Raw genomic sequence first — 53,597 nt, 5'->3', positions numbered from 1 at the left:
TCGTTCGGATCGAGGCACCACAAGCCCTGCATCAGGCCCTGCCGTCGCAGCACCTCATGGCAGCCGGCGATGCAACCGTGAAAATCGTTGGCGACGTCGAAGAACGCGCTGTTGCAATCGGTGACGCGGGCATCGAGCGCGAGCAAATCGGCCGGGACGCTGTCCTTGTGCCGTGCCGCCTTGCAGCGCTCGAATTGCTTGATCGCGCTCGCCGTCCAGACCGACCAATGGCCGAGCAGACCCCCCTTGAAGTAGGTCCGCGTGGTGATGCCGTTGTCGCGGAGGTCGAACGGCAGCATCAAATCGAGCAGGATGTGGTCGTCATTGCCGGTATAGAGCGCAACGCGGTCGAGCGCGCCAGCCGCCGCGACGCCGCGCAGAACATCAAGGGTCCTGTAGCGGTTGAACGGCGCGATCTTGATCGCGATGACATTGTCGATCGCGGCAAAGCGCTGCCAGAACCGGCTCGACAGGACCACGCCGCCGACTGCCGGCTGAAGATAGAAGCCGACCAGCGGAATCTCGGCCGCGACCGCTGTGCAATGCGCGATGATTTCGTCTTCGGACGCGCTCTTCATCGCAGCGAGACTGAGGAGCCCTGCGTGGTAGCCGATGTCGCGCGCGGTGAGGGCTTCAGCGGTGGCCTGCTGGGTCGGGCCGGCAAGGCCCGCGACCAGCGCCAGCGGACGCTTGGTCCAGTCCGCCGCCGTCTCGGCAGCGAGCTCCAGCACGGGACGATAGAGGCCGACATCGCGGATCGCAAACTGCGTGGTGTGCACGCCGACCGCAACGCCGCCGGAGCCGGCGTCGACGTAATAGCGCGTCAGCGCCCGCTGATGCTGTTTGTCGAGCTGGCGTTCGGCGGTGAGCGCGAGGGGATGCGCCGGCAGCACGGTGCCGTCGGCGATCAGCTTGCGGATCTCGCTGTTGATCTGGCTGTGGTGCATGATGTCCTATCCGAATTCAGGGCCGGCGACGGCGAATGGCATGTCCTCACCCGTGGCTATGGCGGGTCCGAACCGCATGCGCTGGAACGGCCGTTCGATGCTCCAGCCCGACGCGGTCAATCCGTCAGGGAACGCGGCTTGCGACGCGACGGCGTCGAGCAGCAGCGGCCCGGTTTCCGATCGTGCGATGGCATCCACCAGGGTCAGCGCTGCTGCCGTGTTGTCGGCAAATAGCGGGCCGATATGGCGCGCGGTGCGTCCGTCGCGAACCAGCGCGATGGCTCCGTTCGCGGAGACGATGCGTGAGCCGGGACGCCGAGCGAAGTTGGAGAGCAGGGCGGTTCGACCGAAACCAGTGGCGCGCCGGTCACGCATGCGGAGCGCGTCGAGCGTCGCGGATGAAGGTGCCTGCCCGGACGTTGACGCGGGTTTCACCAGTTTGAGGCGGCGCAATTGCAGGGTCGGCGTGAACCCGAGCGGCCCATAGACGGCAGCACCATCCGGCGTTGCGTCGAGCCAGCTCGTCAGGCCGTTCCTGCGGGCGGTTTCCAGGCAGGCATCGACGAGGCGCGTTGCAAGGCCGCGGCGGCGATGGGTGCCTGATACCAGCACCATGCTGATCCAGGCATTTTTGCTGGAGTAGGGCAGCAGGGCCGCGGTTGCCACCAGCCGTCTGCCGTCACGGATGCCGAACACGATTCCATCGTGCAGGAAGATGCGCCAGTCCTCCTCGGTCTGGTTCCAGCGTGCTTCCGTCGACAGCACGAGCCCGGCGATCGCATCGTCGACGCCGAGCTTGATGATGGCCGGCTCGTCAGTAGCGTCCATCGCGCACCTCGTATTTGGTGGGCTTGCCGAGGCTCGGCATGGCGCGGGACACCCAATCCGCGGTCCAGGCGATCAGCTGCTCGGTGTCGACGACCGGCAGGCCGAACAGCTCGACGGCCTTGGACGTGTCCGTCAGCCACGCCGTCGGCTGTTCGTTTCCTGTCAGCACCGGCGCGCGGCCGAACCTGGCGCCGAATCGTGCTGCGAGGTCGCGTACCGCCAAGATCTCGTGGCCGCTGACATTGATCGGCGAGGTCGGCGTCGTGCAATGCGCGAGACAGCGCAGCGCCTGGGACGAGGCATCGCCCTGCCAGATGAAATTGACATGACCGATGCTGACGTCGATCGGCGTGCCCGTGAGCACCTTCGATGCGATGTCGTGGAGCACGCCATAGCGCATGTCGATCGCGTAATTGAGGCGGAACAGCCGCCCGGGCGTTCCGAATTTGCGCGAAAAAAACTCGAACATGCGCTCGCGGCCGACGCAGGATTGGGCGTATTCGCCGGGCGGGTTCGGCGCCATGTCCTCGCGCGAGCCTTTGCCGTCGACGGGGACGAAGGGATAGATGCAGCCGGTCGAGAACGCCACGATCCGCGACGAGGGGAAGGCCTGCGCGACCAGCGCCGGCACGTGCGCATTCATCGCCCAGGTCAGCGACAGATCGCCCTCCGCGCCGAATTTGCGGCCGGCCATGAAGACGATATTGGGCGCCTTCGGCAGCGTCTGAATCGCGGTCTCGTCCATCAGGTCGCAATTGATGGTCTCGACGCCACGCCCGTGCAGCCAGTCCTTGACGCCGGCGTCGCTGAAGCGGGCGACGCCAATGACGCGGCGATCGGGCGCTGCGGCTTTGGCAAGCCCCGCCAGCGTCGGCCCCATCTTGCCGGCGACGCCAAGGATCATGATGTCGCCCTCGACCCTGGCGAGGTCGTCGATCAATGCCTGGGTCGGCCGGCACAGGAGATCGTCGAGCGCAGCGATATCAGGGATGGTCTTCGGCAGTGTCTGGCGGGTCAGGAGCATGGTTGTGGTCCCTGGTCTTGGCTTTGACGTTTCAGGTCGGTGTTGCGTCACCGACCACGAATATGCGTTCGAGGGCGAGCACGAAGCCGTAAAGCGCGACGCCGAGCAGCGTCAGCAGCACGACGGCCATCACCATCGCGGGCGTGTCGAGCGATGACTGCACCTGGATCATGAGGTAGCCGAGCCCGCGCTCGGAGGCGATGAACTCGCCGACGATGGCGCCGGCGACCGCGAGGATGGCGCCGACTTTCATGCCGGAGAAGATGTAAGGCAGCGATCCCGGCAGCTGGATCTTGCGGAACAGCGTCCAGCGCGAGCCGCGCAGCGATTTGACCAGGTCGAGCAGATCCGGCTCGACCTCGCGCAAGCCCCGCGCGGTGGTGAGCAGGATCGGGAAGAAGCAGATGCTGAAGGCGATCAGGATGTTCGGCACGATGCCGTAGGAGAACCAGACGATGAGGAGCGGGCCGAGCGCGACCTTCGGGATCATGTTCAGCGTCACGAACAGCGGCAGCAGCACGAGGCTGATCAGCGGCGCCCAGCTGAAGATGACGGCCAGCGCCACGCCGACGAATGCGCCGAGCGCAAAGCCGCCGAGGATCTCGATCGCCGTCACCAGCGTATTGGCGCCCCAGGCGTAGCTCGCGGTTCCCAGCGTCTGGATTGTCGCGAGCGGCGAGGGCAGGATGAACTTCGGCACGTGGAAGGCATCGACCAGGACCTGCCAGAGCACGAGCACGGCGAGGTGCACGATCAGGACGATCGCAAAGCTGCGCGTATTGCGGGCGCCGTCTCCTGCCACCAGTTGCTCCCTGTTGCCAGCGGCCACCTTGCCGCTGGTCGCAAGCCTAACCGGCATCGAGGGAAGTTTCAACCAGTTGGTTGATTACGGCCGGAGCGAATGCAGCACGAGATCGGCGACGTGCCGACGGCGGGCGCGGCGCGCGGCCCGGCTCGACAGGTCCTTGCCGAAGATCGCCGAGAGCGTCGGTGTGTTGGAGAGATAAAAATAGCTGAGGCCCGCGATGGAGATATAGAGCTGGATCGGGTCGATTCCCTTGCGGAACATGCCGGCGCGGACGCCCTCGTGAAGGATGTGGGACACGCTCTTCACCAGCGGTGAATGCATCGCCTCCAGCCGCGTCGAGCCGCGGACGTGGCGGGCACCGCCGCGGTTCTCGTCGTTCAGAAGCACGATGAAATCGGGGTTCGTCGCCAGATAATCGAACGAGGCTTCGATCAGTTTCCGGATCGCCTTTTCCGGCGGCAGGCCTTCGAGATTGAGCTGGCGTTCCTGCTCGCGGATATCGGCGTAAACCCATTCGAGCACGGCGAGATAGAGCGCGTCCTTGTCGCCGAAATAATGGTAGACGAGCTGCTTGTTGACGCCGGCGCGCTCCGCGATCTCGTCGACGCGGGCGCCGGCAAAGCCGTGCCGGGCGAACTCCTCGCGCGCCGCGGTGAGCAGCTTCTTGCGTGTGGCGACCGGGTCGCGCCGCTGCGGCACGGTGTCGCCTGAACGTTTTGCGGGCATTTCCAACCAAACAGTTGACAAGTTGAGGGCGGCCTTGTTGCATTGGTATCCTCACAGGGGGAGAGCGACAAGCCGGGTCGCGGGCAACGAGGAGAGATGCGATGAAGCGTTTGCAGGCGGCGGGCTCGGCCCTGGCTGTGGCCCTGATGCTCGGATCACCAGTCGTGCCCGCGACCGCGGGCGAAGCGGTCAATCTGATCCTGAACTGGGCGCCGACGGCCGATCACTCGCCCTATTATTACGCCAAGGCGCAAGGCTGGTACGAGAAGGCGGGCATCGATCTGACCATCGAGGTCGGCAAGGGCTCCGGCGTCTCCGCCGCAAAGGTCGGCTCCGGTGGCTCGCCCTTCGGCGTCGCCGATCTCGCCACCATGCTGGTGGCGAAGAGCAAGGGCGCTGACGCTGTTGCCGTAATGAGCGTCTACGCCAACACCGGCCAGACCTTCTACTGGCTCAAGAGCTACGGCGTGAACGGGGTGAAGGATTTTGCCGGCCACAAGATCGGCAATCCGCCCGGGGACGCCTCGCGCGTGATGTGGCCGGCTTTCGCCAAGGCTGCAGGGCTTGCACCCGACTCCGTCGGCTTCGTCAATGTCGGGCCGACGGCGAAGATCGCCGCGCTCAAGAGCCATACCGTCGACATCATCAGCGACTTCTACAACGAGCACGATTTGAAGGTGATCGAATTCGGAAGCGATCTCGGCTACGTCAACTGGAAGGACATCGGGCTCAATCCTTACGGCAATTCGCTGATCGTCAACGGCGGCTATCTGCAGAAGAATCCCAAGCTGGTCGAGGAGTTCGTGCGCGTCACGCAAAAGGCGTTCGCGACTTGCGTCGCCGACGCCGCGCCCTGCCTGAAGGCGTTGCTCGATCAGGTCTCCGGTCTCGACAAGGAGAACCAGGAGCGCCAGTGGGAGCGCATCAAGTTCCTGATGACGGACGAATTCACGACGACGAAGGCGCTCGGCTGGATCGACGGCGAGCGCATGAAGAAGGACTACGAGCTGGTCCAGACCTATCTCGGCATGGAGAAGCCGTTCGACGTCACGACGGCGTTCACGACCAAGATGCTCGACCCCGCCATCAAGATGGACGCGAGCAAGGTGAAGAAGTAGGGGGCGAAGAGCCGTCGCGCCGCCCCACACACCGGTGTCGTGCCCCGCGAAAGCGGGGCATCCAGTACGCCGCGGCCTGTCGATTAACCCACAACCGTCTCGGAGTACTGGATCGCCCGCTTTCGCGGGCGATGACAGTTGGGACGGGCACGTAACCCCACGGAGAAATTAACCGGCCATTAACCATATCGGCGGCATCGTTAACCATTCAATAACAGGGAACGAGTCGGCCGCTATGGAGGCTGCAGTAAAACCTCAACGCCAAATGGTTCGCCTGCGCGGGCGCTCCTATGTGGCCTTCGTGTTCGTGCCGACGGTTCCCATCCAGGACTGGCTGCAGGAGATCGACACCACCATCGCGCGCTCGCCGGGCTTCTTTGCCGGCCGCCCCGTGGTGATCGACCTGTCCTCGGTCGATCTCAGCCAGTCCGGCATCGGCCATCTGCTCACCAGCCTTCAGGACCGCAACATCCGCGTGCTCGGGATCGAGGGCGTGGAGGAGGGCCGGCTGACCCCCATGATGCCGCCGCTGCTTTCGGGCGGGCGGAGCTGCGTCATCGAACCGAGCGCTCCCAAGAAGGTTGAGGCGAAGGTCGAGACCAAGCCGACCTCCTTGCTGCTCGAAAGCCCCGTTCGGTCGGGCCAGACTGTGATCTTCCCCGAAGGCGACGTCACCATTCTCGGCTCGGTCGGCTCCGGCGCCGAGGTCGTCGCCGGCGGCTCCATTCACATCTACGGCGCGCTGCGCGGCCGCGCCATGGCGGGCGTGAACGGTCACACGAGCGCACGCATCTATTGTCAGAAGATCGAAGCCGAACTGCTTGCAATCGATGGCTTTTACCAGACAGCCGACGATATCGACGCGGCCCTGCGCGGCAAGCCGGCTCAGGCCTGGCTCCAGGGCAACACCATGCGAATTACTGCGCTGAACTGACCAGAAGGAGATTTCAGAGATGGCCAAGGTACTGGTCGTGACGTCAGGCAAGGGGGGCGTTGGCAAGACCACGACGACCGCCGCACTGGGGGCTGCGCTCGCGCAACGCGGCGAAAAGGTCGTGGTCGTCGATTTCGACGTCGGCTTGCGCAACCTTGACCTCGTGATGGGAGCCGAACGCCGCGTCGTGTTCGATCTCATCAACGTGGTGCAGGGCGTCGCAAAGCTGCCGCAGGCCCTGATCAAGGACAAGCGGTTGGAGAACCTCTGGCTGCTGCCGGCCTCGCAAACCCGCGACAAGGACGCGCTGACCGAAGAGGGCGTGGGCAAGGTCATCGACGATCTGCGCAGCCGTTTCGACTGGGTGATCTGCGACAGCCCGGCCGGCATCGAACGCGGCGCCTCCATGGCGATGCGCTTTGCTGACGAAGCCGTGATCGTCACCAATCCCGAAGTCTCCTCGGTGCGCGATTCCGATCGCATCATCGGCATGCTCGATTCCAAGACGGTGCGGGCCGAGAAGGGCGAACGGGTCGAGAAGCACATCCTCATCACCCGCTATGATCCCTCGCGCGCCGCGCGCGGCGAGATGCTGACGATCGAGGACATCCTCGAAATCCTCGCGACGCCCTTGCTCGGCATCATCCCCGAGAGCCAGGACGTGCTGCGCGCCTCCAATGTCGGCACGCCCGTGACGCTGTCGAACGCGGAAGGCGCACCGGCGCGGGCCTATATCGACGCCGCCCGCCGGCTGTGCGGCGACACCGTGCCGATGCAGGTGCCGACCGAGCGCAAGGGCTTCATGGACCGCCTGCTGCGACGGAGGGCCGCATGAGCATGGGTCTGCTTCGGCTTCTCCGCGGCAACAAGGCCTCTGCACCCGTCGCACGCGAACGGTTGCAGATCCTGCTTGCCCATGAACGCGGACTGCGCGGCCAGCCCGACCTGCTCGGTGTGCTGCGTGAGGAAATCCTCGCGGTCGTTTCCAGGCACGTCACGCTGGACCCGACCAAGGTCATCGTCCGGCTCGATCGCGGCGACGAGGTCTCGACCCTCGAGGTCGATATCGAGGTGCCCAACGATTTCGAGCGCAAGCGCGCGGCGGCCGGCTAGGGACCTCGGCCGCGACGCTTCAAATTTGGGGTGGGTGAAAAGGCGGTCCGCTGGGCATAGCGGGCCGCCTTTTGCGCGCCGACGGGAACGCTGCGGAACGAGGTCAGGGGCTCAATCGTTGTGAAAACCCGCGGCGGCGCGATGCACCGCGGTTTCGTCAAACGGGAGAACGCCCATGATGACCGAGGTCCAGGTCCACACCGTCGCGCGCCAGATGCTGGAACAGCATGGTTTTGCTGCGATCGCGAAGGCCGCCGAACAGGCCAGGGCTTGTGACGGCCGCGGCGAGGGCGATGAGGCCAAAGAGTGGCGTCACATCGCCGACGCGATGAAGATCATCCGCGGTCCGCACCAGAGCTGACACCCTCGCGCGTTCAACGCTCCCCACGGTCGGCGCCCTGCGGCGACGTGCGATGCTGCGTCTGCGGCTGTGAGCGCTCGCCCGTCTCCTTGCAGGGGAGCGGCTCCCACGAGCCGTCCGGCGCCTGCTGATAGGCGCTACACGATGAGGACGAGGTCGATTTGTCCTCGCCCTTCTGGGCGTCGGAACTCTTCGCCAGCACGGGCGCGGTCGTCACCGTTGCGAGGGCAAACGCGACGGTAAGGAGGACATGGTTGATCCGCATGGGGCTCCCCTGTTCGAATTCGAAGAGAGCCGCATGCTGGCGAGGATTGTGACGATTATTGGCCGAAGCAAAAGTTCCGGCACAGCGTGCTTAACGCCGCGCGATGAGCGCTAACCGCCCTTGCTGCGGATCAGGCCGGCGAGGTTGGTCTTCTGGGCCTCGCACCAGCTGGGCATGCCGAGGCGGCGTTGGTTGAGGTCGGTCGCCTGGGTGGCCACCGCGACCTCGGCCATCAGATCGTCGTCCTGCTTCTCGCCCAACTTGCCGCCGGTGTGCATCCAGGCGATCGCCTTGCGGACCTTCTCGGTGGTGCCTTCGGGCAGCTGCATCTGCTCCGCCTTCTGCACCAGATCCTGGTAGACGATATCGGTGCCCGGACATTCGACCTTGGCGGCGAAGGCCTGCAAGACCAAGGTGACATAGGTCGAACGTGGATGGTCGGCCGCCTGGGCCGGCGCCGCCAGCAGCAATAGCGCCGTCATTAGAAAACCAGTCCGCATCCTTGGTACCTCCCCGAATTTTCGGGAAGGCTAGCGGCTGCCGCGCCGCTCCGCAATGGGGATAGCGTGCGGCCGCGAAGACGGCCGGCGAGCTAGCGCCGCCAGGCCGGCACCGGATCGAGCGGCGTGCGGTAGACCTCGTTGTGATCGCGGTCGGTGACGCGCACAGCGCAACCCTTGCTTTGCAACTCGGGCTTCACCTGCGACAGCTCGGTGGCCAGTTGGACGGCGCGATCGGAGGCGACCTCGATGTCTTCGAGGATGATACCGCCCTGGTTCTTGAACTCTTCACCAACCACGAGATCGAAGGAATAGTAAGGCATCCGAATTCCCCGGTGTGACGAATTGAGCTTCGGCTTTCAACACATGACTGATGGTACCACTGAGTCGATGTTTATCGAATGAAAGGCGCGCGCAATCTCTGTGCTTATGGCGCAGAAATGATGTGCAGCATTCAAGCGTGTTAAGATTTTATTAAATATGTCGGCGTGATCATCAGGCATGGAATTGCAGCAGAACCGGGCTCCGGGAACCGGCAGCTGCAAGAGAAGGCCGCCGGCATAGATCCCGACGGCCTTTTCTCTTGATGGAAAACGATGGAAGCATCGCTTCCCCGTAGTCACCCGGATTCAACACGCCACATCGACTCGGACACCATCGCTGGCGCGACGCGTCGTGTCCTCGCGTGACGATGGTTCAGCGCAGCGGCATTGGCGGGCGTACGACAGGTCCATCGTCGTCGGCAACGGCTTGCGTCGTTGTCACAGGTGCAGCTGGCGGTGGGACCGCGGCAGCCTGCGACGGCGGCGGCGGAGCGAGCGGCGCGGGCGAATAAGCCGGCATGTAGGTGTGCGACACGACCGGCTTCGGTTTGCGAACCGGCGCCGTCGCAGGCCGCGGCGGCAGCACGGACATTTGCGCGCGCGGATCGACGCGCGGCTTCGCATCGGCCACCGGCTTCGGCGCGGGCGGCTTCGTCATCTCGCGTGCCATCTGCTCCTGCCCGGCCTTCAACTCGGCGATGTTGGCCTTGAGCTGCTCGATCTGTTGCGCCATCGCGGCGAGATCGCGCGTCATCGACTGCACCGATTGTGCAGGATCGGATTGTGTTGCCGTGGGCACCGCTGCTGCAACCTGGGTTGCGGGCGGAGCCGCAGATTGATCTGTCGGTTGATCCGTTGCGGCCTGATCCGTTGCGGCCTGGTCCGCAGGTGGCGCGGCCTGCGCGGCGGCGACCGGTGCCGTCTGCGAGGTCGAAGGCAGCAGCGACGCCAATACCGGCGTCCATTCGGCGAGCATCTGTCTTGCGGTGTCGCCGTGTTTCTCCCAAGCGATAGTGGCGGCCGCACTTCCGCCCGCAAACAGCATCGTGACGAACGCGCCGCGCAGCCATTTGCCAGCCGAGGAGCGCTTCTGCCGGCTGAGACCATCACCGGCCGCGACGCGCACGGCAGTGTCGACCGAGGGCGCTGCCGCCTGCGGCTCCGCGACGGGACTGAACTTCGGCTCCGGATTCATTCTGGACTTCAGCGTGAACGCCGGATCTATTTTGGGTTCCGGGCGGGCCGTGATCTCAGGCGCGAGCGCGGGCGCGACGCTGAGAGGGCGCGAGGCCAGCACAATGTCAGGCGAAATCTGCACCGCGTCGTGCGGGTCGTTGTTCGTGACCGTGTCCTTCACGATCTCATCGACGATTTGCCGAGAGTTCAGCGTCGCGAGCATCGCAGCTCCTTTGAAGCCCGGGTGGTTTGAAGCCCGGGCGTTGAGTAGTTGAAGTGTTGGCCGTCCGCATTCGCGCGAGCAGATCCGTTGAGGTGAGCCCGTCCAATTCCCCGAGGCCCAAGCCATGACGCACGAGTCCAGCCGGGTTTGACCAAAGCAAGGCGAGGGGATGGAGACTGTGCGACGCTCTTGCGCCCTTTGTGGTGATGGAACCCGCCTCAGAAAACACGCGTACGTGTTCCATAATGCCTTGTTTTCAGCACGATTTTGGCAGCATCTGGTGTTGCTGGGGGTGCTGCTATCGCTATCGGGGCCGGCGGTGCCAAGATCCTTATTCGTTCTATTCGTTGTTGCCATGCTTCCATTGGGCGGCTGCATGCAGACAACGCTTTCGCCATCGACAGATGCGAGCATGACGCCGCGCGACCGGCAGTTGCTGGCGCATACGCCTTACGCGCAAGCGAACGTGCCCGAGCAATATCTTCGTCATATCGTCGATTATCCGCGCAAGGAGCAGCCGGGCACGATCCTGGTCGATACCGATGCGCGCTATCTCTATTTCGTGCTGCCCGACGGCAAGGCGATCCGCTACGGCGTCGCGGTCGGCGAGGAAGCCATGGCGTTCTCCGGTGTCGCGCGGGTCGGCCGTCTAGCGGAATGGCCGGACTGGGTTCCAACGGCGGATATTCAGGCGCGGCTCGGACCCTATCCGGCGCGCGTGCCCGGTGGTCCCGCCAATCCGCTGGGTGCGCGCGGCATCTATCTCTATGCTGGCAACAAGGACACGCTCTACCGCATCCACGGCACCAACCAGCCGGAATATATCGGGCAGGCGATCTCGTCCGGATGCATCCGGATGCGCAACGAGGACGTGATCGATCTCTATGACCGGGTGAAGCTCAATTCAACGGTCGTGGTGCTGCCGCCCGGACAGAACGCGCAAGTCGAAGCGCAGCCCAGCTGGCGCGGGTAGGTCGCCCTAATTCTCGGGACGGGCAATGCGCCATTGCAGCGTCGTGGCATTGCCATTGGCCTCGCCCGGCGCCTTGTCGGCCGGCGAGGTGTAGAGCGGGCGATAGCGATATGCCCACATCTTGCTGCCGTCGTTACGGTTGATCACGGTGAAATCGCCGATCGCCTTGGCATCGGCCGTTGCGGACAGCGGCACCCAGCTCTCGACGCATTTGCCGTTGCAGTTCGACGTCTTGCCGGTGGTATCGCGCTCGTAATAGTAGAGCGTCATGCCGTTGAGGTCGACGAGCGTGGGGCCCTGCTTGGTCAGGATGACTTTCGCCGGTGAGGTCGCGGGCTTCGGCGGAGGAGGGGCATCGCCGCCGCCATGGCCGTTCGCGAGCGCAGGAGCGGTCGAGAGCGCGATCGCCGCCGCCGCAATGAGGAACCTGAACATCCGAAACTCCAGACCGGCAAAGTTAATCGCGCGTTAAACGCCGAATGCGGCGGACCGTAACAGGGGAAGGTTAGTTCCTGGTTTCGCGACACTGCGACAACGACCGGTAGAATTACGGGGGGTTAGGCCTGCACTTCGCGCAGCGGGGCGCGGCTGAGCTCGTTGCCGGCGGCGATGGCCTTGTGCAACAGCCGCATCAGATCCACACTTTCTTTCGCGCTGAGGCCGCGCAGCATGATGCGTTGCGCGGATTCGACGGCCGGCGTGATCTTGCGCAGCGTGCGGCGGCCTTCGTCGGTGATCTCGAGCTCGCGGGCACGACGGTCGCGGGGCGAGGCGCGGCGCTCCGCGAGCCCCTTCTGCACGAGGCGGTCGATCACGCCGGTGATGGTGGTGCGGTCGTAGGCGATCAATCCTGCGAGCGTCACCTGGTCGAGCCCCGGATTGGCCTTGATGGTCGCGAGTGCGGCGTATTGCACCGGCGTGAGGTCGAAGCCGGCATCCCCGACCTCGGCCAGAAACACCGCGACCGCGATCTGCTGGAACCGGCGCGCCAGATGCCCGGGCATGTCGTTGTTGTCTTTCACCGAATTTCTCCGTTGGGGCAGGACGGCCGGGATCGTTGACAAGTATACTGATAGTCAGCATACTGAGCAATATCCAAACAGAACGTTTCCGGGAGAGGTGCTCATGCAATTCCATCTCAATGGATTTCAGCCGGGCGACCCTGAAATCGCCGATCCCGCCACGCGCATTCAGGCTTCGGGCACAACGGGGGGCGTTCCTGACGAGGTCGATGTCCTCATCGTCGGCTGTGGCCCTGCGGGCCTGACGCTCGCTGCCCAGCTTGCGCAGTTTGCTGACATCAAGACCTGCATCGTCGAGCAGAAGCCGGATCGCTTGCTGGTCGGGCAGGCCGATGGCATCGCATGCCGCACCATGGAGATGTTCCACGCCTTCGGATTCAGCGAGCGCGTCCTGAAGGAAGCTTGTTGGGTGAACGAGACCACGTTCTGGAAGCCGGACGAGCGGATGCCGGAAAACATCGTCCGCAGCGGCCGGGTGCAGGACGTCGAGGACGGTTTGTCGGAATTCCCGCACGTCATCCTCAACCAGGCGCGCATCCATGACGGCTTTCTCGACGTCATGCGCAAGGCGCCGGCCAGGCTCGAGCCCCATTACAGCCGGCGCCTGCTCGACCTTCAGGTCGACCCGGCCGCGGGGCCGGCTGACCATGCCGTGACGGCGCGGCTCGAACGGGTCGATGCCGAGAACGAGGGCAAGATCGAGACGATCAAGGCGCGCTACGTCGTCGGCTGCGACGGCGCCCGCAGCATGGTGCGCAAATCGATCGGCCGCGAGTTGCTCGGCGATTCCGCCAATCATGCCTGGGGCGTGATGGACGTGCTGGCGGTGACCGATTTTCCCGACATCCGCTTCAAGGCCCTGATCCAGTCGGCGAAGGACGGCAGCCTTCTGATCATTCCGCGCGAGGGCGGTTACATGGTCCGCCTCTATGTCGAGCTCGCCAAGCTCGACGTCGGCGAGCGCGTCGCCAATCGCAACATCACCGCCGATGACGTGATCGCGAAGGCGCAGCGGATCCTGAAGCCGCATATGCTCGATGTGAAGGAGATCGCGTGGTGGTCGGTCTACGAGATCGGCCAGCGCCTGACCGACAAGTTCGACGACGTGCCGGAGACCGAGATCGCAACGCGTCTGCCGCGGATCTTCATCGCCGGAGATGCCTGCCACACCCACAGCCCGAAGGCGGGGCAGGGCATGAACGTCTCGATGCAGGACGCCTTCAATCTCGGCTGGAAGCTCGCTGCCGTTTTGCGGAAGCAGTCTGCGCCGAGCCTGCTGCATTCCTATTCGGCCGAGCGCCAGGCGGTTGCGAAAGAGCTGATCGATTTCGACCGCGAATGGGCGGGAATTCTCGCGTCCGCCGCCAAGGCCGGCGGCGCCGATGCCGCCAGGACGCAGGACTATTTCGTGAGGCACGGTCGCTACACCGCGGGCACGGCGACGCATTACCGCCCGTCGGTTCTGACCGGAGCGACGTCCCACCAGCATCTTGCGCAAGGCTTCGTCATCGGCACGCGCTTTCATTCCGCACCGGTGATCCGGCTTGCGGATGCCAAGCCGGTGCATCTCGGTCACGCCGCGCCGGCGGATGGCCGCTTCCGCATCTACGCTTTCTCCGGCGCTGAGGATCCGGCAGCAGCCGGCTCGGCCATTCGCGCCTTGTGCAGTTTTCTCTCCGACGCCCGGGAGTCGCCGGTCCGGCGTTACACGCCAGCGGCCGCCGACATCGACAGCGTGATCGACCTGCGGGCGGTCTTCCAGCAGGATCATCGCGAACTCGCCATGGAGGCGATGCCGGCGCTGCTGCTTCCGCGCAAGGGCCGGTACGGCCTGATCGACTACGAGAAGATGTTCTGTCCGGACCTCAAGAATGGTCAAGACGTTTTCACCATGCGCGGTATCGATCGCAAGGCCGGCTGCATGGTCGTGGTGCGGCCGGATCAGTATGTCGCGACCGTGCTGCCGCTCGATGATTTTGCTGCGCTTGCTGCGTACTTCGACGGTTTTATGCAGCAAGTGAACTGACGGGACGGCGGCGCACACTCTCTCTGCGCGCGGTCTCGATGAACAGCGAATGAATATTGAACCGCGCGCGGCATCCGTCTCGATCTTTCGGCGAATGAGACCTTCGTACGCGGAACGCCCGTTCCGCTGGCGCGTTCCGACTCGAAAGAGGAGGATTACGCCATGAAATTCCGAAGCGTGTTGTTAGCCGCATTGCTGCTCGCCCCGACGGCCGCGCTGGCCGCACCGGGCATGGTCACCGTCTCGACCGGCCTGCGCGCCGGGCCGGGTCCGGGCTTTCCGCTGGTCGACCGCATCCCCGAGGGCGCCCGCGTCGACATCCATGGTTGCCTGCGCGGCAATGCCTGGTGCGACGTGAGCTTCTCGGATGACCGCGGCTGGGTGTCGTCGCAATATCTCGAATATCTCTACCGCAATCATTACGTCTATCTCCCCGACTATGTCGACGAGGTCGATGTGCCGATCGTTCCGTTCGTGCTGACCTCGTACTGGTCGAGCTACTATCAGGGGCGGCCCTGGTATCGGCGGCATGCCCACTGGAATAGCTACTGGACTTCGCATCAGCGCGACGCGATGCGGATGACGATCGATCCGCGCGCGGCTCGCATCGGCCGCGCGGCAACGCGCGATGCGGCAGTCGCACTGGGGCGCAACGGCGCGAATGCCAAGCAAAGTGCAAGGGAAAATGCGAAGGAAAGCCTTAGAGGCGCGGCCGCGGTCTCGGGCCGTGATGCCCCGGCTTCACGGCACGACGCCGCGATCGCCAGGCGCGAGACTGCGGTGACGACGGACCGGGCCCGCGCGGGACGAAGCGACCGCATCGCGCATGAGCGGACCAATCTGCAGAGCCGCAATCCGCGCGATGCACAGGCCCGCGTCATGCACGAGCGGGCCGCGGGCCGCGCAGCGGTGCGTGCGCAACCGATGGCACGCGCACACGCGGCGCCGCGTGTCTCAGCCGCTCCCGCAAGCCGGCCTGCGATGCCGCATGTGGCCCAGCCCAATGTGAGCCACGGCTCGCCGATGAATGCTCATGCCCAGATGCCGGCGCCGCGCGCGGCTGCGCCTGCGATGCCTCATGGCGGTGGCGGCGGCGCTCCTCACATCAACGCCGCGCCGCATGGCGGCGGTGCGCCGGCCGGCGGTCCCGGTGGCGGGCACCAAAAGCACTAGAGTTGCCAACGAAAGCCCGGCCCTCGCGCCGGGCTTTCTGCTCGGGGCGGACCGGGTTCCGTGCGCGTACAATTTAAGAAGCTTCTTCGCGGGCAGATTTCATCGATCGTAATATGTCTACTCAAAGCTGTAAGCATTCCACTCGGGGCAGCGGGGCACGGGAGGATGACGACGATGAGACAGAACCAGGCGGAGACGCGCCGCCATAATGTCGCGAAGCGGTCGATGACCAAGGAAGCCAAGCAGCTGTCCGGCCTGATTGCCGGATTGCGCCAATCTCTCGAGGTGATTCACAAGGAGCGATCGAGCACAAAACTTTCCGGCGCCGAGATGGGCCTTCTCGACGAACGCCGCAACAATTTGCTGCTCACCATCGCAGCCCTCGATGACCGCCTCTCGGCGGTGCAGGGGCTGATCGATCTCGGCCGTCCCCATATCATTCGCGTCCACTGATCGGAGCGCAGACCTGATGCTATCGGCTTCGTCGCGGCGGCGACGGAACCGGGCTCAGCTGCCGGCTCGGCGTGGCATAAGGATTGGCGTAGCACTGGGCGGACTGCCCGGAGGCGGTCGCGGCGCACTGCGCGATTGTCGCAAAACTGCAATCGATGCTGCGGCCGTCGATCGTGTAGATCTCGATGCAGACGGGATGGCGCGGATCATAGGTCTGCGCGGCTGTCGGCGTCACGCCGAGCAAGCCCGCACTAGGCCAGCCCGCTACAAGCAGAATCGCATTCATGATGCGGCGCACGATCCATCTCCATCGTTCGGCCGGAACCAGGCACAATGCTGCCTTGGATGGCATCAAATTGCCACGCTCCCGGCGAATTGCCGCCAAAGCCCGCTGCCACGACGAGAGCGGGTGCAGGGGCAACGCAAGGGGATGCGCATTGGCCTACAAGATGGTCGCAGAACGCGACAACGAGAAGTGCAGTTTTGCCCGCGAGAGCCGTTTGCTCATCGTGGCGAAGGCGAAGGTTTGGGCAAGCGAGGGGTGGAAGGTCGTCATCACCGACCAGGACGGCAAGGCCTACGCGCCGCCCGAATTCGATCAGCTATTGGCGGCCTGACCGCAAGACGGGGCAGGGGACGACATTGATTTCGCACTTTCGACCGGGGCGCGACCTGATCACGCCCCTAGTGACTCTTGCAGCCGCGGCCGTCCTGACGACGACATTTTCCGCCTCGCAAAATCTCGATGCCGGCAAGTCGCCGCAAAAGCTCTTCGCCGATGGTTGCACGACCTGCCATCGCAGCCCACGCGGCCTTGCCAAAGGGCGCTTCAACCTGACGCTGTCCTGGTTCCTGAAGGACCATTACGCAACCAGTTCGGACACAGCCAAGGCGCTTGCCGCCTATCTGGAATCGGTCGATACGGCGTCCCCGCGAGCTGCGGCCAAGCCTGGCACAAAGCGATCCGGGCCGCGTGCTCCCAAGCCGTCGCAAACCCAATAGGCGTGAGTCGGCCGCTGGCAGGGCGTCGCGAAGCAAGGCCTGCCGGTGAACACCGTGCTTGCCGGCATCAATGCACCGTGCTCGCCGAGAACAGGTTGATGACCACGACTCCGGACACGATCAGCGCGATGCCGACGAAGGCCGCAGCGTCGAGCATCTGGCGAAACAGCACGAAGGAGACCGTTGCAGTGAGGATGATGCCGACCCCGCCCCAAATCGCATAGGCGATGCTCAGGGGGATGACCCGGATCGCGACCGACAGCGCGTAGAACGACGCGACATAGAACAGCACCATCGCCAGTGTCGGCCACAGCCGCGTGAACTGCACGGATTGCTGGAGGAAGGCGGACGCCGTGACCTCGAGGACGATAGCGAGGGCAAGTGCTGCGTAGGCATTGAAGGCGGAAGTCATCACGGGCTCGGGCGTGTTGTGCAAAGAAAGATACCGCGCGGTACGGGGAATATGACGTTTGCCCGGGTCCAGCTATCACGTGTCAGTGACGAGCCTGCGACACGGCCGAGCGCGGCACGACACCGCCGCGCGATGGTTTGCGCCGCGGCTCATTGGGTCGCGCCGGCTCGATGTGGCGGGGCGTCAGTTGATCCGCACCGAGAGTTCGACGTCCTCGGCAAAGGGCGTGGACATGTAGCCGCTTCCGGGCCTGCGCATGCGCGCCAGATAGTCGGGGCTGTCGTCGGCATTGTCGGCGACGATGATCGCGCCCGGCCGGAGATGGCCTTCGACCAGATCCAGGATATCGGGGTAGAGCGCCTTGGCGCCGTCGAGCAGCACGAGATCGATCGTATCAGGCAGATCGACTCGAAGCATCTTCAGCGCGTCGCCTTCGCGGATTTCGACGAGGTCCAGCAGCCCGCCGGCCGCGAGGTTCTCGCGCGCCCGGGCCGCCTTGGACGGTTCGAATTCGGTGGTGATGAGGCGGCCGCCGCCATTGTCGCGCAAACCCGCGGCAAGGTGCAGGGTCGAGGTGCCGAACGAGGTGCCGAACTCGACGATCGCTTTGGCGCGGGAGCTGCGTGCGAGCATGTAAAGCAGGTGACCGGTCTCGCGGGAGACCGCGAGCGGTGCGTCCTTCAGCCGCCCGTAGAGGTCGCGGTAAGCGGTCTTGCTCCGCATCATCCGTGCGCGGTCGGCGTCGGTCACATCGGCGAAGGCGGCTCGCATCGCGCCGCGCGCCGCTTCGTCCTGGTCGAAAAGACGATCGAGCAGTGGCGCAAGTGATGTGATGGTCGGGATGCTCATGCGTCGTCTCCAGATGTCGCCGCGAGGCGAGTGCTTGCGTAAGAGTTGAAATACGACTAATTCGTCGCATTCGCTATTCGCATTGCCCGAGGGCGCTATGGCCGATCGCCGAAGCCGTTCAGTTTCCTCACGAAAACAGCCGCAGCAGGCCCGCTCGAACGAGCTGGTGTCGGACATTCTGGAGGCGGCTGTTCAGGTCCTGGCGAAGGAGGGGGCGCAGCGCTTCACGACGGCGCGGGTGGCCGAGCGGGCCGGGGTGAGCGTCGGGTCGCTCTATCAATATTTTCCGAACAAGGCGGCGATCCTGTTCCGCCTCCAGAGCGACGAGTGGCGGCGCACGAGCGAGCTCCTGCGCGGCATCCTGGCCGACCGAGCGAAACCGCCACTGGTGCGGCTGCGCGCGCTGGTCCACGCCTTCATTCGTTCCGAGTGCGAGGAGGCTGCGATCCGCACGGCGCTCAGTGACGCCGCGCCGCTTTATCGCGATGCGCCCGAAGCACACGACGCGCGGGCCGCCGGTAAGGGCATCGTCGCGGCCTTCATGCGGGAGGCCCTGCCCGAGGCGCCGGATGCGACGCGGGAGCTTGCCGGCGAGCTGATCAAGACGACGCTGAGCGAGGTTGGCAAGCAGTTCTCGGAGACACCGCGCAACGAGGCGGAGATCGCGCGTCATGCGAACGCAATGGCCGACATGTTTTGTGCCTATATCGATGAGCTTGCGCGGCGGCGAAGTCATTCCTGACATCCGCGTTTGCGGGCCAATATCGTTTCCGACTTGACTGGATCATGAGTTAGCCTCGGTTTGTCCTCCAGCCAGTCATCGAGCGCCCCGCCATGCATGTCCTCCGCCCCCAATTCCGCATCGAGGAGCAGCAAGCGCTGGAATTCGCAAGCCAGCGCGGCTTCGGCATGATCGTCGCGGCGGATGAGCGCGGCCCGCGCGCCTCGCATGTGCCGTTCGTGCTGGAGCAGCGCGACGGGCGTGCGATCGTCCAGATCCATCTCACCGCCAGGAATCCGCTCGTCCCGCTCGCCGATGGCGCGCGGCGCTTTCTGCTGATCATTGCCGGCGACGACGCCTACATCTCCAACGACTGGTATTCTTCGCGCGACAACGTCTCGACCTGGCTTTACGAGGCCGTGCATTTGTCGGGCGTGGCGCATCTGCGCGGGCTCGACGTGAACCGCAGGCACGGCGATGCACTACTCGCGGTCTCGGAAGCGCGCTTGCCAAAAGCACCTTGGGACCTCGCACAGATGGAGCCAGACAAGCGCGAAACCATGTTGGCCGCCATTCGCGTCATCGATCTCGTGGTGGATACCGTCGAGGGGCAGGCCAAGCTCAACCAGCACAAAAGTGATGTGGATCATGTCGCGGTCGTGGACCGGCTGGCGCGGTCGGAGGAGAACGGGCATCGGCGGCTGGCGCGGAAGATGCAGGCTTTGCGGCCCGGGCTTGGGTATCACGGTTCGTGATCCGGGCTACTCTTGCGCCCTTCGGCATTTGACCCTACGGACCTCTTTCATGCTCGTCATCTCCATTCAAAGCCAGGTGGTCCACGGCCATGTCGGCAACAGCGCCGCCGCCTATGCCATGCAGGCGGAGGGCGTGAATGTCGCGGCGGTGCCGACAACGCTGCTGTCGAACCATCCGCGCTATCCGACCCTGCGCGGGCGGGTGCTGGAGACCGAGCTCGTTGCAGATCTGCTGAGAGGCGTCGAGGAGCGCGATCTTGTCGACGAGGCCGCGGTCCTCGTCACCGGCTATCTCGGTTCGCCCGGCAATGCCGCTGTCATTGCCGATTTCGTCGAGCGGGCGCTGACCCGCAATTCGAAGCTGGTCTATATCTGCGATCCCGTGATCGGCGATGACGGCCGGGTCTATGTCGCCGACGGCATCCTGGATGTGGTCCGGCACCGGCTGCTGCCGGCCGCCAATCTGACCACGCCGAACCAGTTCGAGCTCGGGCTGCTCGCAGGCCTCGACATCTCGGATGCGCAGGGTCTGCGCGCGGCGTGCGCGATGCTGGCCGGGACCGGCCGCATCGACGTGGTCGCCACCGGTTGCACGCTCACTGACACGGCGGAAGGGCAGGTGGAAACGATTCTGTCCGCCGACGGTCAGTTGTCGCGCTTTGCGACGTCGCGCCTGCCGATCCGCCCCTCAGGCACCGGCGATCTTCTCACCGGACTGATCGCGGCACATCTGGCCAAGGGCACAGCGACCGAGACGGCGGTGCGGCTCGCAGTCGAAACCGTCTTTGCAGTGCTGGTGCGGACGCAGGAGGCCGGCACCGCCGAGATGCGGCTCGTACCGCTGCCGCCGCCGGGACGGTAGACCGTCATACTCAGGTCGCGCGCTTCGCGGCCGATTGCGCTGATTTCTGCGGCTTCGCGGGGACCTTCTGCTCGCGCGTCGCCTGTGCCTTCGCCTTTGGCAACTTCGCGCTTGCCACGGCCCGCGCCTTACTCGGCTTGACGTTGGCTTCCTTGCGGTCCGACGTGCCTCGGCGCGAGACGTATTCCGTACCGTCGACCGGGCCGACATGCGGGGGATCGCGGCCGAGATAGGGTCGGCCGATGCCGAGCGCCTTGCCATTGGCATCGACCCACTTCCACAGCACCTCGGTCGAGACCCAGCGCTGCGCGCGGTTGTCGCCCTTGGTGCTGACGATGTCGGCCGCCATGCCGTGCCCGTAGCCGCCGCGCGTGCTGCCGCCGTGATAGGAACGGTCGGAGGCAGCCTTCAAGCCGCTCGCGATCGACTGGCGATAGTCATCGCGGAACGCGCTGGTGATGCCCGGCGAAAGCCCGGCAGCCTCAGCCGCGAGCAACGTGCGAAACAGCTTTTTCTTGAAACTCTTGTCCATGCCGCCGATGACGTAGTCCATCATCGACATGCCGGCGCGGTCGGCCGCCTTCGGATCCTTCCAGCCAAAGTCCTCGTCGACCAGTTTCGTGAAGCTGCGCATCACGGTCACCATCTTGCCCTTGCGCTTGACGGTGACGGCGCGGCGATCCTCGACCTTGATCGAGTCTTCCTTGGGCGTGCGCTGGTAGAGCGCCCAGAGATAGCGGTCGATGCAGGCTTCCATGACGTAGCATTCGTCGAGGACCGCGGTCGTGTCCGCAGACGGCGAGGTCTTGCTCGCCGCGGGCGCGGGGCCGGTCGCGATCGTCGCGGGCGACAGCGCCTCGGTCGTCACGATCTCGGTGGGATCGGCGGATGCGAGCTTTACCACGGGCTCCGGCGCCGGAGCCGGAGCCGGCGCAACCTCGCTGGCGATTGGTGTCGGATCAGGCGAAATCTGCGGCGCGAGTGGCGCTTCGGTCGGCAAGATCAGCACTGGGTCGGCCGAGGCGAGCTTGATGGCCGGAACTGGCGCCTCGGGCGCTGCCGCTTCAGCGGTGACTGCGCTTGGTGTCGCAGCGACCGCGGCGGCGATATCCGCGGTCAGGGCGACGCCGTCCTCGATGGCCGCAGCGTGCGGGATGTCGGCGAGGTCGAGCCGACCAAGATCTTTTGCGCGCGAGACGGCAGAAGCATTGGCGCCGCTGTTTTCGATCAGGGCAGGGGCGTAGGCGGACAAAGAGAGCGCCAGCCAGCCGGCGAGAACCGCCGAGGGGCAGGAGACCGCCACCAGAAGAGACCGCCGATCATTCATGATCCCTGCCTCCAAACGGTTCTATTGAACCTCGTCTTCTCCGAACAGTCTGACCAGACAGTCTTGGCCAAACAGTCTTGGCCAAACAGTCTTGCACGAAAAGGCACGCCGCGCGCCGATTGTTCGGAGGACGGTGTGGCAGCGCAATGGCGCAATTCGGCGAAAGCGGGCTTTTCGACCAGGTGTTGCGCGGCGGCAACGCGGGTTCCCATCGCGGTTCCACCGGCGCTTGCGCGCGGGCGGTGTAGAAAATTCGATAAAGACGAATATTTTGGCGCCGGCCGGCGTAAGGGTGTTTCGCCCACACGTTGCGCAACCTTGTCACGGTCGGCGCGTTAGGCGCCCATGACGCACTCCTCGCTTCGTCCGATGGACGCCTTCGACCCCACCGAGCCCGCCATCCTGCACGACCAGCTCTCCGATACGATCATCACCTGGACCGCTGAGCTGGCCGATGATTTCAGGCGGGCCAGCCGGCCAGGCGGTGACGGAACCGTGATCTGGAAGGACTACGTTTTCGACGGCTGGGGCCATGTGCTCGGCGGCTGAGCCCCGCCCACGCGCATTAAACATATTGCCATGCACTCGGCGCGTTGTTGCGTTGCAGCAGTGCATGTCGCAATGCAGCAAAATGCGCTTAGATGTGCTCCGAACGTTTCATTCAGGAGCATCACCCATGAACAAGAAGACTCTGTCGATCGCCGCCGCCATCCTGACGATCGCTGGCAGCACCGTGGCTTTCGCCGCCGAGCTGCCGACTTACGAGGCCAACGGTTTTCCGGTGTCCCCGATGCAGGTGCGCGTGCTCGGTGCCGCGCATGTCGAGCAGCAGGCCTCGGCGCCCACCACGATCGCTTCGGTCCACCAGACCCGCGTTCTGTCGCCGCGCAAGATGAAGACCGCTGATGTCACGACGGGCAGCGCCCGCTGATTTGGGGGCGCCACTAGCCAACATCAAGTCAACGTGATGCAGGCTCGTTTTCTCCGAGCCTGCCCGGACCGCGTTCCCTTTCGGGAGCGCGGTCTTTTTTTGGCGCAGCGAGTGATGATCACGTGCCACTTGTGTACGGCCGTTCAAAGCGAGTGTGATCTCTTTAATAGTTGCTTTGCAGATCGCGGCACTTGATGCGGCCGCCGCTTATTGAGCAGCCAAGAATCATTTTTCATAATGGAGTAGTCATGCCCGTTGCACAGAAAGCCGTTGTTGCAAGCGTCTCGCCGCGCGCGTTCATTCTCAGGCATCTCGCGTCGTTCGCAGCCGCCGCGCTGTTCGTGTTCGTGCTCAGCCTGACGTATGGGCTTGATCTTAGCCCCGGGTTTTTCTGACGGGCTACGCATGCTTCGATAAGCGCAGGCTCGACGGCGAGCGGCCGTAGAGCTCTGCGAAGGCGGCGTTGAAACGGCGCAGGCTGCCGAAGCCGGCCTGGAATGCGATGTCAGCCATGGTGTGATCGCCGGCATCGAGCAGGCGTTTTGCGCGCTGGACGCGCAGCGTCTTCGCAAGCTGCTGCGGCGTGGTGCCGACGTGACGCTCGAACAATCGCGCCAGATGACGCGAGGAGATGCCGAGCCGCATCGCGAAAGACACCACCGAATCCTCGTCGAGCGCGCCCTCATTGATGAGCTTCACCGCGCGTGCGACCGTCGAGCGCGTGCCGTTCCAGGCCGGGCAGAACGGTGCGGTCTCGGGACGGCATCGCAGGCAAGGGCGGAAGCCTGCGGCTTCGGCCGCGGCGGCTGACGGATAGTAGGAGACGTTGCGCGTCAGCGGCTGCTTGGCCGGACAGACCGGGCGGCAATAGATGCCCGTGGTCTTCACCGCCGTGAAGAAGCGGCCGTCATAGCGGGGATCGCGGCGCAGGCGCGCTGCATTGCAGACATCAAAGCTCAGCATGGCCTGATGATAGCGCATGGCCGCGCAGGCGAAAGGGCCGCGGGATGACCGAGTCCGATTGCGGCGAGCCGCGATGGGCAGGGCGGCTTAGAAAGCCGCCCTCGACGCAAGCCCCCCTGCGATGCCAGTCTTGGAGCCCGGCGTGACCAGCCCGAAAGACATCGTCCTCAACGCCTGGAAGATTGTTTCAGTATGCGACTCGATGCGCATCGCCGCGCTGTTCACCGACGACGCTGAGTGGATCGCGCCGAAGGGCAACGCCACCGCGGTCGCGCTCGATTACACCGACCACATGATCCGCGCGCAAGCGATCGCGCGCTTCATCGCAGGAGATGCACAGGATGTTCTCCGGGATCGATATCGGCTTTCGCGGCGTCTATGCCGACGGCGATGTGGTGATCGTGGAGGAGCGGATGCGCGCTACACTTGCCGGGGGAGCGCGTTACGAGAATGACTATAGCTTCGTGTTCACGGTGGCCGGCGACAAGATCCGCGAGGTGCGGGAATACGTGGACACGCGCAAGAGATGGCGGATGGTGTTCGGCGAGGAGGCTCGATGAGCAGGCATATTTTCCGCCGCGTGCCAGCCCTGCAACCGCATGGGTTGAGCCTCGTCGCTTGCTGACATAAGGCATGCTCCATGGATCAGCGAACGAGCGCCGACGCTCTCATTCGGAGGAACGATCAGGCGCCGGCCCTTGTCGGCGTGCTCTGCGGCCTCGCCGCGGCGGTGTTCTGGGCGCTTGGCTTCGCCGGCACGCGGCACGGCCTCAAGGTCGGCTTCACGCCGGTCGATCTGCTCGTGCATCGCTATGTCTGGTCCGGCATCGCATTCCTGCCGTTGGTGGTACGCGGCGGAATCTCCGATCTCTGCGGCATCGGTTGGGGCAGGGGCCTTGTGCTGATGGTGCTCGGCGGCCCGGTGATGTCGCTGATCTCCTACACTGGTTTTCTGTTCGTGCCGCTCGGCCATGGCAGCGTGATCCAGCCCTCCTGTGCGACGCTCGGCGGCCTGCTGCTCGCGGCCCTGTTCCTGAAGGAGCATGTTTCCGCGTCGCGCATCGCCGGCGCTGTCGTCATCGTCGGCGGGCTCGGTGTGATCGGCGCGGAATCGATCGGCCATATCGGCGTCGACGGCGTGCTCGGCGATCTGACCTTCGTGCTGACCGGATTGATGTTCGCAGGTTTCGGCGCGCTGCTGCGCCACTGGCGTGTCTCCGCCGTGTCGGCTGCGCTCGTCATCAACGTGCTGTCGCTGCTGCTGTTGCCGATCTACCTCATGACCGGCGGGCTCGCGCGGATCGCGGCGATCGGTATCGGTGAGAACGCCATTCAGGCGCTGGCGCAGGGCGTGCTTGCAGGTCCCGCTGCGCTTTATCTGTTCGCCGTCTCGGTGCAGCACCTCGGCGTGGCCCGCGCCGCCGTTGTCCCCGCCTGCGTGCCGGCGCTGACGGTGCTCACCGGCTGGCTCCTGCTCGGCGAGCCACCGACACTATTGCAGACGGCGGGATTGGTGACGGTGCTGTGCGGATTCTATCTGGCGCAGCGGCAGCGATAGATTGCGGCCTCCGCACGGCGCTTACCATTCGATGGCGGCAAACTTGACGCCGCGACAGGTCAGCTCCCGCCCGAGCCGCTCGGCGCGTTCGCTAGCGGATTTGCCCTGGCGAGTCCGGGGGCTCGGCTTACGCCTTCCTCACGAACTCCGATTTCAGATTCATCGCGCCGATGCCGTCGATCTTGCAGGCGATGTTGTGGCCGTCGGTCGCGTCCTGCAGGTGGATGTTGCGGACCTTGGTGCCGCCCTTGACGACGGAGGACGAGCCCTTGACCTTGAGATCTTTCATCACGATGACGCTGTCTCCATCGGCGAGCGCATTGCCGTTGGCATCGCGCACGCCGGCCTCCTGCGCGGCATCCGCGGCGGCCTCCGCCGTGCCGCTCCATTCATGGCCGCATTCCGGGCAGACCCAGAGGCCGCGATCCTGATAGGCGTGCTCGGAGTTGCAGGTCGGACATTTCATCGCGTCGGTCATCGTTCGCCTCGTCGCCCGTCACGGGCGCGCCGCACGCTTTCCGCCGGAAAAAGATGGATTGGGAGCAAATCCTTTACCATGGCTTTCAGTCCTTGGGGAACCCTTGGAAATTTAGGAGTTCAGGAAAAAATCTGCGGTATCGAGGTCCGGGATTTTTGCGGCTGCGTCGGTTCGACGTCGCTGCGCAAGGAGCGTCCAGGAGCCACGTCCCGTCATGAGCGAGCACCGCGCCGCAGTCAGACATCACATTTTGCGGACCGGCATTGTCGAGTTCGACAACGGCACCGGCAAGACCATCAGCGCACCCTGCACGATTCGCGATGTCTCCGGCACCGGCGCGCGCCTCGGCCTCAACGCCTCGCTCTGGGTGGCCGAGCAGTTCACGCTGGTCTTCAGCAGCGGACTGCGCAAGGACTGCCGGGTCGCCTGGCGCAAAGGCAGGCTGATCGGCAGCGCGTTCGTGGACGGCTATGCAAGCGCGGATGAGCAGGCCGTGATGATGACCGCGGACGAGCAGTCCCGGCACCGGCTCGGGATCGGTGCGCGCCTCAAGGCTGCGCGCGAAAAGCGCGGCTACACGCAAGGCCAGCTCGCCGAGCTCATCGGCGCCACGCCCGCCTTCGTGTCGCTGGCCGAGCAGGGCCAGGCGGACATTCCGCTCTATCAGCTGATGCACATCGCTGATCTGCTGATGGTCGGCCTCGACGGGCTCGTCGCGGGACCGGCGCCTGAGGATGTCAACGCGGCGTAGGTGACGACCTGTCAAAACAAAAACGTCGAAAACAACCCCATGCACAGTAGAAATCCCGAGGGATTTCAGAATGTTGCAAATCCGAAAAATCATTGACGATGGGCCGTAGCCCGGATGGAACGAAGCGCAATCCGGGAATCCTGCGGGGGCACCGGTCCCGGATTACGCTGCGCTCCATCGGAGCTACGGCCTCAAATCCACTTCGGTGATACCGAATCGAATTTGACTCGTCGGGCAAAACAGGAGCAGTATGGCATGATGGCGCCGCTGGAAGCTGGTGGCTCGCCAGCTGCGGAGCGACATGCCGAAAAAAGCAAAACCAAAAAGAAAACTGAAGACCTTCCAGACCTCGCTCGGCTTCTACGACCAGGCGATCGCCGCGCCCTCGATGAAGGCAGCGCTGGACGCCTGGGGCGCCAGGTCCAATCTGTTTCATCAGGGCGCCGCGAAGGAGACTGACGACCCCGACATCGTCGCGGCGACCATGGAGAAGCCGGGCGTGGTGCTCAGGCGTCCGGTCGGATCGGATGGGGCGTTCACCGAGCATTCTGAGTTGCCGACCGATCTCGCTGACGACGCGGCCAAGCCGAAGCGCAGGCCGAAATCCAAGCCGAAAAAGAGTCCTTCAAAGGCTGCAAAGCAACCATCCCGCAAGATCGACGATCAACAGGCGCGCAAGGCCGCCGCGGCGTTCGCGAAGGAAGAGCGCCGGCGGGAAGCCGAGCGCCGCAAGGAGGAGATCGCTCGCGCCAAGGAGCGCGCGCGCCGCGAGAAAGCGGTCGCGAGTGCACAGGCGGCGCTGGACGAGGCGAGGCGGGAGCACGAGGAGCGGGCGGAGGCGATCGACGCGGAGCGCGCTGCGCTCGATGGGCGTGCCGAGGCAGAGCAGAGCCGGTGGGACAAGCAGCGGATGAAGCTGACGGAGGCGGTGCGACGTGCGCGGGAGTAGGGCTCAGCCGCGCGCTTCGAGGCAAGCGCGGACCTTGTCTGCCTGCGCGCGGGGCACGGCATGGGCGCGCCACTGCTCGCGCGTGGCGCCCGCTGCGGTCAGGCACCGGCCGATGTTGCGATCGTAAGCGTCCTGGGACATGCGCTCGCGCTTGGCCTGGCACGCAGCGTTGCCGCCACACTCGTAAACGGGGGCAGCCTTGGCCATCGAGATACCCAGGGACAAAAACGCCACGACGAAAAATGCCATCGGCTTGTACATATATCCCCCAAAGGCTGGAATCGATTTGCTTCAATCGCCAGACGTTTAGCGTGTTGGATCGCTGTTTGCAATCCTGGCGAGAGCGGAGTCGATCAAAGCGCAGCACGCTGCGCTGGAGAGCGCGCCGAGGCGGAGCAGAGCCGGTGGGACAAGAAGGATGAAGCCGACGGAGGCGGTGTGGCCGGCATCGGTCATTCCGGCAAAGCTTGATCGCAAATTCGCTTGCCTTGCCTGGCGTCCTTTTGCACTCTGGCGGGAAGGAGACCAACGCATGAAGATCATGACTGTCGCGTTTGCGCTCGGAACCGCCCTGGTGCTGTGCAATCTCGGAATATCGGATGCCGACGCCCGGACGCGGAAGGCTCGCGTGGTGGATGAACAACGGCTGAGGGTGGATGTCCCCGTGCTCAGGCCGACGCCGTGGGATTACAATATTGTTCCGCGTTATCGTTATCGCCCGGAAGACGACCGGGTCGATCCCTACGGCCCGCCGCTGGTGTCGTCGTGGGTTCGGTATGAGGGCTGGCGGTGGCCGTATTGGTGGTGATCCCGTAGCCCGGATGGAGCGCAAGCGTAATCCGGACCATCCGCATCGCACGATCGCCCGCATGGCACGAATCCCGGATTTCGCTTGCGCTCATCCGGGCTACGTCCTTAATCGTCGTCGGCCGCAAGCCGCTGAAACTGCCGCTTCATCGCGTTGACCCTGGCGATATAGCTCGCGACGAGGTGATCGCCGCAGCGCTCGTCGGCGATCATCGCAAACTTGCGGCGTGCGTAGGCCATGGCGGGGCCTGCGCCGCAGAGATGGATGAAGGCGGCGAGATCCTGCCGCTCGCGCGCACTCGCCTTCACATCGCCCGCGCGGGCGAGAACATCGGCGACATTGCGGTCGAGATACACCGATGCCAGCTCGATCGCGTGGCTCGGGATCGCGCGGCTATAGAGGAAGGGAGACCCGCAGCCGGCTTCCGTGACCGCGTTGCTGCGAATACAGAACCGCGCAGCGTCGGCATAGGCTGCGTCCAGCATCTGGAAGAGGCCGACGGCACTCGATGCGGGCCGGTAGATCGCGAGGGGATTAAAACTCCATCGCCAGCGCCAGTAGGTGCGCGCGAGCGGATTGCCCGATGTTTCGACCTGCGCCAGGGCGGCCAGCAATTCGGGCGTGATCGTCGCGGTGGCATGCTTGCGGAACAGCGACCCGTATTGCCGCCAAGTCTCCGATGGCTCCTTGTCGAGCGCGTGGCCGACAAGGACGAACAGCTCGGTCGGCTTGCGCATCGTTTGATAGGCGATGTTCACGAGCGCGACGACCGCAAGCAGCATCGCCACGGCGCCCCCGATCTGAACCATCCGCGGTGCGCGCGCGAAAGTCTTTCGCATCCATCGCGCGCTACGCCTGAGCTTGCGAAGGCGAGAGAGGAGGGGCTTGCTTCGTCCTGGCATCGGTCTTCTGGGAGTGCATTGCGGAGGCTTTGTAGCTGGTTAACGCGGTCACCAGCCCTTGAAATCCGGCTTCTTTTCTCTCTGGTCGCGTCTTTTCAAGTCGCCGCTCCGTACTCCCACGGCAGCTCGTATCCTTGATGGAAATAACCCGAGGTTGTACTGTGCGCCGCAACAGGGTTAATTTTGTGTGAATGGATCGTTGGAATGACCGTCATTGAAAGCGTGGTGTCGGCGGAAGCTGCGGAGCGGAAGATGCCGCCGGGCGTGCTGGTCGAAGGGCCGGTGGTCGACGCCAAGTTTCGCGATTCCTACATCTCCTTCGTCATCATGATCAGCGGTTCGATCGCGGCGCTGGTCTGGGCGTTCTGGCAAGGCATCGGCTGGGTGGAGGTTTCGGTCTTCGCCGGCACGTTCGCGCTGTCCACGGTCGGGATCGGCTTCATGCATCGCTACTTCGTCCACCGCAGCTTCCGCTGCGGTCCGGTGATGCGGACGTTGTTCGCGGCCATCGCCACCATGGCGGTGCAGGGCTCGATCCTGAAATGGGTGAGCAATCATCGCCGGCACCATCTTCACTCCGACAAGCCGGGCGACGTCCACAGCCCTTACTATGACGGCGACGGCAATCCCTATGTCACCTTCGCCAAGGGGATGATGCATGCGCAAGGCGGCTGGGTGTGGGATCAGGCCACCACCGATGCCGGATACTACGCCAAGGATATCCTGGCCGATCCGATCGCCATGTTCTTCACCAGGACGCGCTGGTACTGGTACGCGCTCTCGGCGATGATCATTCCGGGCGCGATCGGCTACGCCTTTGGCGGCGTGCACACCATGACCGGCTGCATCCTGTTCTCCGGCCTGTTCCGCAGCTACCTCATGACCATGGCGACCTCGCTGGTCAATTCGGTCTGCCACAGCGACGGCCGCTATGGCTACCGCCGCTTCGATCTCGACGACGGCACCACCAACGAGTTCGTGACCACGATCCTCACCTTCGGTGAAGGCCTGCACAACAACCATCACCGGTTTCCGCGCGACGCCTACATCTCGCACGCCTGGTACGAGATCGACATCAACGGCCTGATCATTCTCGGGCTCGGGAAGCTTGGCCTCGTGCACGACATTTTCGCGGCTGGGAGCAGAACGCGTCCCTCTGGCGGTTCAGACGGCGGAGAACGTTCAGTGGCAGATACCGAAGCGATCGTCTAAAGGCTGTAGGATGGGTAGAGCGGAAGCGAAACCCACCAATCGCCGTCATCGCACGATGGGTTTCGCAAGTGCTCTACCCATCCTTCGGGCTCGGTGCTCGACTACGCCATGGATTTGGCCACACCGATCTAGTGGTGTGCTCACTAGCGCGGGCGCTTTGATGGCCCACGGGGCACGAAGTTTAGGCCGATGAACTATCTGGATCTCATGGACGACCGACGGACACCGGCGCCCTCCAACGCCATCCGCGCGCTGGAGCAACACATCGGTGCGCCGTTGCCCGCGCCCTACAAGGAGCTGCTGGCGCAATCGGACGGCGGCGGCTTCGACCGCTGCGGCGTCGAGCTGCCTTGGCGCAACGACCGCACCGTTTTGGACGTGCTATTCACGACGCATCCGACCGACAGCTACGGCGTCATCGACAATTACGATGTGTATCGGAGCATGAATCGAATCCCCCGGCTGAGCTGCCCCTTCGCACCCGATCCCGGCGGCGACCTGTTCCTGCTGAGTCTGGAGGAGGACAGTTATGGGCAGGTCTTCTACTGGGATCACGAGCATGAACCGGTGGACGGTGGCGACATGTTCGCCGATTTCCCGAACACAAACGAACTCGCGCCCGATCTTGAAACCTTCATTCTCGGCTTGGGAGAGGGGTGAATGGATATGCAGCTAGTAGGATGGGTTGAGCCCTTGCGAAACCCATCGCTTCTGTCGATTAGCTAGCGATGGGTATCCCTTCGCTCCACCCATCCCGCGGGCTCACCAATCCGGATCGCCGTAGTAGGGATCGACCATATAGGGCGGGGGCATCCAGGGCCCTCGCGACGGCCGGGGCCGCCGCGGTGCGGCCGCCTGCGCGTGCGGCCGTGGAGGCGTAGCGGCATCGTTGTTCATCACGCTGCGCGCGGCGGGTTTCGCGGATGCAGGTGCGGATGACGATGCGGACGACGTCGTCGGCTCCTTTTGCAGCGCCTGGACCTGTGCGGCGAGGCGTGCGTTAGCCGCCGCATCCTTCTCCTGCGCCGCCTTGAGCTGCTGAATGGTGTCGGCCTGCTCGCGCAGCGTCTGTTCGTTGCGGCTTTTCAGTTGCTCGAGCTTTCCGTTGATGTTCGCAAGCTCGCTGGTGATGGTCTTGAGCGATTGCGCGAGATCAGACGACGACGGGTCAGGCGTCGTGGCGCCCGTTCTTGAAGCGTCGGGTCTTGAAGCGTCAAACCCTGCATTGCTCTCCGTGTCCTTGCCGACCGGCGGCGCGGGCACCGTGCCGGGCTCATCCGCGGCAGCCAGCTGCACGGCCGCCGGTTGCGCCGGACTTTCAACCGCGGACGCTTGCGGAGGCCGAGTGGCGGCCGGTGGAGCCCATCGCGCCATGATCGATTTGGTCATCGACCCGGCCTGATCGCTATATTGCGAAGCGAAGGCTGCACCGAGAATGCCGATCGCCAGCACGAGACCGACCAGAGCACGCAGCATGGGCCGATCTCCCTTCAGGCCTTGGTTGCGAACCTCGCTATCTGGCGCCGGCGCCGCGGCCTTGGGAGTCTTGTCCTCGGGAATCTTGTCCTTGGGAGCCTGGATAGTCTCCGCACCGGCGCTTGCTCGCGAGACCCGCGGGCCTTCGCTGCCGCGTTCCATTCCGGAAACCAGCCGGTCCAGCCGCGCAAGGTCTTGCTCCGCGCTCTTGATCCGGTCGTAGGCCCGCGCCAGCCCGCCATCGGCGCGCACCTCGTCCGGCTTGGGAGCGTCCGGCTTAGGGGCATCAGGCTTGTGATCGTCAGGTTTGGGGTCGTTCGTCTCGGGCACCGATGCGCTCTCGATCCAGTCGGCGTCAATGGGAGTGCTGCAGTCCGATCGTTGGAACGATAGGTCGCGCCGCTGTCCAACACAACGCGCGTGCGAAGGAGAAATTATGGCGGGCTTCGGGGGCGGGCGTGGGCGTTGCCGAACCGGCATGCGTCGCGAGCGTCAGGTACATGACCGAAAGCGGTGTGGCTCCCGCTGATGCCCTATGTAGGTAAGCGTGACAGTTTCGCTGTCTCGTTATGAACTCGGCCGCCAGATCGCAACGGCCCGCATTGTTCTAAATCAACAAAACCCGCTGATTGGAGAATTACGCTGACGCACCGTTCCAATCCAGGAAGGAGAGTGGACATGTCGCGCCGAACCATCGTTTCACTTACCGCATCCGCAATCATTGGCATCGCCTGCATCGCGACTGTTTCGACCGACGCCTTCGCGTATCGAAGAGGCGTCGGGGTTGGTCGAGTTGGTGTTCATCACGGCGGTGTCTATCGCGGTGGCGTCTATCGTGGTGCAGCCGTGCGCCGCGGAGTTGCCGTGGGCGTCGGAGCTGCTGCGGTTGGTGCGGCAGCTTACGGGGCTTACGGAGCCTACGGCGGCTATCGCCGCTGCGGCTACGAACCTTACCCGCCCTGCTACTAGCCGGTCTTGTAGCCGGTCTTGGCGCAGCGGCCAGAGCACCGATGGGTCGGCTGTGCGCGGAGCACCTCTCTCCGAGCGGGGAGAGGTGATTCGAGTTCCGGGCCCGCACACACGGGATCCGGGCTGTGCTCGCTTGACCGTGCGTATTGGCGTGTCTGTTGCTCGACAGGTCGAATTCTAGCGAGGCGTGCGTGCCATCTTCGCCGGCCGCCACCATGAGAGGTTGAACGCCGAAAAGTCGATCGCTGCGTGCATTCGCGGCGGCCGGGAAAAAGCGGCAAAATTGCGGCTGTCAAGGATACATCAGGGTAGAACGGAGCTTATCCCCGTAATAAACCCAATGCTGTTAGGGGTTCTGGGTGCGTATGGGAGGATCAATAATGGCAAATGTCGAACAATTGCGCAGGCGGGACGGAGTGAACCTGGTCCAGCTCGAGGAGGACATTGCATCGATACGCTCGGGAAGCTCTCTTGCTTCCATTGCTCTGCCTGATTACGTCGAGCACACCGCGGGCGTGACGCGCGTCGGCGCGCTCAGTGCAGAGGCGGTCGTTCGGGACTATGAGTCCGCTGCAAAAGAGATCGAGGCCATGGGCACCGAGTTGATTGACGCCGCGCAAAAATGCGAGGCGCTGACAGCCCAGGTCCATGATGCGATCGCCTTCATGCGAGAAACGGCGGCGGAGTATCGTGAAGAGGGTCGGAAGATCTTCAGGCGCATCGAAGAATGCGCGCTGTTCACCGAAGACGTCCGCAAGACATGCGAACAGGTCAAGCGCAGGATGGTCGACGTCTCGCTTGGCTCATCGTCCAACGAGGAGTTCGCATCGCAACAGCCCGAGTTGAACGGGATCGCCGCCAAGGTGTCGATGAGCGAGATACGGTGAGGCGGGCGTAGATAGCCGTAAGGTGGGTTGAGCTCTAGGTCGTAGGATGGGCTGAGCCCTTACGAAACCCATCATCTCTCTCCGATCGAGCGGTGATGGGTATCGCTTCGCTCCACCCATCCTACGAGCTGGAGCCAACAATCAATAGCGGCCGCCGTGGCCCTTTTGCTGCGTGATCCAGTCCGACAATGTTTTCGGTGTCGATCCCACGGTCCGGCCCGGTGATGCCTTCGGATTGTCGCGAACGCCTTTCGTCGGACGGGTGCGCGGCGCTTCCGTTCCGTTGACGCTCTTCGAGCCAGCCATAGATGCTTCCGCAGCTTCCTTCTCGAGGCGCAGCTGTTTCAATCGCGCCATCTTGATGCGCTCTGCCTCGACTGCGGGTCCTTCGGACAGCAGCCGCCTGTGTTGAGCGACCTCCGCCGGGACGATGACACCGATAATGGTTGTCTCGCCGAGCGCCTTGCAGGCTTCGAGCCGATGCAGTCCCTCGACCAGAACGAGGCGGTCTCCGTCGAGCCGGACGGAAATGGGGGCCTGCTGCCCGATGTCCAGCATGCTTTCCGCGATCTCCCCGACGATCTCGGGCCTGATCGCTTTCTTCTGCTTCGTGGGAACGAAGATCTTCTCGATCGGGAAGCTTTCCGGTTTGGGCATAACTTGACTCCGCTTCTACCGGGCCCGTCGGAACCGATGCCGGCGGTGGTCGGAGTTTAGGAGGGAAGGGCTCGACGGCAAAGGTAATTTCGGCAGCGGGGTGTTAATGAATCGTAGGATGGGTTGAGCCCTTGCGAAACCCATCCCTTCTGTGGATTTGGCGGCGATGGGTATCGCTTCGCTCCACCCATCCTACGAGCTGTCGCCGCAATACCGAGCATATGTCCCTGTCGTAGACCTCGGGCTTTGCCTGCAGCTTCAGCGCAAGGCATCGGTCATTTAGGCGGCGTGTTCCGTGGATCGCGTTACATCGCCGCGGCCCGCGAGAAGGCCGGCAACGGAGATATCTTCGTCAAGCGCTTGCCAGTGCAGGCCGACGCGGCTGAGCTCGACCTGGGTGCGTTCGTCTGGCGTTGCATGGAGCAGGCGCGGAAACCACGCAAGCGGGATCCCGAGTGTCCTTCCATCGGACAGTTCGACCCACATCGTGTGTTCGTCAAAGCGAACGCTAGTTGCCGAAATGGTCATGCCAGGCCTTCAGAAGAAGCTCGCGGTTGTCTTCCACGACGCGCAGGATATTCGAAAGTTCCCGCGGATTGAAGCCATAACTGTCGGCTATTGATATGCCAGGCTCAAGCCAAATCTTGGCGTCCCGGCCGCCGCCTTTGACATGAATATGGGGCAGCTCGGGTGGCTGCCCCTCATTTGAGAAGAACTAGTAACGCAAGCCGTCCTGGCGTAATGCAACTGGCATCAATGCCTCCGGGCGGCTTGCGCTATTGGTATCAGCTGCACCCCGTCGTGCTGCCGCACGTATCGCACTTCATACACGTGCCATTCCGCACCAGCGTGAAGTTACCGCACTCCGAGCACATCTCGCCCTCATAGCCCTTGGCCTTCGCCTCCGCGCGGCGCTCGGCCTTGCTGGGCACTGCGGTTTGCGCGGTGCCGGCCTTGCTCCATTGCAGGGCCTCTAACTTCTCGGTGGGCGAGAGGTCGTGGGCCACTTCCTGCTTCAGCGCGACCGCGCCTTCCAGGACGTCGCCGGCACGGCCTGCGCCGTGCGAGGCGAGCGAGGTGACCTTGCTGCCGCCGGCCGGGGCGCTGTCGTTGCCTTGCGCGACCGCGGTCGAGCCGCCGCGCATCACCACGAGGTTGTCGGTGCGGGAGCGGGTGAGACCGCGCGACACCAGCTTGGAGGCGCGCTGGCCGTGATCATCCGGCTCCTTGCCTTCCTCGACGCCCTTGCCGAGCACGTCGAACCCGGTCTCGCTGGGATCGACATGGGCGAGGTCGAAGCGGCTGAGATAGCTCACCGCCAGTTCGCGGAAGACGTAGTCGAGGATCGAGGTCGCATATTTGATGCTGTCGTTGCCCTGCACCGGGCCCGCCGGCTCGAAGCGGGTGAAGGTGAAGGCGTCGACATATTCGTCGAGCGGCACGCCGTACTGGAGACCCAGCGACACCGCGATGGCGAAGTTGTTGATGAAGGAGCGCAAGGCCGCGCCTTCCTTGTGCATGTCGATGAAGATCTCGCCGATGCGGCCGTCGTCATACTCGCCGGTGCGCAAATAGACCTTGTGGCCGCCGACGACTGCCTTCTGGGTGTAGCCCTTGCGGCGATCCGGCATCTTCTCGCGCTCGCGCATCACGATGATGCGCTCGACCAGCTTCTCGACGATCTTTTCCGAGACCTGGGCGGTGCGGGCCGCCATCGGCTTGTCGTAGAGATGCTCGATCGCATCGTCCTCGTCCTCATCGTCGGCGATGAGCTGCGAGTTGAGCGGCTGGCTGAGCTTGGAGCCGTCGCGGTAGAGCGCGTTGGCCTTCAATGCGAGCTTCCACGACAGCATGTAGGCGGACTTGCAGTCCTCCACCGTGGCGTCGTTCGGCATGTTGATGGTCTTGGAGATCGCACCCGAGATGAAGGGCTGGGCCGCCGACATCATGCGGATGTGGCTCTCGACCGAGAGATAGCGCTTGCCGACCTTGCCGCAAGGGTTAGCGCAGTCGAACACCGGATAGTGCTCGGCCTTGAGGTGCGGGGCACCTTCCACGGTCATCGCGCCGCAGATGTGGACGTTGGCCGCCTCGATCTCGCGCTTGGTGAAGCCGACGGCCTGGAGCAGGTCGAAGCCGGGGGCCGCGATCGCCTCTGCGCCGATGCCGAGCTGGTCGCGGATGAAGTCCTCGCCAAAAGTCCATTTGTTGAAGGCGAACTTGATGTCGAACGCGGTCGGCAGCGCCTTCTCGACCTTGGCGATGGCTTCGTCGGTGAAGCCCTTGGCCTTCAGCGTCGTGGCGTTGATGCCGGGCGCGTTGGAGAGCGAGCCGTGGCCGACGGCGTAGGCCTCGATCTCCGCGATCTCGCTTTCGCGATAGCCGAGCGCGCGAAGCGCTGCGGGGACCGCGCGGTTGATGATCTTGAAGTAGCCGCCGCCGGCGAGCTTCTTGAATTTCACCAGCGCGAAGTCGGGCTCGATGCCGGTGGTGTCGCAATCCATGACGAGGCCGATCGTGCCGGTCGGCGCGATCACCGTGGTCTGGGCGTTGCGATAGCCGTGCTTCTCGCCGAGCTCGAGCGCCGCATCCCAGGCCGCTTGCGCATGGGTGACGAGGTCTCCTTGCGGGCAGGACACCAGGTCCATCGGCACGGGGTTGACGCTCAGCGCCTCGTAGCCGTTGGACTGGCCATGGGCGGCGCGGCGGTGGTTGCGGATTACGCGCAGCATGTGCGCGGCGTTCTTTTTGTAGCCGGGGAAGGTGCCGAGCTCGGACGCCATCTCGGCCGAAGTCTTGTAGGTGATGCCGGTCATGATCGCGGTCAGCGCGCCGGCGATCGCGCGGCCTTCTTTGCTGTCATAGGACAGGCCCATGGTCATCAGCAGGCCGCCGATATTGGCGTAGCCGAGGCCGAGCGTGCGGAACTCGTAGGACAGCTCGGCGATCGACTTCGACGGGAACTGCGCCATCATCACCGAGATTTCGAGCACGATGGTCCAGAGCCGGCAGAGATGCTCGTAGCCCTCGACGTCGAAGCGCTTGGAGGGGATGTCGTAGAACGTCAGCAGATTGGCAGAGGCGAGGTTGCACGCCGTGTCGTCCAGGAACATGTATTCCGAGCACGGATTGGAGGCGCGGATGTCGCCGGACGCCTTGCAGGTGTGCCAGTCGTTCATGGTGGTGTTGAAGTGCAGGCCGGGGTCGGCCGACGCCCAGGCGGCGTAGCCGATCTTTTCCCAGAGGTCGCGCGCCTTCAGCGTCTTGGTGATCTTCTTGGTGGTGCGCCCGACGAGATTCCAGTCGCCGTCGGTCTCGACCGCGCGCAGGAAGTCGTCCTTCAGCGACACCGAATTGTTGGAGTTCTGGCCTGATACCGTGAGGTAGGCTTCCGAATCCCAGTCGGTGTCGTAGACGTCGAACTGGATGTCCTTGTAGCCTTGCTTGGCGAACTGGATGACGCGCTTGATGTAATTGTCAGGCACGAGGCTGCGGCGCGCGAGCTTGATCTCGCGGCGGAGCGCCGGGTTCTTCTCGGGGTCGAAGCAGTCGTCGCCCGAGCCCTCGCAATTGACGCAGGCCTTCAGCACCGCCTTGAGGTGCTTCTGGTTGATCTTGGATCCGGTGACGAGAGCCGCAACCTTCTGCTCCTCCTTCACCTTCCAGTCGATATAGGTCTCGATGTCGGGGTGATCGACGTCGACGACGACCATCTTGGCGGCGCGGCGCGTGGTGCCGCCGGACTTGATCGCGCCCGCCGCGCGGTCGCCGATCTTGAGGAAGCTCATCAGGCCGGACGAGCGGCCGCCGCCGGAGAGGCGTTCGCCTTCGCCGCGCAGCCGCGAGAAGTTGGAGCCGGTGCCGGAGCCGTATTTGAACAGGCGGGCTTCGCGGACCCAGAGGTCCATGATGCCGCCCTCGTTGACGAGGTCGTCACCGACGCCCTGGATGAAGCAGGCGTGCGGCTGCGGATGCTCGTAGGAGGATTTCGACCGGGTCAGCTTGCCGGTGAAGGGGTCGACGTAATAATGGCCCTGGCCGGGGCCGTCGATGCCATAGGCCCAGTGCAGACCGGTGTTGAACCATTGCGGCGAGTTCGGCGCGACCATCTGCATGGTCAGCATGTAGCGGAGCTCGTCGTAGAAGGTCTGGGCGTCCTCGTCGGAGGAGAAGTAGTTGCCCTTCCAGCCCCAATAGGTCCAGCAGCCGGCGAGACGGTCGAACACCTGCTTGGCCGAGAGCTCGCTGACATAGCGCTCCTTCTCGGGCAGGAGGGCGAGCGCCTCGGTATCGGGCACGGAGCGCCACAGGAAGGACGGGACGGACTCTTCCTCGACCTTCTTCAGGCGCGCGGCGACGCCGGCCTTGCGAAAATACTTCTGGGCCAGGACGTCGGAGGCGACCTGCGACCACGCGGTCGGCACCTCGACATTGTCGAGCTTGAACACGACCGAGCCGTCGGGATTCCTGATCTCCGACGTGGTCAGCCGGAACTCGATGCCGGCGTAAGGTGACTGTCCCGAAGTGGTGTGGCGCCGCTCAATCCGCATGGTCTTGCCCCGTCCTATCTTTGACCGGACCGCCTCCGTTCAGGCGTGCCGGGTCATCATTTCATTTCGCGGTGCTCGAGGCCGCGTGGCCCTTGGCATCGCAGTTCAGCCGGTAGACCCGGCCCGTTTTCTCCCGACGCGATTGCTCGATGCGCGCACCGATCATCCGCCGGCACGTCCAGACCCATCCGCCCCAAAGGGATGAGCCCGACATGCGTTCAACGCCCCACAACGTCACGTCTTCAACCATTGCCATCCGAGCCTGTTTCCAGCCCGTTCAGGCGCCCGAAAGATCCGCTCTCGCCGGGCAGACAAGCCCGTATCCCGCTGCCTTTGTCTGGCTCGGCGGAGTGCTGTTTTGCAGACCCTTTGGGGGAGTGCCGGCGGGACGCAAACACACTCGCGCCGAACGGATCGAAAACTAGGACTCTCCGTTACGCCCGTCAAGAACTAGTGCGAGTTCCTGAATCAAATACTAAATATGGTGGATTGTGGGGGATAACAGGGGGCAGGCCCGCGCCTGTTGTTGAGCCAAGTATCAGTGAGTCCTCAGGGATTCCCAACCGAAAAAATTTCCATCTTGGGGCGCCGCTGAGGCTTCACCCCGCTGTTCACAGGGCAGGTATATTTTTGAATGGCGGGCTTGCCTCCGGGGGACTCACGTAGGGCTACGGAAGGTGAGGGCAGGCATGCCCGCCGGGGTGGTGGTGGGAGGGGCGAATCCGCGCCAAGCTCGGTCAAATTTTGCCGGACTACCCACATGCTTGATTCGACTCGGCCGGTGCTGCGAGCGCGCATCGCCCCGGCCGGCCTGATGTTCCTCGCCATCACCTCGGTGGGCTGGGGCTTCAACTGGCCGGTGACGAAATTCCTGCTCTCCGAGCTGCCGCCGCTGACCTTGCGCGGGGTGACCGGCGTGTTGGGCGCGGTGCTGCTGGCGGCGCTGGCGCTGATGCGCGCTGACAGCCTCAGGGTCCCGCGCGAGATCTGGCCGCGCCTTGTGACCGCCGCGGTCCTCAACGTCACCGGCTGGATGGTGCTGATGGGCCTGGCGCTGCTGTGGCTGCCGGCGAGCGAAGCCGCGCTGATCGCCTACACCATGCCGGTCTGGGCCTCGCTGATCGCCTGGCCGGTGCTGGGCGAGCGGCCGACCTTGTTGCGCACCATCGCGCTGGTGATGGCTTTTGCCGGCCTCGCCTCGATCATGGGCGGCAACGGCTTTGCCGCCACCGCGGACAAGCTGCCGGGCATCATCATGGCGCTGTGCGGCGCGCTCGGCTTCGCACTCGGCACGGTGTTTTCGAAGAAGTACCCCATCCGTCTGCCGCCGATCACGGCCGCGGCCTGGCAGATCGGGATCGGCTGCCTGCCGATCACGATCATCGGCCTCGCCATCGAGACCACGCATCTGGAGCTGGTGACGCCGGTCGGATGGTGGCTGCTGGTCTATTCGACCGTGGTGCAGTTCTGCATCGCCTATGTCAGCTGGTTCGCTGCCCTTGCGCGCCTGCCGGCCTCCGTCGCCGCGATCGGGACCATGGCAGTGCCTGTCATCGGCGTGGTGGCGTCCGCGATCGCGCTCCACGAGCCGTTGGGAGCAGGGCAGATCGCCGCGCTGATCTTCACGCTGGCGGCGGTGGTGCTGGCGACGCGGTAATAGGGCGCGGACTCATGAAGTTTGGCCGCCCGATGTCCGCCTTGCTGCGGCTGAAGATTTCGAACATGTGAAGGCGGCGAGCTTCCAAAGTTCCGCCGCCCGTGGGATGTTCGGGCCATGAATCTGCGGCGATTGCTCAGAGTTGCGTTCGCGGTCTTGGTGACCGTCGGTTTGACGTTGGCGCCCTTGGCGGCGCCGGCGGCCGCTGCGCAAGCTCGTCTTGACGGCATGAGCGACATGTCGATGTCGGCCGACATGCCCTGCTGCCCCAACGACCAGAAGAGCAATGACTGCCTGGACTGCCCGCTGGTTGCGATGTGCGTTCTGAAGACGACCCAGGCGGGACCCTCCGAGGCCGTCGCTTTGCCGCTGCGACACGCGATCCGGACCACCCACTCGGTGGCGGACGATTTGGTCGGCGACGGTTTGGTCCGTCCACCTCCCGACCAACCCCCTCGAACCCTGGCCTGAGCGGCGCTTGACGCCGATCGCGTCCGTGCGCCTCGCGCGCGCGGATGACGCGCGCCGCCTCGGCGGCGAATTCAGGACATCGAGGATACAACATGAAGACGTCTACCTTCGCGCGCGCCGTCCAGGCCGCGTTGATCGCTGCGGCCATCGGCGGCGCAAGCTCGGCCGCATTGGCCGACATCAAGGACTATAAGTTCGAGCTCGTCGACCAATCGGTGCAGGCCGGGCCAGACAAGGTCGTCACCGTCCGGCTCGTGAACACCAAGACCGGCAAACCGGTGCCGGATGCGGTGATCTTCGCCAGCCGTTTGGACATGGCTCCGGACGGCATGCAGGAGATGGCGACCAAGGTCGCGCCCATGCCGGGGACGGAGCCGGGCACGTACCGCTTCAAGGCGACCTTCGGCATGGCGGGGCGGTGGCAGCTTTCGCTCGGAGCCAAGGTCCAGGGCGAGACCGGCACCGTCGAGAACAAGCTCGTCATCACGGCGCAGAAGTGACCCGCCCCATCGCAGCAAGCCTGGCCGCCGCGTTGATCGCGGCGGCGGGCATCGCGTTCGTCGTCGCCGGCCCGCAGCGGCCGACGGCGCGAATCGCCGCCGTGATCGGCCCCGCTGCGGCCGAGGAGAGCGGCGCCGCGATCTACTACCAGGATCCGGACGGCAAACCGTCGTACTCGCTGGTGCCGAGAAAGACCCGGGATGGCCGGGATTTCCGCGCGGTGCCCGCAGGCGCCGACGTCAGCTTCGACGACGAGCAGGTGGCAGCCCCGCCGCCGGCGACACCGGCCGGCGCCTCCGGAGAGCGCAAGATCAAATACTACCGCAATCCCATGGGCCTGCCGGACACATCGCCGACGCCGAAGAAGGATTCGATGGGAATGGACTACATCCCCGTCTACGAGGGCGACGACAGCGACGACGGGTCGATCAAACTCTCGCCCGGCAAGATCCAGCGGACCGGCGTCAAGTCGGAGCCCGCAGCGATGCGCGTGATCCGGACCGTCATCAGGGCGCCGGGCACGATCGCGCTGGACGAGCGGCGGATCTCCGTCGTCGCCATGCGGGCGGAAAGCTTCATCCTGAAGGTCGCCGACGTCACGACCGGATCTCACGTGATCAAGGGGCAGCCGCTGATGGAGGTCTACAGCCCATCCATCTCCTCTGCTGCCGCCGAGTACCTCACCACCATCACCTCGAAGACGACCAGCGGCGACGTTCAGTATGGCCGTGGATCGCGCCAGCGCCTGATGAATCTGGACGTGCCCGATGCTGCGATATCGGCGATCGAGAAGAGCCGGACCGTGCCGACGTCGATCGGATGGACTTCGCCGCGCGACGGCATCGTGCTGGAGCGCAACGCCATCGAGGGCATGCGCGTCGAGCCGGGCGGCGTCCTGTTCCGGATCGCTGACCACTCGATGGTGTGGGCCCTGATCGACGTCGCCGAACGCGACCTCGGCATGATCGCCACGGGCCAGCCCGTCACGGTCAAGGCGCGGAGCTTTCCGGGACGGGAGTTCACGGGAAAGGTCCAGGTCATCTACCCCGAGATCAACAAGGAGACCCGGACGGCGCGCGTGCGGATCGAACTGCAGAATCCGGACCTGATCCTGCTGCACGACATGTACGTCGACGCCGACATCGACACCGGCAGCGGCGATGCCGTCCTCGCAGTGCCGGAGAGCGCGGTGATGGACACCGGCAGCCGGCAAGCCGTTTTCGTCGATAAGGGCCAGGGTCGGCTGGAGCCTCGTGAGGTCAGGCTCGGCCACCGGGGCGGCGGCTTCGTGGAGGTCCGTCAGGGTCTCGCGGAGGGCGAGGCCGTGGTGGTCTCGGCGAATTTTCTGATCGATGCCGAAAGCAACCTGAAGGCCGCGCTGAAGGGCTTTACCGAGGGAGCGCAGCAATGATCGCGCGTCTCATCGCCTGGTCCGCCCGCAACCTGCTGCTGGTCCTGTTCGGGACCGGCTTCGCCGCCGCGGCGGGGCTGTACGCGCTTCTGCATCTGCCGCTCGATGCCATCCCGGATCTCTCGGACACCCAGGTCATCGTCTACACGGAGTACCCGGGCCAAGCCCCGCAGGTGATCGAGGACCAGGTCACCTATCCGTTGACGACGGCGATGCTGACCGTGCCGAAATCGAAGGTCGTGCGCGGCTTCTCTTTCTTCGGCGTCTCCTTCGTCTACGTCATCTTCGAGGATGGCACCGACATCTACTGGGCGCGCTCGCGGGTGCTGGAATTCCTCAACGGCGCCAGCGCGCGCTTGCCGACAGGCGTGAACCCCACGATCGGTCCCGACGCGACCGGCGTCGGCTGGGTCTACCAGTACGCCTTGATGTCGAAGGAATTGAACCTCGCCGACACTCGGACCATCCAGGATTGGAATTTGAAGTTCGCGTTGGCCAAGGCCGAGGGTGTCGCCGAGGTTGCGAGCGTCGGCGGCTTCGTCAAGCAGTACAACGTGATCCTCGATCCGCAACGCATGCGCGACCGCGGCATCACCATGCAGAAGATGCGCGATGCCATCCGCGCCAGCAATGCCGACGTCGGCGGCCGGACCGTCGAACTGTCCGAGTTCGAGTACGTCATCCGCGGCAAGGGCTACATCAAGTCGATCAACGACCTCGGCGACATCGTGCTGAAGACGAACAACGGGACGCCGGTGCTGCTGCGCGACGTCGCGCGTGTCGAACTGGGCCCCGACGAGCGGCGCGGCATCACGGAGCTGAACGGCGAGGGCGAGGTCGCCAGCGGCATCGTGCTACAGCGCTTCGGCGTCAATGCGCTGGAGGTGATTGAGAACGTCAAGAAGCGCTTCCGGGAGATCGCCTCCAGCCTTCCGAAGTCGGTCGAGATCGTTCCGGTCTACGATCGCTCCAACCTGATCTACGCGGCCATCGACACGCTCAAGCACACGCTGTTCGAGGAAAGCGTCGTGGTCGCGCTGGTCTGCATCGTGTTCCTGCTGCACGTCCGTAGCGCCCTTGTCGCGATCCTGATGCTGCCCATCGGGGTCTTGATGGCGTTCGGCGCCATGAAACTGCTGGGCTTAGGCTCCAACATCATGAGCCTCGGCGGGATCGCGATCGCGATCGGCGCCATGGTCGATGCGGCCATCGTCATGATCGAGAACGCCCACAAGCACCTCGAACGGGCCGAGCCGGGAAAGCCCAGGATCGACGTCCTGATCGCCGCCGCCTCGGAGGTGGGGCCCGCACTTTTCTTCAGCCTGCTGATCATCACGGTGTCCTTCATGCCGATCTTCACGCTGGAATCGCAGGAGGGGCGGCTGTTCAGCCCGCTGGCGTTCACGAAGACGTTCTCGATGGCGGCCGCTGCGCTCCTGTCGGTGACGTTGGTGCCGGCTCTGATGGTGATCTTCGTGCGCGGGCGGATCGTTCCGGAGCGCGGGAATCCGATCAACCGCGTCCTGATCTGGATCTACCGCCCGGTGATCAAGGGCGTCATGCGCGCCAAGACGCTGGTGGTCGTGCTCGCGCTCGCTATTCTGGCCGTGAGCATCTGGCCGGCGCGGCAACTCGGTACCGAGTTCATGCCGAACCTGAACGAAGGCACGCTGCTCTACATGCCGACGACGCTGCCGGGCATCTCGGTCACGAAGGCCGGCGAACTGATGCAGACCCAGGACCGGATCATCCGTTCCTTTCCGGAAGTGGCCTCGGTCTACGGCAAGGCGGGGCGCGCCGCGACGGCAACCGATCCGGCACCCTCCGAGATGTTTGAGACGGTGGTCAACCTCAAGCCCAAGCAGGAGTGGCGGCCCGGTGTGACCATCGATGGACTGATCGCCGAAATGGACAAGGCACTGCAGTTTCCTGGGGTCTCCAACGCCTGGACCATGCCGATCAAGGCCCGCATCGACATGCTGTCCACGGGCATACGAACGCCGATCGGCGTCAAGGTGATCGGGACCGACCTGGTCGAGATCGATAAACTCGCCAAGCAGATCGAGCAGGTCCTCAAGGCCGTGCCGGGCACCTCATCGGCCTACGCCGAGCGTGGCATCGGCGGCTACTATCTGGAGGTCACCCCGGACCGTGCCGCGCTGGCGCGCTACGGCATCATGGTCCAGGACGTTCAGGACACGATCGCGACCGCGCTCAGCGGCCAGACCGTGACCACGACCGTGGAAGGGCGGCAGCGCTTTACCGTGAACATGCGCTATCCGCGCGATCTGCGCGACAATCCGCAGGCCATCGCCAACGATGTGTTGGTGCCGATGCCCGCCGGCGGCGCGGTACCGCTCGGCGAGGTCGCCAAGGTCGCGCCGGCGCGCGGGCCGACCTCGATCCGGACCGAGAACGGCCAGCTCGCGACCTACATCTACGTCGACATCCGCGATCGCGACCTCGGGGGCTACGTCGCGGACGCTAAAGCCTCTGTGCAGGCCAGCATCAAATTTCCGCCGGGCTACTACGTGATGTGGAGTGGTCAATACGAATACCTGGAGCGCGCAACCGCGCGGCTGAAGATCGTCGTGCCCGTGACGCTGCTGATCATCTTCCTGCTGCTGTATCTGAACTTCCGTTCGATCGCGGAGACGATGATCGTGATGCTCTCGCTGCCGTTCGCGCTGGTCGGCGGGCTTTGGCTGATGTGGTGGTTGAGCTTCAACCTTTCAGTGGCGGTCGCCGTTGGCTTCATCGCGCTCGCCGGCGTCGCCGCAGAGACCGGCGTCGTCATGCTGATCTATCTCAATCAGGCGCTGGCGGAGACCGCAGCCAGGCGTGCCGCCGAGGGGCGGGCCCTGACCCGCGGCGACCTCTATGACGCCATCATGGATGGCGCGGTGGAGCGCGTACGGCCCAAGATGATGACAGTCGTCGCGATCATGGCGGGCCTGCTGCCGATCATGTGGAGCACCGGGACGGGCTCGGAGATCATGCAGCGCATTGCGGTGCCAATGATCGGCGGGATGATTTCGTCGACCCTGCTCACGCTGATCGTCATCCCGGCGATATTCGGGCTTGTAAAGGGTATTGGCTTGCCAGGTGACGACCAGGGATGTTTTGGGGCTGGCCCGGGCGACCGACAAACAGCGAACAGGAGAGCGGGGCAGATTGCAGCACTGATCTTCACGCTGGCGGCGGTGGTGCTGGCGAGGCGGTGAGGCCATTACTCCGCGGCGACAATCCGCACCTGCTTGCCAGCCGGGGTGACGTCCTGCCGCCGGCCCAGCCAGACCTGCCAGGCCTGCGCGGCCAAAGCGAGGGAGCAGATGCCCCAGAACACCGGATATTCGTATCCGCCCGTGTTCCAGGTCCAGCCAAAGCCCTTCACAGTCTGGAGCGAATAGACCGCCACGGCCATCAGCCCGACCGAACCGAGCGCGGCGAAGCGCGTGCAGATGCCAAGCGTCAGCGCAATGGCGACCGACAATTCGGCCGCGGCGGCGACGTAGACCCAGGCCTCGGGCGGCGACAAGCCGGCAGACGCGAAGAACTTGACGATGGCCGGATTGAGAACGCCGAAGCCGACGAACTTTCCGGCGACGTGAGGAAGATAGAAGGCGCCGCAAGCGATGCGAATCACGTTGTCCATTCGCGTGAGGTCGAAGTTGTCTGCTTTGATCCGGAAATCGTCGGGCGCTATGAACATGGCTGCTCTCCTTTCGAACAAGCCTAAACGTCGAAGCGGCAGACGTCCTTGATGCAACTCAAGTCGAGGCTTTCGCAAATGCCTGGGACGGACGCGAAGAAATCGCCGGCCAGGAAAGCTGCGCGATTAGCCAGGCCGAGCTGCGCAAGATCCGATGCGACTGGATCAGTCGAGAAGTATGAGTGCTGCCGGTGACGACATCGTCGGGATCTCCTGCCTGTTATCTTGCGTCACGGATATCGACCAACTGACGTATTCCGGCGAGCCAACTCCGCTGCCGCTCGATTCCGGCCCTCAATTCGCTTGCGGTTCCGGCAAGCACGTTGTGCCCGCCGGCTTCGAGCTTGCGACGAACCTCGCTGTCTGCACAGATGGCGGCAACGTCGGCCGCAATCCGCGCCTTTACGATCTCCGGCATGTTGCGGCCGCCATAGATTCCGGCGAGACCATCGATCTCGAGTTCGGGGTAGCCAAGCTCGCGCACGGTTTTCACCTCAGGCAATAGCGCAGCTCTGCTTGGATTGATCACCGCCAAGAAGTGCGCCTTGCCGGTTTGCACGGGAGATTGGGATGCCGTCAGCGAGGTGACAAGCACCTGGATTCTGCCCTCTCCCAGATCGGCTTGCGGCTGAGCTCCGTCGCGATAGCTCACATAGTTCATCGAGAGCGAGTGACGCTTGAGAAAGCCCGCAAACACGTATCTCGGCAGCGTGGGAGCCGAAGCCCAGGCATAGTTGCCGGGCTGCGCCTTGAGGGCGTCGATTAATTCCGGAATGGTACCGACGCCAATGCCGTTGCTAACCGTGAGAGTGAGAACGATCGATGTAGTGGAGGCGATCGGCAGCAGATCGCGATCCACATCATAAGGAAGCTTGTCGATCAGCAGCGGCGCGACCGTCACCGAACCGATTACAGTATAGAGCAAGGTGTGATCGTCCTGCGCCGAAACGAACGCGCCGACGCCGATTGTCCCTTCGGCACCCGTTCGATCTTCGACGATCACCGGTTTGCCCCACCGTTTGGACAACGCATCCGCGAAAATACGTGCTGCCGCGTCGTTGGCGCTGCCTGGAGGAAACGTCACCACGATCTTCACAGCCCGCTCGGGCCATTCGGCCATGGCTGCCTTTGGCAGGACAGGCGTCAGGCTGCAAAGCAGCAACATCAACAAAGTCCAGCGCTGACGACGCATGACATTCTCCTCAAGACACAGGATATGAGCCGGACCGCTTTGGTTACAAAACGAGGCAGCCGTCGACTGACGACTTCGAAACGCCTAGCCCGTCGGGAGCCCGGCGACATGTCGTTAAAGCTGGCTTCCTCATCACGCTTCCTCGACAATGCAAATTCTAGGATGCAGCGTAGGCACCAGGGCCGGTCGCGTCGAGAAGCTTTGACGAACTTCAGTCGTGAGTTATTATCACGAATACGGGTACCGCCAAGCTTGTGAGGTTTCGTCTTGAATCGCGGCCGTCGCCTCGAAATGCTGATCTGCGCCGCCGACGGCGGCAGCTTTGCTGCGGCGGCACGGATCATGGACCTGACACCGTCGGCGGTCAGTCGCGGTATCGCCGAGCTGGAGCGCGAGCTTAAGGTCCCCTTGTTCAACCGGACGACGCGTCAGCTCAAGCTCACCCAAGAAGGGATCGACGTCTATCGCAGGGCCGTGGACATTGTTGCCCGCATTACCGAGCTAACAGAAGGCTTCACGAAGAGGCATGGGCGGATCAGCGGAATTGTGCGGGTAGGCGTGCAGGCGCCTCTCGCTCGCTATGTCCTGATGCCGAGGCTGGCCAGTCTGAACGATCGATACCCCGAGTTGCTCGTCGAGACGCGGCTGACCCAGGATCCCCGCGACATGCAGTCTGAAAACCTCGACGTTCTGCTGCATGTCGGCGAACCTCCGCCGTCCCGGCTGGTGGCGCAACGGCTCGGTCAGGGTAAGCCGGCCGCGTATGCCTCGCCGGACTATGTCCGTCGTTTCGGCGCACCGGAGCAGCCTGCCGACTTCGTCAATCATCGCTGTCTGCTGTTTCGTCCAGCTTGGTCGATTGGTTCCGTCGACCATTGGAAATTCGAACGCAATGGGATGCTCGAAGCGATCCAAGTCCGACCTTCGTTCGTCACACCGGATCGCGAAGGCCTGATCGTGGCGGCCTGTGCAGGCGTCGGCGTCATCTACATGGCCTGCTTCGATCCGGCTTTCCTGACGTCGGGTCGGCTCACGCGACTGCTGCCGGGATGGTCATGCCCGCCAAGCTTCGGCATTCATCTTTTATACCGGCGTGGCAGCGCCGGCATTCCGCGCGTGGCGGCATTCTTGCGCTTCATGCGCGAGGCGTTTGCCGAGTTCGATCCTCATGAGCTCACGGTGCTTCATGTCAACACGGGGCAAAACCCCGTGCATCGCCGCGGTTGGTAAGGACCTGAACTCTGGGGCTGAACCCGATCGGCATCGATCGACGGCCAGTTCTAGCTAACTCCTGCTGTCCGAAGCCGTTGCTCAGAGAGAAGCATCATACAAGAAGGCCACTCGCGCGGAGATCTCCTATGTTGCCGGCGGGCGCAGTGGACTTTCCGCCTTCTTCCGGTCAGTCGGGTCGTGCAGCGGGCCGGCCGACCGGCTTCGCCTCGGACGGGATTGCCAACCCTGCCCAAAGGCGATCCAGTCTGCACCAGGAAGCTGAACAGGCCATAGAACATTCCCGGCATTTATTCACCGCTCCGACGCAGACCTGTACAGCGGAATGACCGCAAGGGTCCACAAGCGGGAATGCCAACGAGCAGCTCCTTGCTCGAGCCTCACAGCGCAAGGAACGGGTGGAGTTATCTCGCTTCAGGCGCAGGCGCCGAGTAAGGAGCTGCCGGCGAGCCTTCTTCAGATCGGTCGCCAGTTTTATTTTCTCTCTCAAAACGAGGATTTCGGAATATTCCTTTTGGATCTCTGGGCGGGTGCGGAGTGCTTCAAGCTGCTGGGCGGTCAGTTTCAATATCGCGGCAATATGCGTACTCTGGATGTGGTGCATGGCAATCAAATCCGCTGTTGGAAAAACGGAACGATACAGCGAACTGCGGGGCGGCGTCGCTGGAAATAAACAGCCAGCCTTACTGTCGTTTTTTGCAGCGCGTCACTGCCCTCGTCAGGTAGGGGGCTGCCGTCTGCTGAAAATGAATTTCTTGACTGCATCAATCGTGCGAGCAAGTTGTCGCGGCCGGCGCCTACGCGGCGGAGTGACTAGCACAACGAAGAGCACGTTCAGCAGCAGCCAGCAGCCGACCGCGATGAAAATGTACTTCATAACTCCTCAAGGGTGCCCTCGGAAGAGCACTGCAAGAAGAGCGGCAGCAACGACCGCCAGCCAGATCATCGAAACAACGAAGCTGGCGAAATGCCAATCTACGTCGCGGCGCCTGGGCTGCATTGTGTCTCCTTCCGGAGGCCGTGTGTCGTCGTCTCAGCGGCCTCTATCGTCCTTGCCGTCGGGGCTGCCGTCTCCGCCGCCGTTGCCCCAGCCGTTGTTACCGTGATGGTGATGGTCGTGGTGGACCGCGCCTGCGCCCGACTTCGCGATTGCATCCGATGTGAGGGATGTCGACAGGAGTAGGGTGATGGCTGGAGGCGTCACCGCCGCGAACCTTCCGCAGGTTTTTAAGAACTCGCGACGGTCGTCCTGATCCGGCATGCGTTTTCTCCGTCCAGAGATAAGCCCACAAATTAAATCACAATAACTAAATTAAATCAATTTAATTTGGTTCCAGAAGAAAGCGGCCCGCCGACTCGTCCACTCCTTTAGGGGCAGCTCGACGCGCGAGAGTCCGCTGTGGTCACAAGCCGCGGATCACGCCCAAGGTGGGAGCTTCCGCTTTGCCTTGGTAAGCCCGACGTTTACGAGGTCACGTCCTAGGCGAGAGCGGCTTCGACCGTTCGGCTCGGCGTCAGGCCAAGAGCAAGTCAGGAACTGGTCCAAGCGTTGCGGATTAGCTCTGTCGCCCGGACTGAGTGCCCCTATCGAGACGGTTATGGCGAGCGAGCGCAATACATTCCTCGGCGTCGCGGCGTGCGACCTTGCTCTGCCTGTTCCGCTGACTCTTGGCGAAGCCGACATTGTCATCTTCGGAGCTGCGGATGCCACGCCGCATTTGAAGGGCAGGACCAGCCATGCCGCGAACGGCCCAGCGGCCATTCGCAATGCGTTGCGCGTTTACCAGACCGACCTTGCCAGGTGGGATTTCGACCAGGACGGAATCCTGCTCGACCCGGAGCAAATCCGGGTCGTTGATGGCGGCGATCTTGCCACGTCACCCGATGCCCCCGAGCAAAACCGGAATGCAATCAGGACGGCCACCAAAAAGATCCTGAGGTCCGGCGCGGTACCCATGCTGCTCGGCGGAGATGATTCAGTGCCCATACCGTTCTTCGAGGCGTTCGAAGACATGGGCAAGCTGACCATCCTGCAGATCGACGCGCATCTGGATTGGAAGGACCGGCGCGACGGCTCAGCACATACTTTTTCCAGTACGATGCGGCGCGCCAGCGAGTTGCCTTGGGTCGAACGCATTGTGCAGGTTGGTTTACGTGGTATCGGTGGCTCGGGCCTGCAGGAGCTCAGTTGCGCGCGGAATTGGGGCTCCAGGATTTTTACAGCACGAGAGGCCAAAAGCCGGGGCGTTCATGCCGTCCTGAGTGCAATCGGGGAAAACGCGAATTGCCTGATCACGATCGACTGCGACGGCCTGGATCCGTCCGTCATTCCGGGTGTGCTTCTTCCGCAACCTGGCGGCCTGTCCTATTTCGACGTCATAGACCTGATCGCGGGCGTCGCCTCGAAGGCCAGAATTGTCGGTCTCGATCTGGTCGAATTGGTGCCGGAGCGTGATCTGCAGAATATTGGGGCGATCTGCGCAGCGCGGATCATCTGCAACGCCATTGGATGCGTTGCCAAGCACAAACGCTAGCCGGCCATCCCGCCGCCCAGCGCCTTCCTGATCATCTCGGCGAGTTGGTTGCGGCGGTAGGGTTTTGTCAGGAGCATGACGCCGTCGTCGAGCTTGCCGTGGTGGACGATGGCGTTGTCGGTGTAGCCGGAGGTGTAGAGCACCCTCACGCCGGGGCGGATCGTCGCCACCTTGTCCGCGAGCGCGCGCCCGCTCATGCCGCCGGGGATGACGACGTCGGTGAACAGCAGATCGAACGGCTGGCCGGCCTGGATCAGCTCCAGCGCGGCCTTGCCGTCGGGCGCGGCGACGGTCCGGTAGCCGAGGCTCTGGAGCTGCACGGTGACGAAGTTGCGCACCAGCGGGTCATCCTCGACTACGAAAATGGTCTCGGCGCCGCCTTCCGCCTGCGGCGTCGTGGCGGGGGCCGCCTCGACCATGCCTTCGCCCGGCGGCAGATAGAGCTTGATCGTGGTGCCGTGGCCTTCCTCGCTGTAGATCTTGATGTGCCCGCCGGATTGCTTGACGAAGCCGTAGACCATGGAAAGGCCAAGGCCGCTTCCCTTGCCGACCTCCTTGGTGGTGAAGAACGGCTCGAACGCCTGCTGCTGCACCTCGGCCGGCATGCCGGTGCCGGTGTCGCTGACGGCGAGCATCACGTAAGGGCCGGGCCGCACGTCGGGATTGTTTTGCGCATAGGCCTGGTCGAGCACGACCCGGTGGGCCTCGAGCAGCAGCTTGCCGCCGTTCGGCATGGCGTCGCGGGCATTGATGGCCATGTTGAGCAGCGCATTGGTGAGGCGCGACGGATCGATGTGCGCGGTCATCTGCCCCTGTTCGAGCACGGTCTCGATCTCGATCTGCTCGCCGAGGGTGGGGCGCAGCAGTTTCGCGATGTCCGCGACCGCGGCGTTGATCTCGACGTTGCGCGGCTGCAGCGGCTGCCTGCGCGCAAAGGCGAGCAGATGCTGGATCAGCTCGGCGCAGCGTTCGGCGGCCTCGTCGATCAGGCGCGCCACGCGCTGGAGCTCGGGCTGCTGCTTCAGGCTTGCCACCAGCGTCTCGGTATTGCCGGAGATCACGGTCAGCATGTTGTTGAAGTCGTGCGCGACGCCGCCGGTGAGCTTGCCGATCGCATCCAGCTTCTGTGACTGGTACAATTGCCGCTCGGTCTCGCGCGACGTGGTCGCGTCGTGATAAACCAGCACCGCGCCGGAGACGTTGCCTTGCCCGTCCAGCATCGGCCGGCCGCTGATCATGAGATGGCGGGAAGGATTGCCGCTGTGCGGGCGGACGATCATCTCCATATTCTCGAACGGCTCGCCGCGCAGCACGCGTGCCGACGGCAGCTCGTCGGGCTTGAGCGGGGTGACGCCGTCGCCGTGAAACACGCTGGACAGCGCGCGCAGATTGCGCAGGTTCATGCCGGTCCGGTGCAGCAGCATGCGCTCCGCGGCGGGATTGGACAGAAGGACATTGCCTTCGGCATCGATGACCAGCACCGCCTCCGCCATGCTGTGAAACGTGCTCTGGAGCACGTTGACCGACAGACGCAGCTCGTCATGCGCGGTGACCAGATGCTCGGTGCGCTCGGCCACTGCGGCCTCGAGCTGCTGCTTGGCGGCCGTAGTCTCCAATAGCGTGCTCTTGAGTGCTCCCTCGGTGCGCCGGCTCTCACGCATCATCATCACGACCAGCAGCAGGATCACCAGCGCGCCGGCGACGTCGATGCCGAGCAGCACGATGCCGGTGCGGCGCGAATCCTGGGAGCGCGCCGCGAGCAGTCGTTCTTCCTCTGCGCTCAAATGATCGAAATTGCCCATCACCGTGTCCATGAGGCCACGGCCCTCGCCCTTGCCCTGGACCGCGGCAATCCCGGCCTGATCGTTTCCGGCGCG

General features: G+C 64.1%; 63 protein-coding genes (2 of these 63 only partly in view). 34 read left to right on the top strand and 29 right to left on the bottom strand.

Annotation, left to right across the window (positions count from 1 at the left end; translation table 11 throughout):
* From ABIB91_RS08420 to ABIB91_RS08400, 5 genes are all read right to left on the bottom strand, one after another.
* Positions 1-947: the 5' portion of a dihydrodipicolinate synthase family protein gene (locus ABIB91_RS08420; RefSeq protein ID WP_354167429.1), read on the bottom strand. 109 nt of this gene lie to the left of the window's left edge; 947 of the gene's 1,056 nt are visible here — the first part of the coding sequence; it begins with the start codon at positions 945-947; the stop codon falls past the left edge of the window.
* 6 nt (positions 948-953) lie between these two features.
* Positions 954-1,775, bottom strand: a complete 822-nt coding sequence (locus ABIB91_RS08415) for a GNAT family N-acetyltransferase (RefSeq protein ID WP_354167432.1) — start codon at positions 1,773-1,775, stop codon at positions 954-956.
* Positions 1,762-2,799 carry an NAD-dependent epimerase/dehydratase family protein gene (locus ABIB91_RS08410; RefSeq protein ID WP_007591746.1) on the bottom strand — a complete coding sequence of 346 codons (1,038 nt, stop codon included), beginning with the start codon at positions 2,797-2,799 and terminating at the stop codon, positions 1,762-1,764. Before ABIB91_RS08410 ends, ABIB91_RS08415 begins: the two co-directional genes overlap by 14 nt.
* 31 nt (positions 2,800-2,830) lie before the next feature.
* A complete protein-coding gene (locus ABIB91_RS08405; RefSeq protein ID WP_035994923.1) occupies positions 2,831-3,601 on the bottom strand; it encodes an ABC transporter permease in 771 nt (256 codons plus the stop codon).
* Between the two features lie 84 nt (positions 3,602-3,685).
* On the bottom strand, positions 3,686-4,333 hold the full coding sequence (locus ABIB91_RS08400; RefSeq protein ID WP_007591743.1) for a TetR/AcrR family transcriptional regulator: 648 nt from the start codon (positions 4,331-4,333) through the stop codon (positions 3,686-3,688).
* Between the two features lie 101 nt (positions 4,334-4,434).
* Between ABIB91_RS08400 and ABIB91_RS08395 the strand changes: the two genes are divergently transcribed.
* The 5 genes from ABIB91_RS08395 to ABIB91_RS08375 all read left to right on the top strand — a co-directional run bounded on the left by ABIB91_RS08395 (position 4,435) and on the right by ABIB91_RS08375 (position 7,859).
* Positions 4,435-5,451, top strand: a complete 1,017-nt coding sequence (locus ABIB91_RS08395; protein ID WP_354167437.1) for an ABC transporter substrate-binding protein — start codon at positions 4,435-4,437, stop codon at positions 5,449-5,451.
* A gap of 235 nt (positions 5,452-5,686) precedes the next feature.
* Positions 5,687-6,385 (top strand): septum site-determining protein MinC, encoded by a 699-nt coding sequence (gene minC / locus ABIB91_RS08390; RefSeq protein ID WP_007591741.1) that lies wholly within the window; start codon positions 5,687-5,689, stop codon positions 6,383-6,385.
* Positions 6,386-6,404: 19 nt separating this feature from the next.
* Complete coding sequence (minD, locus tag ABIB91_RS08385; RefSeq protein WP_007591740.1) at positions 6,405-7,220, top strand: septum site-determining protein MinD; 816 nt, start codon at positions 6,405-6,407, stop codon at positions 7,218-7,220.
* Positions 7,217-7,498, top strand: coding sequence for a cell division topological specificity factor MinE (minE, locus tag ABIB91_RS08380; protein WP_007591739.1), 282 nt, complete (start codon positions 7,217-7,219; stop codon positions 7,496-7,498). The genes minD and minE overlap by 4 nt, the downstream gene beginning before the upstream one ends.
* 175 nt (positions 7,499-7,673) lie before the next feature.
* Complete coding sequence (locus ABIB91_RS08375; RefSeq protein ID WP_354167442.1) at positions 7,674-7,859, top strand: hypothetical protein; 186 nt, start codon at positions 7,674-7,676, stop codon at positions 7,857-7,859.
* 13 nt (positions 7,860-7,872) lie between these two features.
* Here the strand turns inward: ABIB91_RS08375 and ABIB91_RS08370 are convergent, their stop codons facing one another.
* From ABIB91_RS08370 to ABIB91_RS08355, 4 genes are all read right to left on the bottom strand, one after another.
* Positions 7,873-8,124: a hypothetical protein gene (locus ABIB91_RS08370; RefSeq protein WP_354167445.1), complete on the bottom strand. Its 252-nt coding sequence runs from the start codon at positions 8,122-8,124 to the stop codon at positions 7,873-7,875.
* Positions 8,125-8,234: 110 nt separating this feature from the next.
* Positions 8,235-8,624: a hypothetical protein gene (locus ABIB91_RS08365; protein WP_007591729.1), complete on the bottom strand. Its 390-nt coding sequence runs from the start codon at positions 8,622-8,624 to the stop codon at positions 8,235-8,237.
* Between the two features lie 92 nt (positions 8,625-8,716).
* Complete coding sequence (locus ABIB91_RS08360; protein ID WP_354167448.1) at positions 8,717-8,947, bottom strand: DUF6894 family protein; 231 nt, start codon at positions 8,945-8,947, stop codon at positions 8,717-8,719.
* Positions 8,948-9,320: 373 nt separating this feature from the next.
* Positions 9,321-10,346, bottom strand: a complete 1,026-nt coding sequence (locus ABIB91_RS08355; protein ID WP_007591726.1) for a hypothetical protein — start codon at positions 10,344-10,346, stop codon at positions 9,321-9,323.
* Between the two features lie 355 nt (positions 10,347-10,701).
* Between ABIB91_RS08355 and ABIB91_RS08350 the strand changes: the two genes are divergently transcribed.
* On the top strand, positions 10,702-11,319 hold the full coding sequence (locus ABIB91_RS08350) for a L,D-transpeptidase (RefSeq protein WP_198288227.1): 618 nt from the start codon (positions 10,702-10,704) through the stop codon (positions 11,317-11,319).
* A 6-nt stretch (positions 11,320-11,325) separates the two neighbouring features.
* Here the strand turns inward: ABIB91_RS08350 and ABIB91_RS08345 are convergent, their stop codons facing one another.
* Both ABIB91_RS08345 and ABIB91_RS08340 read right to left on the bottom strand, forming a co-directional pair.
* Positions 11,326-11,754, bottom strand: coding sequence for a COG4315 family predicted lipoprotein (locus tag ABIB91_RS08345; RefSeq protein WP_354167453.1), 429 nt, complete (start codon positions 11,752-11,754; stop codon positions 11,326-11,328).
* Between the two features lie 122 nt (positions 11,755-11,876).
* A complete protein-coding gene (locus tag ABIB91_RS08340; protein ID WP_354167456.1) occupies positions 11,877-12,341 on the bottom strand; it encodes a MarR family winged helix-turn-helix transcriptional regulator in 465 nt (154 codons plus the stop codon).
* 103 nt (positions 12,342-12,444) lie between these two features.
* On the opposite strand from ABIB91_RS08340, the gene ABIB91_RS08335 reads away from it, so the two are divergent.
* From ABIB91_RS08335 to ABIB91_RS08325, 3 genes are all read left to right on the top strand, one after another.
* Positions 12,445-14,367 carry an FAD-binding monooxygenase gene (locus ABIB91_RS08335; RefSeq protein ID WP_354167459.1) on the top strand — a complete coding sequence of 641 codons (1,923 nt, stop codon included), beginning with the start codon at positions 12,445-12,447 and terminating at the stop codon, positions 14,365-14,367.
* Positions 14,368-14,529: 162 nt separating this feature from the next.
* Positions 14,530-15,540, top strand: coding sequence for an SH3 domain-containing protein (locus ABIB91_RS08330; protein WP_354167462.1), 1,011 nt, complete (start codon positions 14,530-14,532; stop codon positions 15,538-15,540).
* Positions 15,541-15,714: 174 nt separating this feature from the next.
* Positions 15,715-15,993 (top strand): hypothetical protein, encoded by a 279-nt coding sequence (locus ABIB91_RS08325; RefSeq protein ID WP_027517641.1) that lies wholly within the window; start codon positions 15,715-15,717, stop codon positions 15,991-15,993.
* 19 nt (positions 15,994-16,012) lie between these two features.
* Here the strand turns inward: ABIB91_RS08325 and ABIB91_RS08320 are convergent, their stop codons facing one another.
* Entirely contained in the window at positions 16,013-16,291 is a 279-nt protein-coding gene (locus ABIB91_RS08320) for a DUF3551 domain-containing protein (protein WP_354167466.1), read from the bottom strand.
* Between ABIB91_RS08320 and ABIB91_RS08315 the strand changes: the two genes are divergently transcribed.
* Positions 16,278-16,610 (top strand): hypothetical protein, encoded by a 333-nt coding sequence (locus ABIB91_RS08315; RefSeq protein WP_354253228.1) that lies wholly within the window; start codon positions 16,278-16,280, stop codon positions 16,608-16,610. The genes ABIB91_RS08320 and ABIB91_RS08315 overlap by 14 nt on opposite strands.
* Positions 16,611-16,680: 70 nt before the next feature.
* The gene (locus ABIB91_RS08310) at positions 16,681-16,995 is read left to right on the top strand and encodes a hypothetical protein (RefSeq protein WP_354167469.1); all 315 of its coding nucleotides are present in this window, start codon (positions 16,681-16,683) and stop codon (positions 16,993-16,995) included.
* Between the two features lie 67 nt (positions 16,996-17,062).
* Here the strand turns inward: ABIB91_RS08310 and ABIB91_RS08305 are convergent, their stop codons facing one another.
* Positions 17,063-17,407: a DMT family transporter gene (locus ABIB91_RS08305; protein ID WP_007591712.1), complete on the bottom strand. Its 345-nt coding sequence runs from the start codon at positions 17,405-17,407 to the stop codon at positions 17,063-17,065.
* 183 nt (positions 17,408-17,590) lie between these two features.
* Positions 17,591-18,256: an O-methyltransferase gene (locus ABIB91_RS08300; RefSeq protein WP_354167472.1), complete on the bottom strand. Its 666-nt coding sequence runs from the start codon at positions 18,254-18,256 to the stop codon at positions 17,591-17,593.
* A gap of 97 nt (positions 18,257-18,353) precedes the next feature.
* On the opposite strand from ABIB91_RS08300, the gene ABIB91_RS08295 reads away from it, so the two are divergent.
* The 3 genes from ABIB91_RS08295 to pdxY all read left to right on the top strand — a co-directional run bounded on the left by ABIB91_RS08295 (position 18,354) and on the right by pdxY (position 20,594).
* Positions 18,354-18,998 carry a TetR/AcrR family transcriptional regulator gene (locus tag ABIB91_RS08295; RefSeq protein WP_354167475.1) on the top strand — a complete coding sequence of 215 codons (645 nt, stop codon included), beginning with the start codon at positions 18,354-18,356 and terminating at the stop codon, positions 18,996-18,998.
* A gap of 92 nt (positions 18,999-19,090) precedes the next feature.
* The gene (locus ABIB91_RS08290; RefSeq protein ID WP_354167478.1) at positions 19,091-19,732 is read left to right on the top strand and encodes an FMN-binding negative transcriptional regulator; all 642 of its coding nucleotides are present in this window, start codon (positions 19,091-19,093) and stop codon (positions 19,730-19,732) included.
* A 49-nt stretch (positions 19,733-19,781) separates the two neighbouring features.
* Complete coding sequence (gene pdxY, locus ABIB91_RS08285; protein WP_354167481.1) at positions 19,782-20,594, top strand: pyridoxal kinase; 813 nt, start codon at positions 19,782-19,784, stop codon at positions 20,592-20,594.
* A 10-nt stretch (positions 20,595-20,604) separates the two neighbouring features.
* On the opposite strand, the gene ABIB91_RS08280 is transcribed toward pdxY, so the two are convergent.
* Entirely contained in the window at positions 20,605-21,921 is a 1,317-nt protein-coding gene (locus ABIB91_RS08280) for a hypothetical protein (protein WP_354167484.1), read from the bottom strand.
* Positions 21,922-22,266: 345 nt separating this feature from the next.
* On the opposite strand from ABIB91_RS08280, the gene ABIB91_RS08275 reads away from it, so the two are divergent.
* From ABIB91_RS08275 to ABIB91_RS08265, 3 genes are all read left to right on the top strand, one after another.
* The gene (locus tag ABIB91_RS08275) at positions 22,267-22,470 is read left to right on the top strand and encodes a hypothetical protein (RefSeq protein WP_354167487.1); all 204 of its coding nucleotides are present in this window, start codon (positions 22,267-22,269) and stop codon (positions 22,468-22,470) included.
* Between the two features lie 127 nt (positions 22,471-22,597).
* Positions 22,598-22,852, top strand: a complete 255-nt coding sequence (locus ABIB91_RS08270) for a hypothetical protein (protein ID WP_007591705.1) — start codon at positions 22,598-22,600, stop codon at positions 22,850-22,852.
* A gap of 248 nt (positions 22,853-23,100) precedes the next feature.
* Positions 23,101-23,247, top strand: a complete 147-nt coding sequence (locus ABIB91_RS08265) for a hypothetical protein (RefSeq protein ID WP_354167490.1) — start codon at positions 23,101-23,103, stop codon at positions 23,245-23,247.
* 4 nt (positions 23,248-23,251) lie between these two features.
* On the opposite strand, the gene ABIB91_RS08260 is transcribed toward ABIB91_RS08265, so the two are convergent.
* Positions 23,252-23,833 (bottom strand): bifunctional transcriptional activator/DNA repair enzyme AdaA, encoded by a 582-nt coding sequence (locus ABIB91_RS08260; protein ID WP_354167493.1) that lies wholly within the window; start codon positions 23,831-23,833, stop codon positions 23,252-23,254.
* Between the two features lie 323 nt (positions 23,834-24,156).
* On the opposite strand from ABIB91_RS08260, the gene ABIB91_RS08255 reads away from it, so the two are divergent.
* Both ABIB91_RS08255 and ABIB91_RS08250 read left to right on the top strand, forming a co-directional pair.
* Positions 24,157-24,375 (top strand): nuclear transport factor 2 family protein, encoded by a 219-nt coding sequence (locus ABIB91_RS08255; protein WP_245285861.1) that lies wholly within the window; start codon positions 24,157-24,159, stop codon positions 24,373-24,375.
* A gap of 80 nt (positions 24,376-24,455) precedes the next feature.
* Positions 24,456-25,373, top strand: a complete 918-nt coding sequence (locus ABIB91_RS08250) for a DMT family transporter (protein ID WP_354167497.1) — start codon at positions 24,456-24,458, stop codon at positions 25,371-25,373.
* A gap of 127 nt (positions 25,374-25,500) precedes the next feature.
* On the opposite strand, the gene ABIB91_RS08245 is transcribed toward ABIB91_RS08250, so the two are convergent.
* A complete protein-coding gene (locus ABIB91_RS08245; RefSeq protein ID WP_354167500.1) occupies positions 25,501-25,851 on the bottom strand; it encodes a zinc ribbon domain-containing protein YjdM in 351 nt (116 codons plus the stop codon).
* A 214-nt stretch (positions 25,852-26,065) separates the two neighbouring features.
* Here ABIB91_RS08245 and ABIB91_RS08240 point away from each other — a divergent pair, with 214 nt between their 5' ends.
* Together ABIB91_RS08240 and ABIB91_RS08235 are read left to right on the top strand one after the other, a co-directional pair.
* Entirely contained in the window at positions 26,066-26,602 is a 537-nt protein-coding gene (locus ABIB91_RS08240; RefSeq protein ID WP_219683916.1) for a helix-turn-helix domain-containing protein, read from the top strand.
* A gap of 301 nt (positions 26,603-26,903) precedes the next feature.
* Positions 26,904-27,551, top strand: coding sequence for a cell envelope biogenesis protein TolA (locus tag ABIB91_RS08235; RefSeq protein WP_354167504.1), 648 nt, complete (start codon positions 26,904-26,906; stop codon positions 27,549-27,551).
* Between the two features lie 3 nt (positions 27,552-27,554).
* On the opposite strand, the gene ABIB91_RS08230 is transcribed toward ABIB91_RS08235, so the two are convergent.
* Entirely contained in the window at positions 27,555-27,812 is a 258-nt protein-coding gene (locus tag ABIB91_RS08230) for a hypothetical protein (RefSeq protein ID WP_157158545.1), read from the bottom strand.
* Between the two features lie 271 nt (positions 27,813-28,083).
* On the opposite strand from ABIB91_RS08230, the gene ABIB91_RS08225 reads away from it, so the two are divergent.
* Positions 28,084-28,359 (top strand): hypothetical protein, encoded by a 276-nt coding sequence (locus ABIB91_RS08225; RefSeq protein WP_354167507.1) that lies wholly within the window; start codon positions 28,084-28,086, stop codon positions 28,357-28,359.
* Between the two features lie 107 nt (positions 28,360-28,466).
* Here the strand turns inward: ABIB91_RS08225 and ABIB91_RS08220 are convergent, their stop codons facing one another.
* A complete protein-coding gene (locus ABIB91_RS08220; protein WP_354167510.1) occupies positions 28,467-29,261 on the bottom strand; it encodes a lytic transglycosylase domain-containing protein in 795 nt (264 codons plus the stop codon).
* 204 nt (positions 29,262-29,465) lie between these two features.
* Between ABIB91_RS08220 and ABIB91_RS08215 the strand changes: the two genes are divergently transcribed.
* Positions 29,466-30,473 (top strand): acyl-CoA desaturase, encoded by a 1,008-nt coding sequence (locus ABIB91_RS08215; protein ID WP_354167513.1) that lies wholly within the window; start codon positions 29,466-29,468, stop codon positions 30,471-30,473.
* Positions 30,474-30,662: 189 nt separating this feature from the next.
* Positions 30,663-31,133 carry an SMI1/KNR4 family protein gene (locus tag ABIB91_RS08210; RefSeq protein ID WP_007591679.1) on the top strand — a complete coding sequence of 157 codons (471 nt, stop codon included), beginning with the start codon at positions 30,663-30,665 and terminating at the stop codon, positions 31,131-31,133.
* Positions 31,134-31,235: 102 nt separating this feature from the next.
* Here ABIB91_RS08210 and ABIB91_RS08205 read toward each other — a convergent pair whose 3' ends face one another.
* A complete protein-coding gene (locus ABIB91_RS08205) occupies positions 31,236-32,279 on the bottom strand; it encodes a hypothetical protein (protein WP_354167516.1) in 1,044 nt (347 codons plus the stop codon).
* A 348-nt stretch (positions 32,280-32,627) separates the two neighbouring features.
* Between ABIB91_RS08205 and ABIB91_RS08200 the strand changes: the two genes are divergently transcribed.
* Together ABIB91_RS08200 and ABIB91_RS08195 are read left to right on the top strand one after the other, a co-directional pair.
* Positions 32,628-32,918, top strand: coding sequence for a hypothetical protein (locus ABIB91_RS08200; protein WP_007591676.1), 291 nt, complete (start codon positions 32,628-32,630; stop codon positions 32,916-32,918).
* Positions 32,919-33,298: 380 nt separating this feature from the next.
* Complete coding sequence (locus tag ABIB91_RS08195) at positions 33,299-33,805, top strand: hypothetical protein (RefSeq protein ID WP_007591674.1); 507 nt, start codon at positions 33,299-33,301, stop codon at positions 33,803-33,805.
* Between the two features lie 141 nt (positions 33,806-33,946).
* Here ABIB91_RS08195 and ABIB91_RS08190 read toward each other — a convergent pair whose 3' ends face one another.
* The 5 genes from ABIB91_RS08190 to ABIB91_RS08170 all read right to left on the bottom strand — a co-directional run bounded on the left by ABIB91_RS08190 (position 33,947) and on the right by ABIB91_RS08170 (position 39,262).
* Positions 33,947-34,462: a ParB N-terminal domain-containing protein gene (locus ABIB91_RS08190; protein WP_354167519.1), complete on the bottom strand. Its 516-nt coding sequence runs from the start codon at positions 34,460-34,462 to the stop codon at positions 33,947-33,949.
* Positions 34,463-34,741: 279 nt separating this feature from the next.
* Positions 34,742-34,990, bottom strand: coding sequence for a DUF2442 domain-containing protein (locus ABIB91_RS08185; protein WP_354167522.1), 249 nt, complete (start codon positions 34,988-34,990; stop codon positions 34,742-34,744).
* Positions 34,971-35,138 carry a DUF4160 domain-containing protein gene (locus ABIB91_RS08180; RefSeq protein WP_354200681.1) on the bottom strand — a complete coding sequence of 56 codons (168 nt, stop codon included), beginning with the start codon at positions 35,136-35,138 and terminating at the stop codon, positions 34,971-34,973. The genes ABIB91_RS08185 and ABIB91_RS08180 overlap by 20 nt, the downstream gene beginning before the upstream one ends.
* 109 nt (positions 35,139-35,247) lie before the next feature.
* Positions 35,248-39,012, bottom strand: a complete 3,765-nt coding sequence (locus tag ABIB91_RS08175; protein ID WP_354167525.1) for a vitamin B12-dependent ribonucleotide reductase — start codon at positions 39,010-39,012, stop codon at positions 35,248-35,250.
* Positions 39,013-39,073: 61 nt separating this feature from the next.
* The gene (locus ABIB91_RS08170) at positions 39,074-39,262 is read right to left on the bottom strand and encodes a hypothetical protein (RefSeq protein WP_354167528.1); all 189 of its coding nucleotides are present in this window, start codon (positions 39,260-39,262) and stop codon (positions 39,074-39,076) included.
* A gap of 510 nt (positions 39,263-39,772) precedes the next feature.
* Between ABIB91_RS08170 and ABIB91_RS08165 the strand changes: the two genes are divergently transcribed.
* The 5 genes from ABIB91_RS08165 (at position 39,773) to ABIB91_RS08145 (ending at position 46,276) form a co-directional block, all read left to right on the top strand.
* The gene (locus ABIB91_RS08165) at positions 39,773-40,669 is read left to right on the top strand and encodes a DMT family transporter (protein ID WP_354167531.1); all 897 of its coding nucleotides are present in this window, start codon (positions 39,773-39,775) and stop codon (positions 40,667-40,669) included.
* 117 nt (positions 40,670-40,786) lie between these two features.
* The gene (locus ABIB91_RS08160) at positions 40,787-41,140 is read left to right on the top strand and encodes a hypothetical protein (RefSeq protein WP_354167534.1); all 354 of its coding nucleotides are present in this window, start codon (positions 40,787-40,789) and stop codon (positions 41,138-41,140) included.
* A gap of 92 nt (positions 41,141-41,232) precedes the next feature.
* Positions 41,233-41,640 (top strand): FixH family protein, encoded by a 408-nt coding sequence (locus ABIB91_RS08155; RefSeq protein ID WP_007591658.1) that lies wholly within the window; start codon positions 41,233-41,235, stop codon positions 41,638-41,640.
* The gene (locus tag ABIB91_RS08150; RefSeq protein ID WP_354167537.1) at positions 41,637-43,052 is read left to right on the top strand and encodes an efflux RND transporter periplasmic adaptor subunit; all 1,416 of its coding nucleotides are present in this window, start codon (positions 41,637-41,639) and stop codon (positions 43,050-43,052) included. Before ABIB91_RS08155 ends, ABIB91_RS08150 begins: the two co-directional genes overlap by 4 nt.
* On the top strand, positions 43,049-46,276 hold the full coding sequence (locus tag ABIB91_RS08145) for an efflux RND transporter permease subunit (protein WP_354167540.1): 3,228 nt from the start codon (positions 43,049-43,051) through the stop codon (positions 46,274-46,276). The genes ABIB91_RS08150 and ABIB91_RS08145 overlap by 4 nt, the downstream gene beginning before the upstream one ends.
* Positions 46,277-46,281: 5 nt before the next feature.
* On the opposite strand, the gene ABIB91_RS08140 is transcribed toward ABIB91_RS08145, so the two are convergent.
* Positions 46,282-46,764: a DoxX family protein gene (locus tag ABIB91_RS08140; RefSeq protein WP_354167543.1), complete on the bottom strand. Its 483-nt coding sequence runs from the start codon at positions 46,762-46,764 to the stop codon at positions 46,282-46,284.
* A 220-nt stretch (positions 46,765-46,984) separates the two neighbouring features.
* Complete coding sequence (locus ABIB91_RS08135) at positions 46,985-47,956, bottom strand: Bug family tripartite tricarboxylate transporter substrate binding protein (protein ID WP_354167546.1); 972 nt, start codon at positions 47,954-47,956, stop codon at positions 46,985-46,987.
* Between the two features lie 267 nt (positions 47,957-48,223).
* Here ABIB91_RS08135 and ABIB91_RS08130 point away from each other — a divergent pair, with 267 nt between their 5' ends.
* Both ABIB91_RS08130 and ABIB91_RS08125 read left to right on the top strand, forming a co-directional pair.
* The gene (locus ABIB91_RS08130; protein WP_354167549.1) at positions 48,224-49,186 is read left to right on the top strand and encodes a LysR family transcriptional regulator; all 963 of its coding nucleotides are present in this window, start codon (positions 48,224-48,226) and stop codon (positions 49,184-49,186) included.
* 325 nt (positions 49,187-49,511) lie between these two features.
* Positions 49,512-49,859, top strand: coding sequence for a hypothetical protein (locus ABIB91_RS08125; protein WP_354167552.1), 348 nt, complete (start codon positions 49,512-49,514; stop codon positions 49,857-49,859).
* Between the two features lie 360 nt (positions 49,860-50,219).
* Here ABIB91_RS08125 and ABIB91_RS08120 read toward each other — a convergent pair whose 3' ends face one another.
* Complete coding sequence (locus ABIB91_RS08120; protein ID WP_354167555.1) at positions 50,220-50,447, bottom strand: hypothetical protein; 228 nt, start codon at positions 50,445-50,447, stop codon at positions 50,220-50,222.
* Positions 50,448-50,784: 337 nt separating this feature from the next.
* Between ABIB91_RS08120 and ABIB91_RS08115 the strand changes: the two genes are divergently transcribed.
* Entirely contained in the window at positions 50,785-51,720 is a 936-nt protein-coding gene (locus ABIB91_RS08115) for an arginase family protein (protein WP_354167558.1), read from the top strand.
* Here ABIB91_RS08115 and ABIB91_RS08110 read toward each other — a convergent pair.
* Positions 51,717-53,597, bottom strand: the 3' portion of a protein-coding gene (locus ABIB91_RS08110; RefSeq protein ID WP_354167561.1) for a CHASE3 domain-containing protein. It continues 372 nt past the right edge of the window; the window shows 1,881 of its 2,253 coding nt (coding positions 373-2,253); its start codon lies beyond the right edge, outside the window; it ends in the stop codon at positions 51,717-51,719. The two genes, ABIB91_RS08115 and ABIB91_RS08110, sit on opposite strands and share 4 nt — an antisense overlap.

It is taken from the genome of Bradyrhizobium sp. JR4.3 (genome assembly GCF_040547695.1).
Classification (GTDB): domain Bacteria; phylum Pseudomonadota; class Alphaproteobacteria; order Rhizobiales; family Xanthobacteraceae; genus Bradyrhizobium; species Bradyrhizobium canariense.
The sequence above is the reverse complement of the archived record's forward strand: the minus strand, read 5'-3'. Positions and strand labels throughout refer to the sequence as shown.

Bases quoted from the DNA above. Each gene is read 5' to 3' on its own strand.
- ABIB91_RS08415 (WP_354167432.1), bottom strand. From the start codon at position 1,775: ATGGACGCTACTGACGAGCCGGCCATCATCAAGCTCGGCGTCGACGAT.
- ABIB91_RS08410 (WP_007591746.1), bottom strand. From the start codon at position 2,799: ATGCTCCTGACCCGCCAGACACTGCCGAAGACCATCCCTGATATCGCT.
- ABIB91_RS08400 (WP_007591743.1), bottom strand. From the start codon at position 4,333: ATGCCCGCAAAACGTTCAGGCGACACCGTGCCGCAGCGGCGCGACCCG.
- ABIB91_RS08395 (WP_354167437.1), top strand. From the start codon at position 4,435: ATGAAGCGTTTGCAGGCGGCGGGCTCGGCCCTGGCTGTGGCCCTGATG.
- minC (WP_007591741.1), top strand. From the start codon at position 5,687: ATGGAGGCTGCAGTAAAACCTCAACGCCAAATGGTTCGCCTGCGCGGG.
- minD (WP_007591740.1), top strand. From the start codon at position 6,405: ATGGCCAAGGTACTGGTCGTGACGTCAGGCAAGGGGGGCGTTGGCAAG.
- minE (WP_007591739.1), top strand. From the start codon at position 7,217: ATGAGCATGGGTCTGCTTCGGCTTCTCCGCGGCAACAAGGCCTCTGCA.
- ABIB91_RS08375 (WP_354167442.1), top strand. From the start codon at position 7,674: ATGATGACCGAGGTCCAGGTCCACACCGTCGCGCGCCAGATGCTGGAA.
- ABIB91_RS08370 (WP_354167445.1), bottom strand. From the start codon at position 8,124: ATGCGGATCAACCATGTCCTCCTTACCGTCGCGTTTGCCCTCGCAACG.
- ABIB91_RS08365 (WP_007591729.1), bottom strand. From the start codon at position 8,624: ATGCGGACTGGTTTTCTAATGACGGCGCTATTGCTGCTGGCGGCGCCG.
- ABIB91_RS08360 (WP_354167448.1), bottom strand. From the start codon at position 8,947: ATGCCTTACTATTCCTTCGATCTCGTGGTTGGTGAAGAGTTCAAGAAC.
- ABIB91_RS08355 (WP_007591726.1), bottom strand. From the start codon at position 10,346: ATGCTCGCGACGCTGAACTCTCGGCAAATCGTCGATGAGATCGTGAAG.
- ABIB91_RS08350 (WP_198288227.1), top strand. From the start codon at position 10,702: ATGCTTCCATTGGGCGGCTGCATGCAGACAACGCTTTCGCCATCGACA.
- ABIB91_RS08345 (WP_354167453.1), bottom strand. From the start codon at position 11,754: ATGTTCAGGTTCCTCATTGCGGCGGCGGCGATCGCGCTCTCGACCGCT.
- ABIB91_RS08335 (WP_354167459.1), top strand. From the start codon at position 12,445: ATGCAATTCCATCTCAATGGATTTCAGCCGGGCGACCCTGAAATCGCC.
- ABIB91_RS08330 (WP_354167462.1), top strand. From the start codon at position 14,530: ATGAAATTCCGAAGCGTGTTGTTAGCCGCATTGCTGCTCGCCCCGACG.
- ABIB91_RS08325 (WP_027517641.1), top strand. From the start codon at position 15,715: ATGAGACAGAACCAGGCGGAGACGCGCCGCCATAATGTCGCGAAGCGG.
- ABIB91_RS08315 (WP_354253228.1), top strand. From the start codon at position 16,278: ATGATGCGGCGCACGATCCATCTCCATCGTTCGGCCGGAACCAGGCAC.
- ABIB91_RS08305 (WP_007591712.1), bottom strand. From the start codon at position 17,407: ATGACTTCCGCCTTCAATGCCTACGCAGCACTTGCCCTCGCTATCGTC.
- ABIB91_RS08300 (WP_354167472.1), bottom strand. From the start codon at position 18,256: ATGAGCATCCCGACCATCACATCACTTGCGCCACTGCTCGATCGTCTT.
- ABIB91_RS08295 (WP_354167475.1), top strand. From the start codon at position 18,354: ATGGCCGATCGCCGAAGCCGTTCAGTTTCCTCACGAAAACAGCCGCAG.
- ABIB91_RS08290 (WP_354167478.1), top strand. From the start codon at position 19,091: ATGCATGTCCTCCGCCCCCAATTCCGCATCGAGGAGCAGCAAGCGCTG.
- pdxY (WP_354167481.1), top strand. From the start codon at position 19,782: ATGCTCGTCATCTCCATTCAAAGCCAGGTGGTCCACGGCCATGTCGGC.
- ABIB91_RS08280 (WP_354167484.1), bottom strand. From the start codon at position 21,921: ATGAATGATCGGCGGTCTCTTCTGGTGGCGGTCTCCTGCCCCTCGGCG.
- ABIB91_RS08275 (WP_354167487.1), top strand. From the start codon at position 22,267: ATGACGCACTCCTCGCTTCGTCCGATGGACGCCTTCGACCCCACCGAG.
- ABIB91_RS08270 (WP_007591705.1), top strand. From the start codon at position 22,598: ATGAACAAGAAGACTCTGTCGATCGCCGCCGCCATCCTGACGATCGCT.
- ABIB91_RS08265 (WP_354167490.1), top strand. From the start codon at position 23,101: ATGCCCGTTGCACAGAAAGCCGTTGTTGCAAGCGTCTCGCCGCGCGCG.
- ABIB91_RS08260 (WP_354167493.1), bottom strand. From the start codon at position 23,833: ATGCGCTATCATCAGGCCATGCTGAGCTTTGATGTCTGCAATGCAGCG.
- ABIB91_RS08255 (WP_245285861.1), top strand. From the start codon at position 24,157: ATGTTCTCCGGGATCGATATCGGCTTTCGCGGCGTCTATGCCGACGGC.
- ABIB91_RS08250 (WP_354167497.1), top strand. From the start codon at position 24,456: ATGGATCAGCGAACGAGCGCCGACGCTCTCATTCGGAGGAACGATCAG.
- ABIB91_RS08245 (WP_354167500.1), bottom strand. From the start codon at position 25,851: ATGACCGACGCGATGAAATGTCCGACCTGCAACTCCGAGCACGCCTAT.
- ABIB91_RS08240 (WP_219683916.1), top strand. From the start codon at position 26,066: ATGAGCGAGCACCGCGCCGCAGTCAGACATCACATTTTGCGGACCGGC.
- ABIB91_RS08235 (WP_354167504.1), top strand. From the start codon at position 26,904: ATGCCGAAAAAAGCAAAACCAAAAAGAAAACTGAAGACCTTCCAGACC.
- ABIB91_RS08230 (WP_157158545.1), bottom strand. From the start codon at position 27,812: ATGTACAAGCCGATGGCATTTTTCGTCGTGGCGTTTTTGTCCCTGGGT.
- ABIB91_RS08225 (WP_354167507.1), top strand. From the start codon at position 28,084: ATGAAGATCATGACTGTCGCGTTTGCGCTCGGAACCGCCCTGGTGCTG.
- ABIB91_RS08220 (WP_354167510.1), bottom strand. From the start codon at position 29,261: ATGCCAGGACGAAGCAAGCCCCTCCTCTCTCGCCTTCGCAAGCTCAGG.
- ABIB91_RS08215 (WP_354167513.1), top strand. From the start codon at position 29,466: ATGACCGTCATTGAAAGCGTGGTGTCGGCGGAAGCTGCGGAGCGGAAG.
- ABIB91_RS08210 (WP_007591679.1), top strand. From the start codon at position 30,663: ATGAACTATCTGGATCTCATGGACGACCGACGGACACCGGCGCCCTCC.
- ABIB91_RS08200 (WP_007591676.1), top strand. From the start codon at position 32,628: ATGTCGCGCCGAACCATCGTTTCACTTACCGCATCCGCAATCATTGGC.
- ABIB91_RS08195 (WP_007591674.1), top strand. From the start codon at position 33,299: ATGGCAAATGTCGAACAATTGCGCAGGCGGGACGGAGTGAACCTGGTC.
- ABIB91_RS08190 (WP_354167519.1), bottom strand. From the start codon at position 34,462: ATGCCCAAACCGGAAAGCTTCCCGATCGAGAAGATCTTCGTTCCCACG.
- ABIB91_RS08185 (WP_354167522.1), bottom strand. From the start codon at position 34,990: ATGACCATTTCGGCAACTAGCGTTCGCTTTGACGAACACACGATGTGG.
- ABIB91_RS08175 (WP_354167525.1), bottom strand. From the start codon at position 39,012: ATGCGGATTGAGCGGCGCCACACCACTTCGGGACAGTCACCTTACGCC.
- ABIB91_RS08170 (WP_354167528.1), bottom strand. From the start codon at position 39,262: ATGGTTGAAGACGTGACGTTGTGGGGCGTTGAACGCATGTCGGGCTCA.
- ABIB91_RS08165 (WP_354167531.1), top strand. From the start codon at position 39,773: ATGCTTGATTCGACTCGGCCGGTGCTGCGAGCGCGCATCGCCCCGGCC.
- ABIB91_RS08160 (WP_354167534.1), top strand. From the start codon at position 40,787: ATGAATCTGCGGCGATTGCTCAGAGTTGCGTTCGCGGTCTTGGTGACC.
- ABIB91_RS08155 (WP_007591658.1), top strand. From the start codon at position 41,233: ATGAAGACGTCTACCTTCGCGCGCGCCGTCCAGGCCGCGTTGATCGCT.
- ABIB91_RS08145 (WP_354167540.1), top strand. From the start codon at position 43,049: ATGATCGCGCGTCTCATCGCCTGGTCCGCCCGCAACCTGCTGCTGGTC.
- ABIB91_RS08140 (WP_354167543.1), bottom strand. From the start codon at position 46,764: ATGTTCATAGCGCCCGACGATTTCCGGATCAAAGCAGACAACTTCGAC.
- ABIB91_RS08135 (WP_354167546.1), bottom strand. From the start codon at position 47,956: ATGCGTCGTCAGCGCTGGACTTTGTTGATGTTGCTGCTTTGCAGCCTG.
- ABIB91_RS08125 (WP_354167552.1), top strand. From the start codon at position 49,512: ATGACCGCAAGGGTCCACAAGCGGGAATGCCAACGAGCAGCTCCTTGC.
- ABIB91_RS08120 (WP_354167555.1), bottom strand. From the start codon at position 50,447: ATGCCGGATCAGGACGACCGTCGCGAGTTCTTAAAAACCTGCGGAAGG.
- ABIB91_RS08115 (WP_354167558.1), top strand. From the start codon at position 50,785: ATGGCGAGCGAGCGCAATACATTCCTCGGCGTCGCGGCGTGCGACCTT.